General features: G+C 66.9%; 44 protein-coding genes, 1 pseudogene and 1 riboswitch (1 of these 46 running past the window's edge). Of the genes and pseudogenes, 19 read left to right on the forward strand and 26 right to left on the reverse strand.

What is annotated here, in order from left to right:
• Window positions 1-28: 28 nt before the first annotated feature.
• The 10 genes from KF907_RS03435 to KF907_RS03480 all read left to right on the forward strand — a co-directional run bounded on the left by KF907_RS03435 (window position 29) and on the right by KF907_RS03480 (window position 12,537).
• On the forward strand, window positions 29-3,538 hold the full coding sequence (locus KF907_RS03435) for a PAS domain-containing hybrid sensor histidine kinase/response regulator (RefSeq protein ID WP_291218214.1): 3,510 nt from the start codon (window positions 29-31) through the stop codon (window positions 3,536-3,538).
• Window positions 3,539-3,675: 137 nt separating this feature from the next.
• Window positions 3,676-4,308, forward strand: coding sequence for a ParA family protein (locus tag KF907_RS03440; protein ID WP_291218217.1), 633 nt, complete (start codon window positions 3,676-3,678; stop codon window positions 4,306-4,308).
• 57 nt (window positions 4,309-4,365) lie between these two features.
• Complete coding sequence (locus KF907_RS03445) at window positions 4,366-4,845, forward strand: SixA phosphatase family protein (RefSeq protein WP_291220230.1); 480 nt, start codon at window positions 4,366-4,368, stop codon at window positions 4,843-4,845.
• Window positions 4,836-5,432 carry a YceI family protein gene (locus tag KF907_RS03450; RefSeq protein WP_291218219.1) on the forward strand — a complete coding sequence of 199 codons (597 nt, stop codon included), beginning with the start codon at window positions 4,836-4,838 and terminating at the stop codon, window positions 5,430-5,432. The genes KF907_RS03445 and KF907_RS03450 overlap by 10 nt, the downstream gene beginning before the upstream one ends.
• The gene (locus KF907_RS03455; protein WP_291218221.1) at window positions 5,429-7,246 is read left to right on the forward strand and encodes a phospholipase D family protein; all 1,818 of its coding nucleotides are present in this window, start codon (window positions 5,429-5,431) and stop codon (window positions 7,244-7,246) included. Before KF907_RS03450 ends, KF907_RS03455 begins: the two co-directional genes overlap by 4 nt.
• Before the next feature lie 176 nt (window positions 7,247-7,422).
• Window positions 7,423-7,995 carry a YkvA family protein gene (locus KF907_RS03460; protein WP_291218223.1) on the forward strand — a complete coding sequence of 191 codons (573 nt, stop codon included), beginning with the start codon at window positions 7,423-7,425 and terminating at the stop codon, window positions 7,993-7,995.
• A 202-nt stretch (window positions 7,996-8,197) separates the two neighbouring features.
• The gene (gene hemP / locus KF907_RS03465) at window positions 8,198-8,401 is read left to right on the forward strand and encodes a hemin uptake protein HemP (RefSeq protein WP_291218225.1); all 204 of its coding nucleotides are present in this window, start codon (window positions 8,198-8,200) and stop codon (window positions 8,399-8,401) included.
• 124 nt (window positions 8,402-8,525) lie between these two features.
• Window positions 8,526-10,766 (forward strand): TonB-dependent hemoglobin/transferrin/lactoferrin family receptor, encoded by a 2,241-nt coding sequence (locus tag KF907_RS03470; RefSeq protein ID WP_291218227.1) that lies wholly within the window; start codon window positions 8,526-8,528, stop codon window positions 10,764-10,766.
• Window positions 10,767-10,799: 33 nt separating this feature from the next.
• Entirely contained in the window at window positions 10,800-11,471 is a 672-nt protein-coding gene (locus tag KF907_RS03475; protein WP_291218229.1) for a hypothetical protein, read from the forward strand.
• Window positions 11,472-11,475: 4 nt separating this feature from the next.
• On the forward strand, window positions 11,476-12,537 hold the full coding sequence (locus tag KF907_RS03480) for a DUF6607 family protein (RefSeq protein WP_291218232.1): 1,062 nt from the start codon (window positions 11,476-11,478) through the stop codon (window positions 12,535-12,537).
• 138 nt (window positions 12,538-12,675) lie between these two features.
• Here KF907_RS03480 and trpD read toward each other — a convergent pair whose 3' ends face one another.
• The 6 genes from trpD to KF907_RS03510 all read right to left on the reverse strand — a co-directional run bounded on the left by trpD (window position 12,676) and on the right by KF907_RS03510 (window position 20,777).
• Window positions 12,676-13,710 (reverse strand): anthranilate phosphoribosyltransferase, encoded by a 1,035-nt coding sequence (gene trpD, locus KF907_RS03485; RefSeq protein WP_291218234.1) that lies wholly within the window; start codon window positions 13,708-13,710, stop codon window positions 12,676-12,678.
• A 136-nt stretch (window positions 13,711-13,846) separates the two neighbouring features.
• Complete coding sequence (locus KF907_RS03490) at window positions 13,847-14,425, reverse strand: anthranilate synthase component II (RefSeq protein ID WP_291220232.1); 579 nt, start codon at window positions 14,423-14,425, stop codon at window positions 13,847-13,849.
• Window positions 14,426-14,783: 358 nt separating this feature from the next.
• The gene (locus KF907_RS03495) at window positions 14,784-15,869 is read right to left on the reverse strand and encodes a patatin-like phospholipase family protein (RefSeq protein WP_291218236.1); all 1,086 of its coding nucleotides are present in this window, start codon (window positions 15,867-15,869) and stop codon (window positions 14,784-14,786) included.
• 239 nt (window positions 15,870-16,108) lie between these two features.
• Complete coding sequence (locus tag KF907_RS03500) at window positions 16,109-17,482, reverse strand: efflux transporter outer membrane subunit (RefSeq protein WP_291218238.1); 1,374 nt, start codon at window positions 17,480-17,482, stop codon at window positions 16,109-16,111.
• Between the two features lie 5 nt (window positions 17,483-17,487).
• A complete protein-coding gene (locus KF907_RS03505) occupies window positions 17,488-19,440 on the reverse strand; it encodes a MacB family efflux pump subunit (RefSeq protein ID WP_291220234.1) in 1,953 nt (650 codons plus the stop codon).
• A complete protein-coding gene (locus KF907_RS03510; RefSeq protein WP_291218240.1) occupies window positions 19,437-20,777 on the reverse strand; it encodes an efflux RND transporter periplasmic adaptor subunit in 1,341 nt (446 codons plus the stop codon). Before KF907_RS03510 ends, KF907_RS03505 begins: the two co-directional genes overlap by 4 nt.
• A 456-nt stretch (window positions 20,778-21,233) precedes the next feature.
• Here KF907_RS03510 and msrA point away from each other — a divergent pair, with 456 nt between their 5' ends.
• Window positions 21,234-21,890: a peptide-methionine (S)-S-oxide reductase MsrA gene (msrA, locus tag KF907_RS03515; RefSeq protein ID WP_291218242.1), complete on the forward strand. Its 657-nt coding sequence runs from the start codon at window positions 21,234-21,236 to the stop codon at window positions 21,888-21,890.
• An 83-nt stretch (window positions 21,891-21,973) separates the two neighbouring features.
• A complete protein-coding gene (gene msrB / locus KF907_RS03520) occupies window positions 21,974-22,399 on the forward strand; it encodes a peptide-methionine (R)-S-oxide reductase MsrB (RefSeq protein WP_291218244.1) in 426 nt (141 codons plus the stop codon).
• Window positions 22,400-22,473: 74 nt separating this feature from the next.
• On the opposite strand, the gene KF907_RS03525 is transcribed toward msrB, so the two are convergent.
• Together KF907_RS03525 and KF907_RS03530 are read right to left on the reverse strand one after the other, a co-directional pair.
• A complete protein-coding gene (locus KF907_RS03525; RefSeq protein ID WP_291218246.1) occupies window positions 22,474-23,430 on the reverse strand; it encodes a serine/threonine protein kinase in 957 nt (318 codons plus the stop codon).
• 13 nt (window positions 23,431-23,443) lie between these two features.
• Window positions 23,444-23,872 carry a hotdog fold thioesterase gene (locus tag KF907_RS03530; RefSeq protein ID WP_291220236.1) on the reverse strand — a complete coding sequence of 143 codons (429 nt, stop codon included), beginning with the start codon at window positions 23,870-23,872 and terminating at the stop codon, window positions 23,444-23,446.
• A 94-nt stretch (window positions 23,873-23,966) separates the two neighbouring features.
• Between KF907_RS03530 and KF907_RS03535 the strand changes: the two genes are divergently transcribed.
• Window positions 23,967-25,019: a 2Fe-2S iron-sulfur cluster-binding protein gene (locus KF907_RS03535; RefSeq protein WP_343214750.1), complete on the forward strand. Its 1,053-nt coding sequence runs from the start codon at window positions 23,967-23,969 to the stop codon at window positions 25,017-25,019.
• 10 nt (window positions 25,020-25,029) lie between these two features.
• Here the strand turns inward: KF907_RS03535 and KF907_RS03540 are convergent, their stop codons facing one another.
• Window positions 25,030-25,818, reverse strand: coding sequence for an undecaprenyl-diphosphate phosphatase (locus tag KF907_RS03540; RefSeq protein ID WP_291218248.1), 789 nt, complete (start codon window positions 25,816-25,818; stop codon window positions 25,030-25,032).
• 149 nt (window positions 25,819-25,967) lie between these two features.
• On the opposite strand from KF907_RS03540, the gene glnA reads away from it, so the two are divergent.
• Window positions 25,968-27,377 (forward strand): type I glutamate--ammonia ligase, encoded by a 1,410-nt coding sequence (glnA, locus tag KF907_RS03545; RefSeq protein ID WP_291218250.1) that lies wholly within the window; start codon window positions 25,968-25,970, stop codon window positions 27,375-27,377.
• A 268-nt stretch (window positions 27,378-27,645) separates the two neighbouring features.
• Here the strand turns inward: glnA and KF907_RS03550 are convergent, their stop codons facing one another.
• From KF907_RS03550 to KF907_RS03565, 4 genes are all read right to left on the reverse strand, one after another.
• Window positions 27,646-30,753, reverse strand: a complete 3,108-nt coding sequence (locus tag KF907_RS03550; RefSeq protein WP_291218253.1) for an efflux RND transporter permease subunit — start codon at window positions 30,751-30,753, stop codon at window positions 27,646-27,648.
• Between the two features lie 91 nt (window positions 30,754-30,844).
• On the reverse strand, window positions 30,845-32,011 hold the full coding sequence (locus KF907_RS03555) for an efflux RND transporter periplasmic adaptor subunit (RefSeq protein WP_291218255.1): 1,167 nt from the start codon (window positions 32,009-32,011) through the stop codon (window positions 30,845-30,847).
• A gap of 13 nt (window positions 32,012-32,024) precedes the next feature.
• Window positions 32,025-33,566: an efflux transporter outer membrane subunit gene (locus KF907_RS03560; RefSeq protein ID WP_291218257.1), complete on the reverse strand. Its 1,542-nt coding sequence runs from the start codon at window positions 33,564-33,566 to the stop codon at window positions 32,025-32,027.
• 217 nt (window positions 33,567-33,783) lie between these two features.
• Window positions 33,784-34,485, reverse strand: coding sequence for a histidine phosphatase family protein (locus KF907_RS03565; RefSeq protein WP_291218260.1), 702 nt, complete (start codon window positions 34,483-34,485; stop codon window positions 33,784-33,786).
• Window positions 34,486-34,650: 165 nt separating this feature from the next.
• Here KF907_RS03565 and KF907_RS03570 point away from each other — a divergent pair, with 165 nt between their 5' ends.
• Window positions 34,651-35,064, forward strand: a complete 414-nt coding sequence (locus KF907_RS03570; protein WP_291218262.1) for a hypothetical protein — start codon at window positions 34,651-34,653, stop codon at window positions 35,062-35,064.
• 213 nt (window positions 35,065-35,277) lie between these two features.
• Here the strand turns inward: KF907_RS03570 and KF907_RS03575 are convergent, their stop codons facing one another.
• From KF907_RS03575 to KF907_RS03615, 9 genes are all read right to left on the reverse strand, one after another.
• Window positions 35,278-37,497, reverse strand: a complete 2,220-nt coding sequence (locus KF907_RS03575; protein ID WP_291218264.1) for a GGDEF domain-containing protein — start codon at window positions 37,495-37,497, stop codon at window positions 35,278-35,280.
• 224 nt (window positions 37,498-37,721) lie between these two features.
• Window positions 37,722-38,750, reverse strand: coding sequence for a ribonucleotide-diphosphate reductase subunit beta (locus KF907_RS03580; RefSeq protein ID WP_291218266.1), 1,029 nt, complete (start codon window positions 38,748-38,750; stop codon window positions 37,722-37,724).
• Window positions 38,751-39,028: 278 nt separating this feature from the next.
• Window positions 39,029-41,494, reverse strand: coding sequence for a ribonucleoside-diphosphate reductase subunit alpha (locus KF907_RS03585; RefSeq protein WP_472843851.1), 2,466 nt, complete (start codon window positions 41,492-41,494; stop codon window positions 39,029-39,031).
• Window positions 41,495-41,753: 259 nt separating this feature from the next.
• A riboswitch (cobalamin riboswitch) is annotated at window positions 41,754-41,965 on the reverse strand.
• Between the two features lie 136 nt (window positions 41,966-42,101).
• The gene (locus tag KF907_RS03590) at window positions 42,102-43,505 is read right to left on the reverse strand and encodes a choice-of-anchor Q domain-containing protein (RefSeq protein ID WP_291218270.1); all 1,404 of its coding nucleotides are present in this window, start codon (window positions 43,503-43,505) and stop codon (window positions 42,102-42,104) included.
• Between the two features lie 146 nt (window positions 43,506-43,651).
• Window positions 43,652-44,314, reverse strand: coding sequence for a hypothetical protein (locus tag KF907_RS03595; RefSeq protein WP_291218272.1), 663 nt, complete (start codon window positions 44,312-44,314; stop codon window positions 43,652-43,654).
• An 82-nt stretch (window positions 44,315-44,396) separates the two neighbouring features.
• Window positions 44,397-45,443, reverse strand: coding sequence for a saccharopine dehydrogenase family protein (locus KF907_RS03600; RefSeq protein WP_291218274.1), 1,047 nt, complete (start codon window positions 45,441-45,443; stop codon window positions 44,397-44,399).
• The gene (locus tag KF907_RS03605; RefSeq protein ID WP_291218276.1) at window positions 45,440-46,249 is read right to left on the reverse strand and encodes an SDR family oxidoreductase; all 810 of its coding nucleotides are present in this window, start codon (window positions 46,247-46,249) and stop codon (window positions 45,440-45,442) included. The genes KF907_RS03600 and KF907_RS03605 overlap by 4 nt, the downstream gene beginning before the upstream one ends.
• A gap of 118 nt (window positions 46,250-46,367) precedes the next feature.
• Window positions 46,368-47,093 carry a 2OG-Fe(II) oxygenase gene (locus KF907_RS03610; RefSeq protein ID WP_291218278.1) on the reverse strand — a complete coding sequence of 242 codons (726 nt, stop codon included), beginning with the start codon at window positions 47,091-47,093 and terminating at the stop codon, window positions 46,368-46,370.
• Window positions 47,090-48,109 (reverse strand): class 1 fructose-bisphosphatase, encoded by a 1,020-nt coding sequence (locus tag KF907_RS03615; RefSeq protein ID WP_291218280.1) that lies wholly within the window; start codon window positions 48,107-48,109, stop codon window positions 47,090-47,092. The genes KF907_RS03610 and KF907_RS03615 overlap by 4 nt, the downstream gene beginning before the upstream one ends.
• A 167-nt stretch (window positions 48,110-48,276) precedes the next feature.
• On the opposite strand from KF907_RS03615, the gene KF907_RS03620 reads away from it, so the two are divergent.
• Both KF907_RS03620 and KF907_RS03625 read left to right on the forward strand, forming a co-directional pair.
• Window positions 48,277-50,022, forward strand: coding sequence for a DUF885 domain-containing protein (locus KF907_RS03620; RefSeq protein ID WP_291218283.1), 1,746 nt, complete (start codon window positions 48,277-48,279; stop codon window positions 50,020-50,022).
• A gap of 136 nt (window positions 50,023-50,158) precedes the next feature.
• Window positions 50,159-50,290 carry a hypothetical protein gene (locus tag KF907_RS03625; RefSeq protein WP_291218285.1) on the forward strand — a complete coding sequence of 44 codons (132 nt, stop codon included), beginning with the start codon at window positions 50,159-50,161 and terminating at the stop codon, window positions 50,288-50,290.
• 116 nt (window positions 50,291-50,406) lie between these two features.
• Here the strand turns inward: KF907_RS03625 and KF907_RS03630 are convergent, their stop codons facing one another.
• The 4 genes from KF907_RS03630 to aceF all read right to left on the reverse strand — a co-directional run bounded on the left by KF907_RS03630 (window position 50,407) and on the right by aceF (window position 54,753).
• Entirely contained in the window at window positions 50,407-50,949 is a 543-nt protein-coding gene (locus KF907_RS03630) for a GNAT family N-acetyltransferase (RefSeq protein WP_291218287.1), read from the reverse strand.
• Between the two features lie 75 nt (window positions 50,950-51,024).
• The gene (locus KF907_RS03635) at window positions 51,025-51,576 is read right to left on the reverse strand and encodes a cold shock domain-containing protein (RefSeq protein ID WP_291218289.1); all 552 of its coding nucleotides are present in this window, start codon (window positions 51,574-51,576) and stop codon (window positions 51,025-51,027) included.
• Window positions 51,577-51,607: 31 nt separating this feature from the next.
• Window positions 51,608-53,374 (reverse strand): dihydrolipoyl dehydrogenase, encoded by a 1,767-nt coding sequence (gene lpdA, locus KF907_RS03640; protein WP_291218291.1) that lies wholly within the window; start codon window positions 53,372-53,374, stop codon window positions 51,608-51,610.
• A 44-nt stretch (window positions 53,375-53,418) separates the two neighbouring features.
• On the reverse strand, window positions 53,419-54,753 hold the full coding sequence (gene aceF, locus KF907_RS03645; protein WP_291218293.1) for a dihydrolipoyllysine-residue acetyltransferase: 1,335 nt from the start codon (window positions 54,751-54,753) through the stop codon (window positions 53,419-53,421).
• A 239-nt stretch (window positions 54,754-54,992) separates the two neighbouring features.
• On the opposite strand from aceF, the pseudogene KF907_RS03650 reads away from it, so the two are divergent.
• Both KF907_RS03650 and KF907_RS03655 read left to right on the forward strand, forming a co-directional pair.
• A pseudogene (locus KF907_RS03650) lies at window positions 54,993-56,558 on the forward strand (ABC-F family ATP-binding cassette domain-containing protein); the annotation flags it as partial.
• A gap of 234 nt (window positions 56,559-56,792) precedes the next feature.
• A protein-coding gene (locus KF907_RS03655) for a 3-oxoacid CoA-transferase (RefSeq protein ID WP_291218297.1) crosses the window boundary here: on the forward strand, window positions 56,793-57,671 show its 5' portion. It continues 480 nt past the right edge of the window; 879 of the gene's 1,359 nt are visible here — the first part of the coding sequence; the start codon lies at window positions 56,793-56,795; its stop codon lies off the right edge, out of view.

The following is a 57,671-nucleotide window of genomic DNA, read 5'->3' on the forward strand; positions in this document are numbered from 1 at the left end:
GGGCGGAGCCGTCCCGGAGCATCGCCGCTTGATTTCGCCGTGGGTCCTGCTGCTGGTCTCGGTCGTCTATGTCGGCGGACTGTTCGCGCTCGCCTACTACGGTGACCGCAAGCCGCTGTATCCGTCGCGCGAATGGCTGCGGCCGATCGTCTACAGCCTTGCCCTGGCCGTGTATTGTTCGTCGTGGACGTTCTACGGCGCGGTCGGTAGTGCGGCGCGTTCGAGTCTTTCGTACCTGCCGATCTACCTCGGCCCGATCCTGCTGTTCGTGCTCGGCTTCGGCCTGTTCCGCCGTCTCGTGCTGATCGCCAAGGAGCAGAAAGTCACCTCGATTGCCGACTTCGTCGGCTCGCGCTTCGGCAAGTCGCATGCGCTCGGCGCGCTGGTCACGATCATCGCGATCACCGCGATCATCCCGTACGTGGCGCTGCAGCTGAAGGCCGTCGCCATGGGCATCGACGTGCTGACCGCGGCCAGTCCGCTCGAGGATCCCCCGCCGCTGCTCGCCGACAGCGCGCTGTACGTGGCCATGCTGCTCGCCGTGTTCGCGATCCTGTTCGGCACGCGCGGCATCGATGCCACCGAGCACCACCACGGCATGATGCTCGCTGTCGCCGCCGAGTCGCTGGTCAAGCTGCTCGCCTTCATCGCTGTCGGCGCCTATGCACTGGTGCATGCCGACGGGTTCGAGGCGTTCGCCGAACCGTTCCGCGGGCAGACGCCGCTGGAACTTCCGACCGGCTTCGTCGCCCAGACCGTGCTCGCCTTCGCCGCGATCTTCTGTCTGCCGCGCCAGTTCCAGGTCGGCGTGGTCGAGTGCGAGAACCCGACCGATCTCGGTCGCGCGCGCTGGATGTTTCCGCTCTATCTGCTGATCATCTGCGCATTGGTGCTGCCGATCGTGCACGCCGGCGCGCAGGCCGCTGCTGGCACCAGCATCGCACCGGATGCCTACGTGTTGTGGTTGCCGATGGCCAATGGTGACCACCTGCTCGCCGTGTTTGCCTACATCGGCGGCTTCTCCGCAGCCACCGGCATGGTCATCGTCGCTTCGGTCGCGCTGGCGACGATGGTCAGCAACGACCTCGTCATGCCGACCCTGCTGCGCATCCGGGCCCTGCACCTGGAGAAGCGCGACGATCTCTCCGGCATCGTGCTCGCGGTGCGCCGCATCGCCATCGTCCTGCTCGCCCTGCTCGCCTTCGCCTACTACCGCTTCACCACGCAGAACCAGAACCTTGCCGCCATCGGCCTGCTCTCGTTCGCCGCGGTCGCGCAGTTCGCGCCGGCGATCATCGGCGGCCTGTACTGGCGCGGGGCGAGCCGGGTCGGCGTCTTCGCCGGTCTGATTGCCGGCTTCGCGGTCTGGGCATACACCTTGTTGTTGCCCTCGTTGGCCCAGGCCGGCTGGATGTCCGGGCAATGGCTCAGCCGCGGTCCTTTCGACATCGGCTGGCTGCAACCACAGGCGTTGTTCCACCTGCACGGCTGGGATGCACTGACGCATGGCACGTTCTGGTCGTTGCTGGCCAATGTCGGCGCTCTGGTGTTCGTGTCGCTGCGCTTCCGCCCGAGCGTCGAGGAACGCCTGCGCGCCGCTGCGTTCCTCAATCCGGGGGCGATGCGCCCGACCCAGGTCAGCGAATGGCGCGGCCGGGTGAGCGTGGGCGACCTGCGCGCGGTGGCGGACCGCATCGTCGGCGAGCGCAACGCCGCGCGCGCCTTCGAGGACTACGAGCAGTCCAGCGGCAAGAAACTGACCGCCGATGCCTCCGCCGACCGCTCCCTGTTGCAGCACACCGAGCGCCTGCTCGCCTCGGCGGTCGGTGCGGCCTCGGCGCGGCGCATGCTGACCACGGCGTTGCGCGGCACAGGCCTCGACCTCTCCGAGGCGGTCGCGTTGCTCGACGAGACCTCGCAGGAGCTGCGCTTCAACCGCGAGCTGCTCGCGGTCACGTTCGAGAACATGATGCAAGGCATCAGCGTGGTCGATGCCGACCTGTGCATCGTCGCTTGGAACCGTCGCTACCTCGACCTGTTCGACTACCCGGAAGGTTTCGTCTACGTCGGTCGTCCCGTCGCCGACCTGATCCTGCACAACGCCGCCAAGGGCCTGCTCGGCGACGAGGATCCGGATGTCTTGCTGCGCAAGCGCCTCGCCCACCTGCGCCTCGGCCGACCGCACGTGTTCGTGCGCTGGCGTCCGGACGGCCGCGTCATCGAGACGCGTGGCGATCCGCTGCCGGGCGGCGGCTATCTGACCACCTTCACCGACATCACCGCCTACAAGCGCGCCGAGCAGGCCCTGATCGAGGCCAACGAGACGCTCGAGCAGCGCGTCGAGCAGCGCACGCATGAACTGAGCGTGGCGCTCGCCGCGCAGGAACAGGCCAAGCGCCAGGCCGAAGCCGCGAACCTGTCGAAGACGCGCTTCCTCGCCGCGGCCAGCCACGACCTGCTGCAACCGCTCAACGCCGCACGCCTGTTCACTTCGGCCCTGCACCACCAGCCCGGGCTCGATGCCGAGGCGGAAACCCTGGTCGAGCGCATCGACACGTCGTTCAAGGCAGCCGAGGATCTGCTCGATGCCCTGCTCGATGCCTCGCGCCTGGATGCTGGCAAGTACCACGCCGAGGTGGCCGACGTGTCCCTGGCCGAGGTCATCGAGCCGTTGAAGAACGCTTTCGCCGTGCAGGCCGCTGCGCGCGGTCTGCGCCTGCGCTTCGTCGACAGCGACGCCTGGGTGCGCACCGATGCGCAGCTGTTGCGCCGCATCCTGCAGAACTTCCTGTCCAATGCGCTGCGCTACACGCGTCACGGCAGTGTCCTGCTCGGGATTCGCTGGCTGTCTCCCGAACGGCTGCGCATCGAGGTGCGCGATTCCGGCCCCGGCATCGCGCCGGACCAGCAGGCTTCGATCTTCGACGAGTTCCGCCGCGGCAGTCAGACATCACCGTGGGGCGAGAAGGGGTTGGGACTTGGCCTGGCGATCTGCGAACGCATGGCGCGGCTGCTCGGACATCGCCTGAGCCTGCGCTCGCAACTCGGTCGCGGCTGCGTGTTCGCCATCGACCTGCCGCGCGTCGCGCCACCGCGCCTGCCCGCACCCAGCCACAGCGAACGCAGCCGCACGGCAGGCATCACCGGTGGCCTGCACGCGCTCTGCCTCGACAACGAACCGGCGATCCTCGAAGGCATGGCCGCCCTGCTCAAGCGCTGGGGCGTCACCTGCGACCTTGCAGAGAACACCCAGGCCGCCCTGGAGGCCGTGCGTCGCCGTCGCCCCGACCTGATCCTTGCCGACTACCATCTCGACGGCAGCGAGGACGGCCTCTCCGCACTCGCCACGTTGCGGGCGGCCTGCCAACCGGCGCCGCCCGGCGCCCTCGTCACCGCCGACAACAGCCCCGAACTGACCACCCAGGTCCGCGAACTCGGCCACGTGCTGCTGCGCAAGCCCGTCAAGCCGGCGGCGCTGCGCGCGGTCATCGCGCAACTGGGCCGCAAAGGGCAGGGCGGGGAGCAAGGGATGCCCTGATCAATCCCGCAATGGCGTCATGACATCCCAAGGGATGCACGGCACGAGACGCGCATCCGGCCGGCGGCAGACCCCTGCCTATTCCCCATTCCCTGCTTCACCGGTACCCTCAGCCGCGCAAACCCGCGGAGGCCGACATGCTCAAGGTGCTGGTGGCGAGTTCCAAGGGAGGATGCGGCAAGAGCACCATCGCCACGCATCTGGCCGCCTACTACGCCCTGAAGGGCAAGGCGACCGTGCTCGCCGATGCCGACCGTCAGGGTTCGAGCAGCCGTTGGTGCGCGAAGCGCGCGCTGCTCGCCAGCGCCGTGCTGCCGGTCGACGCCACGCGCAGCGGCTGGCTGCAACGGATTCCAGCCGACGCCGAACACGTCATCATCGACACCGGTGCCGGCGTGCGTGCCAGCGAGATCTCCGAGTACATCGACGATGTCGATGCCATCGTCGTGCCGGTGCTGCCCTCGACGATCGATCTCGAAGCAACCGGCCCCTTCCTCGCCGACCTTGCCCGCGTGCCGCGGGTCAAGCGCGGCAAGGTGCCGGTCGGCCTCGTCGCCAACCGCACCAAGCCCTGGACCAACGCGACCCAGTCGGCGCTCGAAGCGATGCGCGACCTGCCCTTCCCGCTGGTTGCCACCCTGCGTGACTCGCAGGCCTACGTGCTCATGACCGGTCTCGGCAAGAGCCTGTTCGACTACCACTCCGAGAACGTGCGCGCGCACCAGGATGACTGGCAGAAGTTGTTGCGCTGGCTGAAGAAGGCTGGCTGACGCGTCGCCGCGGCTTGCGGCATGATGGTGGCCCCGCATGCCGGAGTTCCCATGTCGATCCGCCAGCTCATCCTCCTGCGGCATGCGCATGCCGAACCGCCGGCACCGGACCAGTCCGATGCCGAGCGTCCGCTCACCGAGGGTGGCCAGCGCGAGGCGACCGCCGCGGCCGCTTGGCTCGCCGCACATGACGTGCAGCCCGATGTCGTGCTGTGCTCGCCGGCCCGACGCACGCGCGAGACCGCCATTTCGATCGTCGACGTGCTCGGCGCCGCTGATGCCCTGCGCTTCGAGCCGCGCATCTACGAAGCCACGCCGGCGACCCTGATCGACCTGCTCGACGAACACGCGAACGCCGACTGCGTGCTGCTGGTCGGCCACAATCCCGGGCTGGAAACCCTGGTCGCCCTGCTCACCGACGGCACTTCCGACAGTGGCCGTGGCATGCCGCCCGGTTCGATCGCGTGGCTGCATGTGGATGCCGACAGCGCGCTCGAGCCTGGTGCGGCGAACCTGCGGCATTTCTGGTGGCCTTGAAGGCGTACGCGAGACTGGCTGTCGCCTGCCTGCTGGCGGCATCGCCGCTCGCGGCGATGGCGGGATCACTGGATGAGGTGATCCTGTTCGACAGCGCGCGCTCGCACGCCGAATTCAAGGTCAGGGTACTGTGGATGTTCGATGTCGAAGGCCGCTTCGGCCATGTGTACGGCCATGTGCGGCTCGACCGTGGCGCCGGCAGCGGCGTCGTCGATGCGCGCATCGATGCCAACGCGGTGAAGATGCGCCGCAGCGGCATGGAGGACTGGGTCAAGTCGGCGGAGTTCTTCGATGTCGCCCGCCATCCGGAGATCCGCTTCCTGTCCGATCCCTTCCCGCTGGAGCGCCTTACCGAAGGTGGCAGTCTGCCCGGTTCACTCGCCCTGCGCGGCATCCGTGGTCGGGTCGTGTTCGACGTGCGGCCCGCGACCTGCGCCCGGCCCGGCGTCGAATGCGCGGTCGAGGCAACCGGAATCCTGCGGCGCGGCGTGTTCGGCATGCGTTCGCGCAAGGGCACCCTGGCCGACAAGGTCGAATTGCAGCTGGCGGTGTGGACCGACCCGGCGACCCCAGGCATCGCACCGTGACCGGAAGCCTCGCACGACTCCTGGCCATCGCCTGCGTCGCCCTGGCCTTCACTGGTTGCTCGGTCAACCGCCAGCTTGCGCGCCAGGCCGACGCGATCGTCGCCAACTCGCGGCTGGCGAGCGTCGATTGCGACCGAGCCGACCGCTGCGCGATCGGAACCCCGCTGCGCGCACTGGCCGAGCAGGCGCGTATGGACAGCACGGCCGAGCGGCCAACTCATTACGTCAACCTGCTCGAGCTCGGCGAGGACGCCCTGCTGCTGCGCGTGCACCTGATCCGCGCCGCGCGGGAGAGCATCGACATCCAGACCTTCATCTGGGCCGACGACGATGCCGGTCGCCTGCTGCTCGACGAGCTGCTCGCCGCCGCGCGTCGCGGCGTGCGCGTGCGCATCATCGCCGACCAGCTGTTCTCGCTGGAGGATGCCGAGCTGCTGTCGCGGCTCGCGCGCATCCATGCGAACTTCGAGGTGCGCATCTACAACCCGACCTTCCACAAGGCGGTTACGCATCCGATCGAGTTCGCCGCAAGCATCCTGTGCTGCTTCCGTCGCTTCAACCAGCGCATGCACAACAAGCTGTTCCTGGTCGACGACATGTTCGGCATCGCCGGCGGGCGCAACCACCAGAACCGCTATTTCGACTGGGACCACGAGTTCGATTACCGCGATCGCGACGTGCTCGTCACCGGGCCGGTGGCCGGACGCGCGATGGCGCAATCGTTCGAGAAGTTCTGGGCGTACCGGCGCGCAGTGCCGCTGACCCGCCTCAACGATGTCAACAGCCGCATCGTCGCCGAGGCCGATGCCTCCCTCGATCTGCCAGCGCCCACGCGCTCGGCCGATCCGGAACGCGTACGCCAGCTCGAGGCGGATGCCGACGATGCCGATGTGATCACCCGACGCTTCGTTGACGAAGCACTGCGCGTCGGCCGAGCCGACTACTTCTCGGACGATCCCGAGAAACAGGACGACGCCGCCGATGCCAATCGCCAGCTCGGCGAGCAGATCTCCCGCCTGATCGTCGGCACGCGCGAACGCCTGGTCGTGCAGACCCCTTACCTCGTCATCAGCAAGCGTGCGCGCAAGGTGTTCCGCGAACTTCGCGAACGTACCGAGCCACCGCGCGTGATCGTCTCGACCAACTCGCTGGCGGCAACCGACGCGTTCTACGTCTACGCGCTGTCGCACAAGTACAAGAAGCGCTACCTCAAGCTCGGCTTCCGCATTCACGAGTTCAAGCCGTTTCCCGGAGACGCCGCCAAACTCGTCGCCGGTTACGACCAGCTCGTCGGCGGCCCTGGCAGCGATGGCTACCAGCGCTACGGGCGCGCGCCGGTCAGCGCTCATGGCGTGCGCCTCGGCATGCACGCAAAATCGATCGTCATCGATCGTCACATCACCCTGATCGGCTCGCACAACTTCGACCCACGCTCGGACGACTACAACACCGAGTCGGGCTTCATCTTTGACGACCGCGCGCTGGCCGCGCGCATCGAAGCTGCGATCCTGCGCGACACCGAACCGCAGAACGCCTGGACGATCGCCAAGCGTCCGCGCACGAATCTCATCCACCGCATCAACAACGCGATCGCCGACTTCTCGACCGCGTTGCCGCTGTTCGACTTCTGGCCGTTCCGCTATGCCACCAGCTACGAATTGAACGACGGCTGCCGTCCGCTGCCGCCCAACGATCCCGGCTTCTACGACTGCTACACGGCGGTCGGCGACTTTCCGCAGGTCGACCTGCCGATGAAGACGATCTACACGCGCATCGCCACCGCCTTCGGCGCTGCGGCGGTGGGGATTTTGTAGCCCTGAGGCCGGGAATGGGGGATGAGGAATGGGAGAGCTGGGCGCAAAGCGCGGCTGAGGCCTGTTTCAAACCATCCCCCATTCCCAGCTTCACCCAGCTTCTTCCAGATTGACGCGTCCCATGGCGGCGTCTAGTCTCGGCAGCCGGTTTTCCCCCATCTAGCGGAGCGGCACCCATGTCCCTGGACATCACGATCCAACTTGGCGACGAGGATCTCGAGCACTTCATCGAGGCGATGCGGAAAGCACAGGCCAAGGCCGCCGGCATGGCAGCCGATGCGATCACCTCCGCCGCTTCGCGCCTGCTCGTCGATGTGCCGAAGGTCAAGGTGCCAGCCTTCATCCGCGACCGGCTCGAGAAGCTCGACACCATGATCCAGCTGGTCAAGGACGAGGGCTATGGCCTGCCCGACGAAGACCGCCAGCGCGTCCTCTCGTGCCTGGCTTACTTCTCCGATCCGCACGACATCATCCCGGACAGCGTGCCCGTGATCGGCTTCCTCGACGACGCGATCATGATCGAACTCTGCGTGCGCGAACTGCGTCCGGAGATCGAGGCCTATTCCGACTTCGTCCTCTACCGCAACCAGGAAGCGACGCGTCGCGGTGTCGACCCGGCCAGCCTGCGCACCCAGCGCGTCGACTGGCTCGAAACGCGGCGCCAGGAAGCACACGAGAACATGCGCCGCCGCCGCCGTGACGGCTATGGCGGCGGCGGCTGGCAGCCGACTCTGTTCCGCATGCGCTGAGTATCGAGGACAAGGGATGGGGGCTCGTCCTCCGTCCCGACCGGCGTGAGGCGCCCTGGGCATCCCGTACGCGACGATCTGCTGGGTCGGTGATGGTTGCGCGGGATTCCGCCCGTCTCGCCTGGGCCAGATCATGGTCGCTTGACTCGCAAACGCGAATCATTATCATTTCCGACGGTTCGACCCCTTCGGAGCCACGACCATGCTGAACCCGTCTGCCAGTGCCGCGCCGGTTGGCCAGGATTCCCCCGCACCATTCACCGCCACGCCCGTGCGCACCAGCGCATCGAAACGCATCGACAGCCTGCGCCTGCTCGGCGGTGGGCGTGAGCTCGTCATCGAGCACGCCGGCCAGGAATACCGCCTGCGCCTGACGCGCAACGACAAGCTCATACTGACCAAGTGACATCCCGGCAGCGATGCTGCCGTAGCCCTCTCCAACGTCGCAGCCAGCCCCGGCTCCCGTCCCGCCATCCACGGGGGTCTTCTGCCAGCCAGCGTCGCGCCCCTCTCCTGCGCCCTGGACTGCCATGCCTCCTTGCCACCGATCCGCCCTTGCCTGCGCCATCGCGCTGGCCATTCCGCATGTTGCCCTTGCCGCCGACGACCGCGGCTACCCGCTCGACATCATCAACGAGCTCGACCGCATCGTCGTCAGCGCCACGCTCAACGAACGTGCGGTGCGTGACGTCGCCAGCGACGTCAGCGTGATCGACGCGGTGGAGATCGACCGCCGCCAGGTGCAGGACATCGCCGAACTCGTGCGCTACGAACCCGGCGTGTCGGTGACCGGCAGCGCGACGCGCTTCGGCCTCGGCGGTTTCCGCATCCGCGGTCTCGGCGGCGATCGCGTGCGCATCGAGGTTGACGGCATTCCGGTGTCCGAGGAGTTTTCCATCGGCAGCTTCGCCAACGCCGGCCGCGATTTCGTCGACGTCGATGCGCTCAAGCGTGTCGAGATCATCCGCGGCGCGGCCTCTTCGCTGTACGGCTCGGACGCGCTCGGCGGGGTGGTCAGTTTCGTCACCAAGGATCCTGCCGACTATCTTGCGCAAGGCGATTCCACCTACATCGCCGGCAAGGCGCAGTACGCGAGCGTCAATCGCCAGGCCAGCCTGACCGGCACCTTCGCCGGCGGCGACGCGGCGCATGGCGTGGTCGTCATCGCCACGCATCGCGACGGCCACGCCACGGCGAACAAGGGCACGGTCGACAGCGACAACAACACGCGCACGCGGCCGAACCCGCAGGAAACCGATGCCAATGCGTTGCTTGCCAAGTACGTGCACACGGCGTCGAGCGGTCGCATCGACCGCATCACGCTCGACGGCGAAAAGGCCTCGATCGACACCAATGCGCTCAGTTCGCGCACGCAGACCGCCAATGGCACACGCACCACGTCGCTGGTCGGCAGCGACGGGCGTGAGCGCCAGCGGCTTTCGTTCGGCCAGGAGATTCCGTTTGCCTCGGCTTGGCTCGACGCGCTCGAATGGAAGGCCTGGGTACAGCAGAGCGAAACCCGCCAGGACACCCTCGAGGACCGCGCGACCGCGACCGCCGGCGTGCTGTCCAATCCGGTGCAGCGCTTCCGTCGCTTCGACTACGAGCAGCGCGTGGTCGGCACCGAACTGACCGCACGCAAGGAATGGACGGGGTCATCGGCCAAGCACGCGCTGACCTGGGGCCTCGACCTTTCGCGCACGCGCACCGAGGAACAGCGTGACGGCTTCCAGCTCAACCTGACCACCGGCGCGAGCAGCCCGAACGTGCCGCCGGATGTGTTCCCGGTGCGCGATTTCCCGATCACCGAGACCACGAACGCCGCACTGTTCGTGCAGGACGAGATGACGCTTGCCGACGGCCGTCTGACCCTGATTCCCGCGGTGCGCGTCGATTCGTACCGGCTCAACCCGAAGAACGACGCGATTTTTGCCGGCGACAATCCGGGCATCGAGCCGGAGAGTCTGGATGACCTCGGCTGGTCGCCGAAACTCGGCGCGATCTGGCGCTTCAGCCCGCACCTCAGTGTCTTCGCGCAATATGCCCAGGGTTTCCGCGCACCGCCATTCGACGACGTCAACATCGGCTTCACCAACATCGCCTTCGGCTACACCGCGATCCCCAATCCCGACCTGAAGCCCGAGACCAGCCGCGGCCTCGAACTCGGCCTGCGCGGCAGCAGCGACATCGGCTGGTTCAGCGTGTCGGCCTATGCGAATCGTTACCGTGATTTCATCGAATCGCTGGTCTTCGTCGGCATGAACGACGATGGCCTGATGGTGTTCCAGTCGCGCAATCTGAGCCGGGTGAAGATCCGCGGTGCCGAGGCACGCTATGGCATCCATCTCGGCGCCCTCACCGAAGCCCTCGACGGCTTCACCCTCAAGGGCAGCTTCGCCAGCGCACGCGGCGACGACGAAACCGCCGACGAACCGCTGGCCAGCATCGACCCGAAGAAGGCCGTGCTCGGCATCGCCTACGACCACGAACGCTGGGGCGCCGAACTTGTCGGCAGCTTCGTCGCCGCGCAGGATCGCCTGCCGAGCGGCAGCAGCGCACCGTTCGAGCCGCACGGCTATTCGACCTTCGACCTCTACACCTGGTGGAAGCCGTTCGAGCGCCTCGAACTGTTCGCCGCTGCGACCAACCTCGGCGACCGCAAGTACTGGAACTGGAGCACGGCCACCGGCCTGAGCGCGACGTCGGCCGTCCTCGACCGCTACACCGCACCGGGTCGTGCCGGCAGCATCGGCCTGCGCGTGTCGTTCTGATTTCATGGCTGGTGCGAACCACGAGGCACGACGATGAGCGACGGATACTTCGACCCGACGCTACCTGGTGGCCACGAACCGTTCGACGGCGCGCTGCCACGCCTCGACAACGAGGCATTCGCGCAAGCCAGCGCGCGTGCGGAGCGGGTCGCGCTCGACCTCGCCAACCTCGCCGAATGGCTGCCACGGCTCGGCACCGTGCTCTGGCTCGAACGCCGCGACGGTGCGCCCGGCGCACCCCAGCGCATGAGCGCCGGACCGCGCCTGATGTTGCTCGAGCACGCCGCCGCCGGCCTGCTCGCGTGCTGCGCGAGCCTGAGCGCATGGAGCAGCGTCACGCCGCAAGGCCCTCGCGAGTGGCTGTGCTTCCACGCCGATTCCGGCGCGATCCAGGCGAAGCTGTTCCTCCTGCCCGACTCCGATGTGCTCGCCTGGGATCAGATGAACGCCGCGCAGGGTCTCATCGCCGCCGAATCGTCCATGCCGGAAGGCTCGGTGCATGCCTCATTCCTGCGCCGCGCGCTGGCACGCTTCGGCAACCGCTGGCAGGCCCGCCTGCTCGCCTTCGACTTGCGCCCGCTACCATGGCTGCACACACTCGGCGCCAAGGCGCCGCTGCGCATTTCCCTGCTCGGCCTGGACCTCGCCCGCACGATCGTCCGCGACGAGAACGCCGAATGGATCTCCCCCCTCCACATTGCCTGACACCATGACCTCACGTCCGCTGATCACGCCTTTCGTCCTCGTTTCGCTGTTCATGCTGGCCGGCTGTGCCAGCGCACCGCGCAGCAAGTCCACTGCCGCGGCGCCGAAACCGCTCGCCGAAGCAGCCCCCGCGCAGTACACCTCGCCCTGCCCGAAGCCGCCGACGAACGCCGAGGAACGCTTCGAGTGCGATCGCCGTAGCATCCTCGCCATGGCCGGCGAGTTCCGCGTGCGCTTCATCTTCGACGAAACCGCCGCGCTCGCACCAGGCTACACGCCGCATCCGGCACAGCGCAGCGGCGCCACCGAACTCGTCGAAGTCGTCGAGGACACGGGCCGCAAGATCGTCCTGCAGCACATCCTGGTCATGAAGATGGGCGAGGACGTGCACGTCATCAAGCACTGGCGCCAGGACTGGCACTACGAACCGGCCGATCTGCTGCGCTATCGTGGCCGCAGCCGCTTCGAACACGAAGCGGTCGACGCGAATGCAGCGCGCGGGGCGTGGGCGCAGGTCGTCTACGAAGTCGATGACGCGCCGCGCTACAGCGGCATCGGCCACTGGACGCACAGCGACGGCGTCGATGCCTGGATGTCCGACCTCAGCCTGCGTCCGCTGCCGCGCCGCGAACATTCCAAGCGCCGCGACTACCAGGCGATCGAGGCGTACAACCGCCACACGCTGACGCCGGGCGGCTGGGTGCATGAACAGGACAACACCAAGCTCGTCATCGACGTCGACGGCAAGCGCCACGCCATCGCCCGCGAACGCGGCATCAACAGCTACACGCGCATCACCGATTTCGATTTCAACCCGGGCCGCGAATACTGGGAAAAGACAAAGGCCTACTGGGCCAGCGTGCGCGACGCCTGGGCACGCGGCGCGGCGGCGAAGGCCTCGTTCGAGCTCGAACCCGACCCCGACGACGAGCCGCGCATCAATGAGCTGTTCGGCCAGGCCGAACGTGCGCGCAAGGGTGAAACCGTGCCTGTCGCCGAGATCGAGGACGTGCTGATCCACTACGGCCTGCCGCTGACGCCGCCGGAGGGTGGGTCGGTTTATTGAGCAGCGTCGTCGGGCCGCCCCTGAAGGGGCTCCTGCGAATCACATTCGTCACAGGAGCCCGTTCACCGGCGATGCTTTTCCCACCACCCCAACGGCATCGCCCGGGAACGGGCTCCTGCCGGGAAAGAAGGGAATGCATCACCCCTTCGACAACGCGCGCGTCTGCGCGACGTAGGCGTCGAGCTTTGCACGCGCAGCACCACTGGCGATCGTCGCGCGCGCCAGCGCGATGCCGTCGGCGATGGAGCTCGCCTTGCCGGCAACGTACAAGGCCGCGCCTGCATTCAACGTGACGATGTCGCGGGCGACGCCGGGACGATCGTCCAGCGCCTCGCGCACGCGCACGCATGATTCGGCCGGGTTCTCGACGCGCAACTGCCTGCCCGAGGCCATGGCGAAACCGAACTCCTCGGGATGGATCTCGTACTCGTGCACGACGCCGTCCCTCAGTTCGCCGATCATCGTCGCGCCGCCGAGCGAGATTTCGTCCATGCCGTCCTTGCCCCAGACCACCAGCGCGCGCTCGGCGCCGAGCTCGGCGAGCACGCGCACCTGGATACCGACCAGGTCGGGATGGAACACGCCCATCAGGATATTCGGCGCGCCCGCCGGATTGGTCAGCGGCCCGAGGATGTTGAAGATCGTGCGCACGCCCATCTCGCGGCGCACGGCAGCGACTGCTTTCATCGCCGGATGATGGATCGGCGCGTACATGAAGCCGACACCGACCGCCTCGATGCAGCGCGCGACGTCGGCCGGCTGCAGTTCGATCACCGCACCAAGCGCCTCCAGTACATCGGCACTGCCGGACTTGGACGACACGCTGCGATTGCCATGCTTGGCCACGCACGCGCCGGCCGCGGCGACCACGAACATCGCCGTCGTCGACACGTTGAAGCTGTGCCCACCATCGCCGCCAGTGCCGACGATGTCGACCAGATGCTCGCGCGCGGCCACCTCGACCGGTGCGGCCAGCTCGCGCATGACGCGCGCCGCCGCCGAGATTTCCCCCACCGTCTCCTTCTTCACGCGCAAACCGGTCAGGATCGCGGCGGTCATCACCGGCGACACCTCGCCACGCATGATCTGGCGCATCAGCCCGACCATCTCGTCGTGGAAGATTTCGCGATGCTCGATCGCGCGTTGCAGGGCTTGTTGGGGCGTCATGGACATGGGCGGTCATCGAAGGATGCGAAACAAGGTGCCCCGCATTTTCCCATCTTTCCCTGTAGGTGCCCCTTCAGGGGCGATTGGCGATCTGCACGAAAAGCATCGCCCCTGGAGGGGCTCCCACGGATCATTGCAAGCCTCACCGCGCCAGGAAATTGCGCAACAGGTCGTGCCCATGCTGGGTGAGGATCGACTCCGGATGGAACTGCACGCCCTCGACGTCGAGCTCGCGATGGCGCAGGCCCATGATCTCATCGACGCCGCCGTCCTCGTCCACGGTCCACGCGGTGACCTCGAGTTCATCCGGCAACGAATCCTTCTCGACCACCAGCGAGTGGTAGCGTGTCGCCTCGAACGGATCCGGCAGGCCGCGAAACACGCCGCGACCTGCGTGATGGATCATCGAGGTCTTGCCGTGCATGATCCTTTGCGCGCGCACGACCTGGCCACCGAAGGCCTGGCCGATCGACTGGTGGCCCAGGCAAACACCGAAGATGGGCACCGTTCCGGCCAGTTCGCGCAGCACCGCGAGCGACACGCCGGCCTCGTTCGGCGTGCAAGGCCCCGGCGAGATGACGATGCGCGCCGGCGCCAGCGCGCGGATCTCCGCCACGCCCAGCTCGTCGTTGCGCACGACCTTCACCTCCTCCCCCAACTCGCCGAAGTACTGCACGAGGTTGAAGGTGAAGCTGTCGTAGTTGTCGATCATCAGCAACATGCAAAATCTCACCGCTGCGGTCAGGGCCTGCCGCACAGGGCCGCGAATTGTGCCTGAACCCGTGACCCGGGCGTTAAGGATGCTCTGATCAATCCCGCAATGGGGATACCCCGGAAGCGATCCGATGTCGCGCGCCGAGGCGAAGACGATATCGGCCACATCGCACCCCCGCACCGAAGCTGTTCGCGCTCGCCGGCCCAGTCGAGCTTGCACCGTTCCGCGTACACGTTCGGCGTGCTCGCAATCGCCGCGTTCCGCTGCGCCCGACAGTGACTGCTTGCCGTGGGGGTATGGCCGGTCTTTCGTTGCCTGGTTGGACGCTCGCCTGCTGCAACCTTTCCGCGCAGGGCAGCGGTGCTCAGTCGAGGAACTCCCTGCGCAGGTCGATCGTGCTGCGCACGCCGAGGTCGGCGTGGTGATCGGCCAGCCATTGCGCGGCGCAGGCCCGGCCGCGATCACGCAAGCCGGTGAGGAAACGCAGGTCGGCGCGGATCTTGGTCGCCGCGGCGAGCGTGCCCATGAAGCCGTCGGCGCGGACCAGGTGCACCAGCACGTGGCGCATGCGCTGCGTGTACTCGGGCCTCAGCCAGCCTTCGCTCAGTTGCCGGGTGACGAACTCGACGGCGCGCATCTCGCGCATCAGCGAGGAATTGAAGCTGATCTCGCTGACCCGGTCGGCGATCGCGGCCGGCGTCGTCGGTACTTCGTCGCGCCGGATCGGGTTGACCATGACGATGACCACATCGCGCGTGGCGGTGGCGTAGAACAGCGGGAACAGCGCAGGATTGCCCATGTAGCCGCCATCCCAGTAGTGCTCGCCATCGATCTCGACCGCATGGAAGAGGTGCGGCAGGCAGGCCGAGGCCATCACCGCGTCGAGCGACATCGCCGCATTGTCGAAGATGCGCACCTTGCCGCTGCGCACGTTGGTCGCGCACAGGAACAGCTTGATCACCGAGTGCTTGCGCAGGCGTTCGAAATCCACGCAGTCGCCAAGCAGGTCGCGCAACGGATTGATCGCGAGCGGATTGAGCTGGTACGGCGACAGCGTGCGCGCCAGCGACTCCAGCATCCATTGCTGCACGGCGAGCAGTGCCTGCGCGGCAGCGCCGTCCGCATGTGCGCCGAGCAGGTCGACCACCGGATTGGCCGCCGCGCCGAGCGCCGCCACGCGCTGCCAGAACCCGGCCAGCGCGGCGCGCGCGCCATCACGTCCGTCGAGCGAGTACCCATGAGCCAATAGCACGGCGTTCATCGCACCGGCGCTGGTTCCACAGATGCCGTCGAAGTCGATGCGCCCGTCTTCCAGCAAGCGATCGAGCACGCCCCAGGTAAACGCCCCGTGCGAACCACCGCCCTGCAGGGCGAGATTGATCGTGCGAGGTGCGCCGGAAACCGGTGGTGCGGAACTGGAACGGGACGTCGGCGGACGTGGTTTCGGCATCGAGGTTCCCTGATTTGACGACGTGCGCCGGCGCGGGCCCGATCGCCGGAGCGCAACGATACGCCAAGGCGGGAGGACGAGGCGAACGCTCGCCGAAGCCACGGATACCGCACGGAACACCGACGTGCCGGGGTCGATGGCGCGGTTGCGCCCTTGTTCGAGTGCAGCGGCCACGCACGCGTCGATGCCCTCTTCGACCACGTGGCCAGCGGCACCAGGAACGGCGCCGCCGCCCGTGCTCACGGCACGGTCGCGTCGCCGCCGAGCGCCTGGTACAGCACGACCTGGGCATTGAGTCGGGCGAGCTGCACTTCGGCGAAGGCAATCTCGGCCGAACGACGGCGTTCCTGTGCGTCGAGCCAGCCACGCAGGGCCACCGCGCCAGCCTTGTAGCGCACCTCGTTGAGGCGCTCGGAAGTGCGCGCGGCGTCGAGGGATTCGGCCAGCAGGGCCGCGCGCGCACCCAGCGCCTCGCGCGCGGCAAGCGCATTGGCGGTGTCGGCGAGCGCTTGATACAAGGTCTGGCGGAAGCCAACCACCGCTTCCTCGTACTGCGCCTCTGCCACGGCGATGTCGAGGCGACGCTGCTTGATGTCGAGGAAAGGCAGCGAAAGGCCGGCGCCGAGCGTGCCGATCGGGTTCTTCAGCACGTCGGCGAGCGAGGTGCTCGACGAACCGACACCGGCAGTGAGGCTGAGCGACGGATACCAGCTCGCACGCGTGGCATCGACACCGGCCAGGGTCGCGCGCAGGCGCAGTTCGGCCGCGCGCAGGTCCGGACGACCGCCAAGCAGGTCGGCCGGCAAGCCGGCGGCGATCGCCGGTGGCTCGCGTGTATCAAGGCGCTGCGGATCGGCGATGGTCGTGCCAGGCGGTGCATCGAACAGGATCGCGAAGGCATTGCCTGTTTCGCTGCGCTGCTGCACGAGCTGCACATGGGCGGCACGCTGGCTGACCAGGCTCTGCTCGGCATCGCTGAGTTCGAGGCGCGAGACCGCGCCGGCGGCGAACTGCGTGCGCACCAGCGCGAGCGTGCGTTCTGCATAGGCGATGCTCGCTTCGCTGGCGGCGATGCGCTGGTTGAGATAGGCGAGCTGCCAGTACAGGCCGGTGCTGGTGCCGATCAAGGCAAGGCGTGCGCTGGCGAGATCCTGTTCGCTGGCGAGCGCTTCCCAGCGGGCAGCGTCGCGCTGGCTGCCGAGCCGGCCCCACAGGTCGACCACGTAGCTCGCGCCGATCGAAGCCGAGTTCGAGCGCGCTGTCGGGCCGCCATCGTCGAGATCGCGGCTGGCATTGGCGTTGAGTCCGGCATTAAACGACGGAATCAGTGCGGTCGCGGCGAGCCCGGCCTGCAACTGCGCGCGACGCGCACGGATCGCTGCCGCGGCGAGATTGTTGTTGGCGGCAAGCGCGGCCTCGACCACGCGGTCGAGTTCGGCGTCGTCGAAACGCGTCCACCAGCGGTCGCCGGCGCGCTCCTCGGCGACCGGCGCCACCACATCCCATTGCACCGGCATGACGATGGCGGGGCGCTCGTATGGTGTGCGCACGATCGCCGAACAACCGGCGAGACCGACGAGCACGGCAGTGGAAAGGACGGCCTTGATCTTCATCACATTCATTCGCGCGCCAGTGCCTCGACAGGATCGAGCCGGGCCGCACTGCGCGCCGGCAGGAAGCCGAACACCACGCCGATCAGCGTCGAACAGGCGAACGCAACGACCATCGAGGTGACGGAATAAACCATCTGGAAGTTGCCGCCGACGCGCGCGAACACGCTGCCGATGGCGACTGCGAGCAGCACGCCGAGCAGGCCGCCGAAGAGGCAGACCAGCACGGCTTCGATCAGGAACTGCTGCAGGATGTCGCTCTGGCGTGCGCCGACGGCCATGCGCACGCCAATCTCGCGCGTGCGCTCCGTGACCGAGACCAGCATGATGTTCATCACACCGATGCCGCCAACCACCAGCGAGATCAGCGCGATCGAAGACACCAGCAGGGTCATCGTCTGCGTGGTCTGCTCGACGGTCTGGCGCACGCTGTCGATGTTGGAGACGAAGAAGTCCTGGCGGCCGTGGCGCTGCGTCAGCAGTTGCGTGATCGCCTGCTCGGCCGCAGCCATCGACACCTCGTCGCTGACGCGCACGGTGATGTTGCGCAGGTACGACTGCCCGAGCAGGCGACTCATCGCCGTCGTGTACGGCACGAATACATTGAGGTTTTCGCTGCTGCCGAAGGCGGAGTCCTTCTTTCTGGTCACGCCGATGATGCGGCAGGGCACGTTGCCGAGCAGGATGACCTGGCCGATGGCCTCGGCGCCGTTCGGGAACAGCTTGGCGCGCGTGTTCGGATCGATCACGACATCCTGCGACTGGCGGCGCACGGCATCGGCATCGAAGGCCACGCCCTCGTCGATCTCGACACCGCGCACGCGGAAGTACTGCTCGCCGACACCGGCGACCTGCGCGTTGACCGAGACGTTGCCGTAGCGCAAGGCCACGCCCGAGGACACGCCGGGGGTGACGCTGTCGACATAGTCCTGCTGAGCCAGCACGTCGGCATCGGCCGGCACCAGTGTGCGCACGCGTGCCGAACGCATGTCGCCGAAGCCTGCACCCGGATAGATGTCGATGATGTTGGTGCCGATCGAACTGATGTCGGTGAGGATGCGCTGGCGTGAACCTTCGCCGAGGGCGACCACGGACACCACCGAGGCGATACCGATGATGATGCCGAGCATGGTCAGGAACGTGCGCAGACGGTGCGCGGCCATCGCCAGAACGGCCATGCGGAAGGCCTCGGCGAAGCGATCCCAGGCAGCGCGCCAGCCCTGCGCGCCGGCCTTCGCCGCTGCGCGTGGCACTGGCGCGGCCTCGCTCTCCGTGCGCCGGTCGGCGACGATCACGCCATCGCTGATCTCGATCACGCGCCGCGCATGTGCGGCGACGTTCGCATCGTGAGTGACCAGGATGATCGTGTGGCCCTCGCCGTGCAGTTCCTTCAGCAAGGCGAGCATCTCGGCACCGCTGGCGCTGTCGAGCGCGCCGGTCGGTTCGTCGGCGAGGATGACCTCGCCGCCGTTCATCAGCGCCCGCGCGATCGAGACGCGCTGCTGCTGACCGCCGGAGAGCTGACCCGGCTTGTGGCCGAGGCGCTCGGCGAGACCGAGGCGGGTGAGTAGGGAACGCGCGCGTTCACGTCGCGCGCCTGCATCCTTGCCGGCGTAGATCGCCGGTGTCTCGACGTTGCCGAGCGCGCTCAGGTCGGGGAGCAGATGGTAGCGCTGGAAGACGAAGCCGAAATGCTCGCGACGCAGCTCGGCGAGCTCGTCGGGATCGAGGCTGCCGGTCTCGCGGCCGGCCACGCGATAGCTGCCGGCGGTCGGACGATCGAGGCAGCCGAGGATGTTCATCAGGGTCGACTTGCCGGAACCGGAAGCGCCGACGATGGCGACGAACTCGCCGGCGGCGATGTCGAGGTCGACATCGCGCAGGACGACGAGAGTCTGGTCGCCGGCCGGGTACTCCCGGCGCAGGCCACGGACCTGGAGCAGCGGCGTGGTCACGTTCAGAAGCCCATCGGTGGACGCATGCGCACGCCCGGCTGACGCGCTGCCGCCGACGCCGCCGCGCTTGCCGTGCCGGTGACCACGCGCTCGCCTTCCTGGACGCCTTCGAGGATCTGTGCGTTGACGTTGTTGTTGATGCCGACGCGCACATTGCGCGTCTCGACACTGCCATCGGGTTTGAGCACGCGCACGCTGCGCAGGCCGCCGTTGGCGGCGTCGCCGCGCGGCCGTCGCGGCATCGCGTCACTGCCGCCACGTGCGCGTTGCGGGCCGCCGGCGGTTTGCGGAGCGACGCCTTCACCACCGGCACGCGGCGTGTGCTGCGCCTGGCTCTCATCTCGCTGCGGCGCGCCAAGCGCCGAGGACGGCACCACCAGTGCATCCTTCGCCTCGGCCAACACGATGTTGACCTGTGCGGTCATGGCGATGCGCAGGCGCCCTTCCGGGTTCGGCACATCGAACAGGCCGTTGTAGTAGATCGCCGTCGACGAACTGCTCGACGCGGACGAGGCGGACGATTCGCTGGCGATCGATTCCGGTGCCGGCTCGACCGCACGCAACTCGGCGTAGTAGCGCCGGTCCGGCTCGCCGAGGATGGTGAACCAGACCTTCTGTCCGGCCTTGACCTTGGGTACGTCGGCCTCGGAAATCTGTGCCTTCACGGTCAACGTGTCGAGCTGGGCAAGCTTGACGATGGTCGGTGCAGACTGGTTGGCATTGACCGTCTGCCCCTCCTTGGTGACGACGGCGACGATGGTGCCGTCGATCGGCGCGGTGATCTTGGTGTAGCCGAGGTTGAGGCGCGCGGTGTCGACCTGGATCCGCGCCTGCGCCAACTGGGCATCGAGTGCAGCGACGTCCGCGCGCGTGGTCGCCAGCGCGGCCTCGGCGGCCTCGTACTCGGCGCGCGAGGTGGCCTCCTCGACCATCATGTCCTGCTGGCGCTTGAAGGCCAGTTCGGCCTGACGCAACGCCGCAGCGCGCGCCACGCGCTGCGCCTGCGTGGTCTGCATCGCCGCCTCGGCGTTGCGCAGCGTGTTCTGCTGCGGCAGCGAATCGATCTCGGCGATGAGCTGGCCGGCGCTGACGACGTCGCCGACATCGACCTTGAGCGAGACCACGCGCCCGGACACCTGCGCGCCGACGCTGACGAGGTTGCGCGCCTCGAGCTCGCCGGTGGCGATCACGGTGTCCTCGATGTCGGCCAGCGTCACTGGCGCGCTGACATGGCTCGCCTCGGCCTTGGCCGGGAACAGCCATGCCTTGGCCAACAGGGCGAGGGCAATTGCGACGACGACGAGGATCGCGCTGCGGACGAGGCGTTGTGTACGTATGTGCATGGTCGATCCTGGCTGGCCATGGATGGAACACGGTGTGCACCCGGCGGATGCATTCACTCCGTTCGAACCCGATCGCGTCTGACCACGCTCCTGCGCAATCAATGCTCGTAGGGGCACCCTCAGGTGCGATCGGATGCGATCGGCGGTGGCCTAGTGTGCCGTCCTGGCGTATCAAGACGTTCCGTCAGGATGCAAGGAAAACGCAAAGGCGCCTGCACAATCGGCCGGGGATGTCCTGATCAATCCCACGACGGCGTCACCGTCCTGTGCGGGCGCAGATCAAGGCGCGACGGCGAAGGCAGGCTGGTCGTCCGTCGAGCCGGCGCAACGCCGAGCTGCGCCCGCACAGGACGGCCCCAACCTTTTGATTCCCTATGCCGGGGTTGATCAGGGCATCCCTTGAAATGCGCTGGCTACGGGTGCATCAATGCACCATCCTTCCGACCGGATCGGTGCATGAGCCTCGTCTGTGACCTTCCCGGCGCCAACCTCGCGATCGCGCGCGGCGCCTTTCCGAATCCCGAGCGCGACATCGATCCGGCCTCTGCCGGCGGTGCCCAACTCGCCGTGCTCGCCGGCGGCTGCTTCTGGTGCGTCGAGGCGGTATTCAGGGAACTCGACGGTGTCGTCGAGGTACTGCCGGGCTACAGCGGCGATGGCGCGCACAATGCCGACTACAAGACCGTGTGCAGCGGCACGACGAATCATGCCGAGGTGGTCTCGATCCGCTTCGACCCTCGGCGCATCAGTTATGGCCAGTTGCTCAAGGTGTTCTTCTCGGTGGCCCATGATCCGACCCAGAAGGACCGCCAGGGCGAGGACCGCGGTCGCCAGTACCGCTCGGCGATCTTCCACGTCGACGCCGCGCAGAAGGACGTCGCCGAAGCCTACATCCGCCAGCTCGACAGCGCCGGCGTGTTCCACGCACCGATCGTCACCGAGGTGGTGCCGCTGGACACCTTCCACGTCGCCGAGGCCTATCATCACAACTACGCCGAGCTGCACCCCGAACAGGGCTACATCGCAGCGGTCGCCCTGCCCAAGGTCGCCAAGCTGCGCGAGAAGTACGCCGACAAGCTCAAGGGCGCTTCAATCAAGGCCGATCGCGACTGAAGTCGCTCCCGCAGGGCTTTGATTTTGCGGGAGCGACTTCAGTCGCGATCCGACGAACCAGAGCACAGCCACGGAAACGCCAAGTGACCACATCCGCCAGCGGCCACGACATCACCCCACTCGATGCCGGCGAGGTCGAACGCCTTGCCGCCGCACTGAGCCCCGAGGAACGCCGCGTCATCCTCGACCACGGCACCGAGCGACCGTTCTGCGGCGGTCTCCTCGACAACCATCGCGACGGCACCTACACCTGCCGCCTGTGTGCACTGCCGTTGTTCCGCTCCGATGCCAAGTTCGACTCCGGCAGCGGCTGGCCGAGTTTCTTCCGACCGTTCGACCTGCAGCACATCCGCGAGATCCGCGACACCAGCCACGGCATGATCCGCACCGAGATCCGCTGTGCACGCTGCGACGGCCACCTCGGCCATGTTTTCCCGGACGGACCGTTGCCGACCGGGCTGCGCTATTGCTTGAATTCGCTGGCGATGCGGTTCGAGGAAGAACCGTAGTTCCGGCATTCGTGGCACATGCATGCGAGTCGCGCACCGGGTGCGCCTCTGTTCGCACGGGAATGGCGCCGATTTCAATCCAGCGCCAGCGCCTCGGCGAGGTCGTTGCAATGCTGCTCCCACCAGCGCGCCTCGCCGACCTGCGGGAAGGCCTGCGGGAACGCGGGATCGGGCCAGCGCGCGGCGACCCAGCCGGCCCAGTGCACCTGGCGCATCAGGCGCAGCGGTTCGATCAGAGCAAGTTCAGTCGCGTCGAAATCACGGAATTCGGCATAGCCCTCGAGCAGGGCGTCGAGTGCCTCGCGGGTCGGCGCGAGCATCCACAGGTCCTGCACGGCCGGGCCCATGCGTGCGTCGTCGAGATCGACGAAATGCGGCCCGGCATCGGTCCACAGCACGTTGCCGAGATGGCAGTCGCCGTGCAGGCGCAGGCGCGCGACCGGACCGACCGCAGCGAAGCGTGCATCGAGCATGTCGGCGAGATCGGCGACAAGACGCTGGTAGCGGCCTTCCAGCATCGGCGGCACGAGGTTGGAGGCGAACACCTTGCGTGCGGCATCCCGCACGAAGCCGTCGACGTCGATCGCCGGCCGTGCCGTGAACGCGCGGCGTGCGCCAACCGCGTGCAGGCGCGCGAGCAGTCGGCCCATCCAGGCCAAGTGATCAGCCGACTCCAGTTCGGGTGCACGACCGCCCTGGCGCGGATACAGCGCGTAGCGGAATCCCTCGTGCACGAACAGGCTGCAACCATCGACGAGCAGCGGTGCGACCATCGGCAGCTCCGCCTCGGCGAGTTCGTGAGCGAACCCATGCTCCTCGTCGATCGCCGCATCGCTCCAACGGCCGGGCCGGTAGAACTTGGCGACCAGCGGGCGCGCATCCTCGATGCCGACCTGGTAGACGCGGTTCTCGTAGCTGCCGAGTGCGAGCAGACGACCGTCCGGTTCGAAGCCGACCGCGGCGACCGCGTCGAGAACGGTGTCGGGATCGAGTCGCGCGTAGGGTGCGGCGCTGCAGGCCTGCTTCTTCATCGTCGCGCGGCGCTCAGGCCTTGCGCGGCACCACGGCCATGGTCAGGCGCGAGATGCAGACGAGCCGTTGCTGTTCGTCCTCGATGCGGATTTCCCAGACCTGGGTCGAGCGTCCGAGATGCAGCGCGCGGGCGGTGCCGGTGACGAGACCTTCGGTCACCGCGCGCACGTGGTTGGCGTTGATGTCGAGACCGACCGCCATCTCGCGCGAGATGTCAAGGGTAAGGTTGGCGGCCATGCTACCCAGTGTTTCGGCAAGCGCCACCGAGGCACCGCCATGCAGCAGGCCGAACGGCTGGTGCGTGCGCGCATCGACCGGCATGGTGCCGCGCAGCCAGTCGTCGCCGACTTCGGTGACGCGGATGTCGAGATGCTCGACCAGCGTGCCGCTACGGCTCGCATTGATGCGATCGAGATCGATCGCCTGGCTCCATAGGGACATCGTCACCTCGACTGCAGTGGGGCGCGCAATATAGCGCGGACTGCACGCGCCGCCGCGCTTTCGGCACAATCACCTCTTTCCCGCGGATGTGCCTGTGATCCATACCGTCACCCTTGCCGCGAGCGGCCGCAGCTTCACCGTGCGTGCCGACGAATCGATCCTCGCCGCCGCCCAACGCGCCGGGATCGCGCTGCCGTACTCGTGCCAGTCCGGCGTCTGTGGCAGTTGCAAGGCGACACTCGTCGAGGGCGAGTGCGCCTATCCGTTCAACCCGCCGGTCGCGCTCGACGCCAGTGAAAAGGCGAAGCACCAGATCCTGCTCTGCCAGGCCGTGCCCCGCGGCGACCTCGTCATCGCCGCGCGCGAAGTCGCCTCGGTCGCCGACATCCCGAAGCGCGTGATGACCCTGCGCCTCGTCGACAAGGTGCTGCTCGGCGCAGACGTTGCACGCCTGCGCCTGCTTGGCGTGCGCGGTGAACGCATGCGCCGCCTGCCCGGCCAGTACCTCGACGTGCTGCTCGACGACGGCCGGCGGCGTGCGTTCTCGATCGCCAATGCGCCGCATGACGACGATGCGATCGAGCTGCACGTGCGCCGCGTTGCCGGCGGTGGATTCACCAGCCACGTGTTCGGATCAATGGCGGTCGGCGACAGTCTGCGCGTCGAAGGTCCGCTGGGTACCTTCGTGCCGCGCGAGGACCGCGAACGGCCGATCCTGATGGTCGCTGGTGGTACCGGCTTCGCTCCGGTCAAGGCCTTGGTCGAACACTTCCTGCATCTCGGCTCACGCCGGCCGATCACGCTGTACTGGGGCGCGCGTGCGGCCGACGAGCTCTACCTGCGTGCCCTGCCCGAACGCTGGCAGCGGGAGACTGCCACGTTCCGTTTCGAACCAGTCATCAGCGACGCTGCTTGCGCCAACGGCCTGCGCAGCGGCTTCGTCCACGAGGCCGTGCTCGAGGATCATCCCGACCTGTCCGTCTTCGACGTCTACATGAGCGGTCCGCCCGCGCTGATCGACGCGGGACGCCGCCTGTTCGTGCAGGCGAACCTCCCCGACGACCGGCTCTACTACGATTCGTTCGACTACGCACCGGACGTGCTCGCCGAACTGCTGCGCAGCCGCGCCGGCATCCACGGCCTCTGAGGCCGCCGTTTCACCCGCCCGTCGGCACGATCAACAGCAACACCACCCCGAACACGATGCGATAGATCGCAAACGGCGTGTAGCTGTGGCGCTTGATGTAGCCGAGCAGCCAGCGCACGGCGACGAAGCCGGTCACGGTCGCGCTGGTGAAGCCGAGCACGAGTGCGCCCCAGTCCTCGTGTGCGCCGACGGACAACTGCTTGAGGATTTCGTAGCCGCTGGCGGCGAACATCGTCGGGATGCCGACGAGGAAGGCGAACTCGGTGGCGGCCGGACGGTCGTTGGCACCGGCGAGCAAGGCGGTGAAGATCGTTGCCGCCGAGCGCGAGGTGCCGGGGAAGATCGCCGCGACGATCTGGGCAAGGCCGACCAGGATCGCCACCTTCCAGGTGATCGCCGTGCCGGGCGGGCGCGACTTCGCGATGCGCTCGGCGGCCAGGATCCAGAAACCCCCGATGATCAGGGCCAGGGCAACCGGCGTGACCGCATCGGGCAGGGTGAAACCGAGTTTCTTGACCGTGTAGCCGAGCACGGCGGTGATGGCGAAGGCGAGTCCGATCTTGGCGAGATAATCGCGGTTGGCGGGCTCGCGCCAACGCGTGAGCAGTGCCCACAAGCGCTGCCGGTAGACCAGGGTGACGGCAAGAATTGCGCCGGCCTGGATGACGATGGTGAAGGTTTCCGAGCGCTGGCCGAGCCAGTGTTGGGCGACCAGCAGGTGGCCGGTGCTCGAGATCGGCAGGAACTCGGTCAGGCCTTCGACCAGGCCGAGCAGGATGACGACGAGGAAATCGGGCACGGGGTGCTTCCGCGAAAAGCCGGCGCGAAGCATAGGCGAGAACGCCTGCGCCTGCGCGGCGCGCATTGGAACGGTCATGCGTCGATGCCACAATCGCGCCCCCGTCGGGGCATCCGCGCCCCGTCCGTCCATTCCGCGAGGCTTCCCCCATGTCCGTTTCCGCTGTCCTCCAGTTGGTCAAGGACGAAAACGTCCGTTTCGTCGACTTGCGTTTCACCGACATGCTTGGCAAGCAGCACCACGTGACGTTCCCGGCGCACACCCTCGACGAGGCATTCTTCGAGGACGGCAAGATGTTCGATGGCTCGTCGATCGCCGGCTGGAAAGGCATCGCCGAGTCCGACATGGTGCTGATGCCGGATCCGTCGACCGCGCTGATCGACCCGTTCATGGCCGACCCCACCCTGGTGCTGTCCTGCGACGTACTCGAACCGCACACGATGCAGGCCTATTCGCGTGATCCGCGCTCGTTGGCCAAGCGCGCCGAGGCCTATCTCAAGTCCACCGGCATCGCCGACACGGCGTTCTTCGGCCCGGAGCCCGAGTTCTTCATCTTCGATTCGGTGCGCTGGCAGAACGACATGGGCCGCGTGTTCTTCGAGGTCGAGTCCGAGGAGGCCGCATGGTCCTCGCGCGACCGTGTCGAGGGCGGCAACAGCGGCCATCGCCCCGGCGTGAAGGGCGGCTATTTCCCGGTGCCGCCGGTGGATTCGTTCCAGGACCTGCGCGGCGAGATGTGCAAGGTGCTCGAACAGCTCGGCCAGGTCGTCGAAGTACATCATCACGAGGTCGCCACTGCCGGCCAGTGCGAGATCGGTACGCGCTTCAACACGCTGGTGAAGAAGGCCGACGAGCTGATCACGATGAAGTACGTGATCCGCAACGTCGCCCACCAGTACGGCAAGACCGTCAACTTCATGCCGAAGCCGCTGGTCGGCGACAACGGCTCTGGCATGCACGTGCACCAGTCGCTGGCCAAGGGCGGGGTCAACCTGTTCGCCGGCGATCTTTACGGCGGCCTCTCGCAGACCGCGCTCTGGTACATCGGCGGCATCTTCAAGCATGCCCGCGCGATCAACGCCTTCACCAACTCGACGACCAACAGCTACAAGCGCCTCGTGCCGGGCTTCGAGGCGCCGGTCATGCTGGCTTATTCGGCGCGCAACCGTTCGGCGAGCTGCCGCATTCCGTTCGTGCACAGTCCAAAGGCACGCCGCATCGAGATCCGCTTCCCTGATCCGGTCAACAGCGGCTATCTGACCTTTGCCGCACTGCTGATGGCCGGCCTCGATGGCATCCTCAACAAGATTGACCCGGGTGCGCCGTCGGACAAGGATCTCTACGACCTGCCGCCCGAGGAGGAGAAGCAGATCCCGACCGTCTGCCACTCACTCGACCAGGCTCTCGAGGCGCTCGACCGTGACCGTGACTTCCTCAAGGCCGGCGGCGTGTTTTCCGACGACTTCATCGACGGCTACATTGAACTGAAGATGCAGGAGGTCACTCGCTTCCGCGCCTCGACCCACCCGCTCGAATACCAGATGTACTACGCGATCTGACCACCGCGTGGTGTGCGCATGAGGGACGGAACGCGGCGATCCGGCAACGATGCGGCGCCCGTCCGGGCGCATGGCCGTCGCCGTGATGTGCTGCACCGCCACGCTCGACGCGGCAGACCGCGCGGCCCTGTCCGCCACCCGATCATCCACGTCGGAAGCGCCGTTACCGGCGCGCCGACCTGCCTGTGCAGCAGGACCACCCTCGCATCGCCAACGGCGGACGCCTCGCTCCTGACCATGCCCGGTCTCGCGCCGCCCACGCGCCGCCTCATGCCGGCACGGCGTCGCTGCCAGCGTCTTCGAGGCGCTTCTTCGCCTCGCCGTGATGATCCTCGGCAAGCAGCATGTAGAAGGCCGGCACGACGAACAGGGTGAACAACGTGCCGATGGTCAGACCGGTGGCGATGACGAGGCCCATGTTGAAGCGACCAGCCGCGCCGGCACCGCTGGCGATGACCAGCGGAACGACGCCGAGCACCATCGCCGCGGTGGTCATCAGGATCGGTCGCAGGCGCGTCGCGGCGGCCTGCACGATCGCTTCGAGCTTGGTCTTGCCGGCCCGCTGCAGCTCGTTGGCGAACTCGACGATCAGGATGCCGTGCTTGGAGATCAGGCCCATCAGGGTGACCAGGCCAACCTGGGTGTAGATGTTGATCGAGGTCGACCAGCGCGTGGAGATCCACTGGTTGCTGACGATCGTGGGCAACACGTTGATGAACACCAGCGCGCCGAACAACGCCATCGGCACCGAGACGAGGATCACGATCGGGTCACGCAGGCTGTTGAACTGCGCGGCCAGGGCGAGATAGACGATGATCACGGCGAACAGCAGGGTCAGGGCAAAGCCGCCGCTTTCGGTCATGAACTGGCGTGCCTGACCGGAATAGTCGACGTTGTACCCGGTCGGGGCGAGTTCCTGGATGGTGTCGCGCACGAAGCCGATCGCCTCGCCCTGCGAACTGGCCACACCACTGAAGGTGACCGAATTGAGCTGCTGGAATCGGGTCAGCGACTGCGGCACCACCTGGTTGCGGATCGTCGCCACGGTCGAGGCCGGGATCACCGCGCCGGACGGCGTGCGGATGTAGTTGTCGAGCACCTGATCCGGATTGAGGCGATCCTGCTGCAGCACCTGCGGGATCACCTTGTACGAACGCCCGGCGATGGAGAAATAGTTGACGTAGCCGCCACCGAGCGCCGAACCGAGCGCGGAGCCGACATCCTGCTGGGTCATGCCGAGTGCCGCGATCATGTCGCGATCGACCTCGACCGTGCTCTGCGGCTTGTCGAGCTTGAGGTTCATGTCGACGAACCAGAACTTGCCACTGGACTGCAGGCGCTCGAGTACGGCCTGGGCGACTTCGTAGAGGTTCTCGAACGGCTCGGTGGTCGACATGACGACCTCGACCGGCAGGCCGGACGCGCCGGGCAGCGGCGGGAACTGGAAGGCCGCCGTGTTGACGCCGGCGATGCCAGCCCACTTCTGCTGCAGTTCCTGTTGGATCGCGTTGGCGTTGCGCGAACGCTCCGACCACGGCTTGAGCTTGGCGCCGGTGAACACGGAGTTCGGTCCGGAGAAACCGGTGAACTGGAAGGTCTGCTGGACCTCGGGCACGGTCTTGGCGATGGTGTGCATGTCACCGAGGTACTCGTGCACCTGCGCCGGCGAGGCGTTCGGTGCGGCGGTGGCCATGCCCAGCACGATGCCCTGATCCTCCTCGGGTGCCAGCTCGGCCTTCGAAGTCATGAACAGCAGTGGCGTTACCGCAAGCAGGATCAGGCCCATGACCACCGGCACGACCCAGGTGCGCAACGAGTTCTTCAGGCGCCGCTCATAGCCCGCATGCAGGCGGTCGAAGCGGCGGTCGATGAAGTCGACGAAGCGGTTGCCGCCGTGTTCGCTCCTGAGGAAACGTGAGCCGAGCATCGGTGACAGCGCAAGTGCAATGATCGCCGACACGGTCACCGCACCGGCCAGGGTGAAGGCAAACTCGGTGAACAGCGCACCGGTCAGGCCGCCCTGGAAACCGATCGGCACGTACACGGCAACCAGCACGATGGTCATTGCGATGATCGGGCCGGTCAGTTCCCGCGCGGCGACGATCGCGGCCTGGAATGGCGTCTTGCCTTCTTCCTTGATGTGGCGATCGATGTTCTCGACCACGATGATCGCGTCGTCGACGACCAGGCCGATGGCGAGCACGAGGGCGAGCAGGGTGATCAGGTTGATCGTGTAGCCGAGCAGCAGCATCACGAAAAACGCGCCGATCAGCGACAGCGGCATCGCGATCACCGGAATGATGACCGCGCGGAAGCTGCCCATGAACAGGAAGATCACCAGGGTGACGATGACCAGCGCCTCGATCAGCGTCTTGACGACCTCCTCGATCGAAGTGTTGATGAAGTCGGTGGCATCGTAGGCGATCTGGCCGGTGATGCCGGCCGGCAGTTGCGCCCGGATCTCGGGGAAGGCGTTGCGCACGCGTTCGGCGACATCGAGGATGTTGGCATCCGGCGAGGTCTTGATGCCGAGGAATACCGACTGATTGCCGTCGAAGGCGACGGCCGAGTCGTAGTCCTCGGCGCCGAGCACGACGTTGGCGACGTCCTCGAGGCGTACCAGCGCGCCGTCCTTCTGCTTGACCACGAGCTTGCGGAACTCGCCGACCGAGTGGAGATCGGTTGCGGCGGTGAGCGCCACGGTGACGGTCTGGCCCTTGGTCGCGCCGACCGCAGTGAGGTAGTTGTTCGCCGACATCGCCGCGTACACATCGGCGGCGGTGACCCCGTGTGCTGCAAGGCGCACCGGATCGAGCCAGGCGCGCAGGGCGAACTGGCGGCCACCGAGCAGTTCGGCGGTCTGCACGCCATCGATCGCGTCGAGCCTGGGCTTGACCACGCGCACCACGTAGTCGGTGATGTTGTTCGATGGCAGCGTGTCGCTGTAGAAGCCGATGTACATCGACGCCGTGCTCTGACCGACCTGCACGGTGATGACCGGTTGCTGCGCCTGCGGCGGCAACTGGTTGCTGACCGAACTGATCTGGGTCTGGATTTCGGTCAGTGCGCGATTGGAGTCGTAGTTGAGCTGCAGGGTGGCGGTGATCACCGAGGCGCCGGTGGTGCTCGACGAGGACAGGTAGTCGATGCCCTGCGCCTGCGCGATCGCCGCTTCCAGTGGTTGGGTAATGAAGCCGGCGACGGTCTGCGCATCGGCGCCGTAGTAGGTCGTGGTCACAGTGACCACGGCGTTCTCGGTCTTCGGGTACTGGCGCACGGTGAGGTCGGTCACCGAGCGCAGGCCGAGCACGAGGATCAGCAGCGCGACGACGATCGCCAGCACGGGCTTCTTGATGAACAGGTCGGAGAATTTCATCGTGGATTCCTTGATTGCCCAGGCAGGCCGCGCACAGCGCGCGTGCTTGCCTTGCGGCGCGGCAGCCGCGACCTTCGTCGCGGCGCTGCCCTCATTGTTCCTGCACGTCCGGTGCCGCGTCGTTCTTCGGCGGCTTGCTGTTGTCGATCGTCAGCAAGGTGCCGTTCTTGAGCTTGAGCTGGCCGCTGGTCACGACCTCGGTGCCTTCGTCGAGGCCGCTCAGCACGGCGATCTGATCGCCGCGCGTGGCGCCGGTGGTGACGAACACCTGCTGGGCGACCGGTTTGGCCGGCTGCCCGTCCGCACCATTGGCTTGCGCCGGTGGCTTGACCACGAACACCGTCTCGCCATACGGATTGAAGGTGATCGCGCTCTGCGGCAGGGTGAGCTGGCGGTCCTGCTCGCCGACTTCGACGCTGACATTGGCGAACATGCCAGGCACCAGCGCGCCGTCGGCGTTGTCCACCGAAGCCTCGATGCGTGCATTGCGGGTGTCACCGTCCACCTTCGGATCGATCGCGCTGAGCACGCCTTCGAACACGCGGTCGCCGTAGGCATCCAGGCGCAGGGTGACACGCTGACCCTTGCGCAGCTTGCCAAGATCGCGTTGCGGTACCGCGAAATCGACGAAGACCGGATCGAGCTGCTGTACGGTGACGATGGACATGCCGGCATTGACGTAGGTGCCCGGACTCAGGGTGACGATGCCGGCCCGGCCGTCGAACGGCGCGCGCAGCTGCTTCTTGGCAACCAGGGCCAGATGCTGCTGCACGGTCGCCTGGCGTGCCTTGAGGTCGGCAGCGGCATTGTCGTGGTCAGCCTGGCTGATCGCCTTGACTTCGAGCTGGCGCTTGGCACGGTCGTAGGTGACCTTGGCCAGCGCCGCGGCGGCTTCCGCCTGACGCAGTGCGGCGACATCGTCGTCGTCGCGCAGTTGCACGAGCACCTGGCCTTGCTTCACCTCGTCTCCGGAGACGAGGTTGACCTTGCTGACCACGCCGGCGACATCGAAGGCGAGGTCGGCGCCGCGCACGGCTCGCAGCGTGCCGACGCTGGATTGCGCCGGCTGCCAGGCCTCGTAGACGACCTTGGTCGTGGTCACGGTCGGTGCCGGCGGCGGCGGCATGTTGGCCATCATCCGCGAGATGGAAAACCACTGGAATCCGGCGATTGCGCCGATCAGCAACAGGACCGCCAGGAGCATGATGATCATGCGTTTGGCCGTGCTCGGCTTGTTGTCGTAAGCGCGCGTTTGCATGCGCCGTTCTCCTTCAGTTCGATGCGGTATCGACGACCGTCGCCGTCGTGGAATTCGGGTCACCGCGCCAGCCGCCGCCGAGAGCGGCGTACAGCGCGGCGGTGTCGGTGAGGCGCGCCGCGCGCGCCTGGATCAGGGCGATGCGGGCCTGCTGGTACTGGCGGGTCGCGTCGAGCACCTGCAACTGGCTCGCCGCACCCTCACGGAACTGCACGTCGACCAGCGCCAGGCTGGCCGCGGTCGCCTCGACGGCTGCGGCCTGGGCGCGCAAACCTTCGGCATCGAGTTCGAGCGCGCGCAGGCTGTCGGCGACATTCTGGAATGCGGTCAACACGGTCGTGCGGTAGTCGGCCGCGGCGCGCTCGAGGCCTGCTTCGGCGGCACGTTTCTGTGCACGCAGCGACCCACCGCGGAAAACCGGCTGCAACAGATTGAGGCCGAGGCTCCAGGCTTCGCTGCCACTGCCGAACAGGTCGCCGCTGCGCGCCGCCTGTGAGCCGTAGCTCCCCGACAGCGTGATCGTCGGGAACAGGTTCGCCGTGGCGATGCCAACCTGGGCACTGGCCTGATGCAGCTGTGCCTCGGCGATGCGGATGTCCGGACGCTCGCGCACCAGGGTCGAAGGCAGGCTCAGCGGGATGTCCTGCGGCAGGCTGATCTCATCCAGATCGAGCGCGGCGAATTCGGCCTCGCTCGGCAATGCGCCGACGTAGACGGCGAGCTGGGTCTGCGTCTGCGCGAGCGCCTTGCGCAGCGCCGGCAGCTGTGCGCTGGCCGTGGCGACCTGGCTTTGCGCCAGCAGCACGTCGGCCTGCGACTTGGCGCCGATCTCGTTCTGTCTGGCGACGAGATCGTACTGGCGGCGGTAGACCTCCACGATCTCCGCGGTCGCGGCGATCTGCTCGCGCAGCGAGGCTTCGAGGAAACTCGTCGTCGCCACGTTGGCGGCAAGGCTGAGATACGTGCCTTCGAGCTGATACGCGGCGAGATCGGCCAGCGCCGACTGCGCTTCGATGCCACGACGCACGCCACCGAACAGGTCCAGGGTATAGCCGACACTGGCCGAGGCATGGTGGACGGTGAACGGGGAAGCCCCGGGCTGGCCGGCAGCGAGACCGTTCTGGCGCGTCGCGCCGATGCCGGCGTCGAGCGATGGCAACAGCGGACCGCGTGCGGCGTTGACGCCTTCCTGCGCCTGACGCAGCGCGGCCTGCGCCGAGGCGACCGTCGGGCTGTGTGCAAGCGCGCGCTCGACCCGACGGTCGAGTTCGGCATTGGCGAAGAACCGCCACCATTGCGCCGGAACCGGCCGGCCGGCGAGGAAGCGCTGTGCGTCGCCGGTCGGCACGTCGGCGGCGACGGTTTCTGCCGGCAGGGCAATGATCGTGTCGGTCGCCGGTGCGGCAGGCGCGCGGAAATCCGGGCCGACCGCGCAACCCGCCAGCAGCAAGGCAAGTGCCAGGGCCACGAAATGCGGATCAGGATGAAAGGACTTTCGGGTCGAGGTCGGACTTGCGCCGAGGTTGGGCTTGCGCGCGGGTTCCATGCGATTCATTCATCTATTTCAGTACCGAACAGTACAATAATAGCGGGCCCGGTTGCCCGCCGCAACCGACCAGCGCTGCATCGACGCACCGCATCATCCCAGTATGCCCATCGCCGAATCCTGCCGATATGGCCAGAGGTCATTGCCGCCGGATGCCGCTGACCGGGGTCTTCGCCACGACGTCGGTCATCATCGGAGCCCCCGGCAGGAGCCCCTTCAGGGGCTCCTACCGCAGCGGCAGCTCCGGCACGGCCAGACTGCGGTCGCCATCGCCGGTGGCGCCAGTGGCAAGGTTCGGCGGCAGATGGCCGACATCACCGATCGAGAGCACCTTGAAGCGACCGTCGGCCTCGACGCGGATACGCGTGATGCTGGCATGACCGACCGACATTTCCAGCCAGGCCTTGCTGTCGACACCGAGCGCGCGCGTGATGAGGTAACGGATCACGTTGCCGTGGCAGACGAAGAGGTCGCTGCGCGGGGCGCCGCGTGCCGGCACGAAATGCTTCGCGAACACACGCTCGAGCGCGGCCTCGCAGCTCGCGCGTTCCTCCGGCGTGGTCTTGTTCATGACCTCCTTGCGTCGCGTCGCCGGCGTGCATTCGGCGAGATCGTCGACGACTTCCCAGGCCGGCAGCGGTGCGGCGACGCCGATGCTCGCGGCGGTATCGCGGGCACGCTGCATCGGACTGACGTAGCGCGCATCGAACGGCGCAAGCCAGCCAGCCAGGCGACCGCCAGCGAGGCGCGCCTGGGCAACCCCGATCGGCGACAACCCCGGCCCGATCTTCTCATCGATCGACGGGTCGGCCGCGTAGTGGCCGTGGCGCACGAGCACGATCGTGCGCGCGGCGGCGGTTTCGGGTTCCGCGGCCTGCGCGGATGCGCTGCCGAGGGCGAGGAAGGCGAGGACGAGGAAGGTTTTCATCTGCACAGTATCCGCCTGCGCAACCGCGATCGCCATCGGTTCGGCAGCAGGGTGCCCGCCTCCTCGTCGATCGTCGACGGGTCGTCGAACCGGACATGCGACGACTTTCGTCGCCACGATTGCATGTCTCCAGGGGTCCGCAACCGCCCGTATCGAAGCCAAGGAGTGGGTCATGCCCATCCGTTGCGCATTGGCTGTTTCCGCGTTGCTTGCCGCGGCACCCCTGCATCGGTGATCGATTTCGGTACCCAGTGGCCGAGCACCGGCTTCTGGACTCTCCAGCCCTCCGGCACGCAGCAAGCCGATGGCGGCAATCCCGGGGGACAAATTCCGCACCATGCCTGGCGGAACGGAGAGCTTCGCTTCGTGGGGCAGGAGGACGAAGACTTTGTCCGAGACCTTACCGTGGACATGCGCGTCCGCACCGGCGTAGACGACGTTGCCCCGCTGCTCGGGGGCAACCCGAATTCGCAGGTCGGTCGCTTCGTCGTGTTCGTCAGTCGCGCACTGGCCCAGGGCGGGTATCCCCATACCGCGGTCCACTTCCCGATCGAACCCTTGCCCCGGGGTGACACCTGATGACCTTCGGGCCTGCCCGCATGCAGACACTCGCGGGCACGGCTGGACGTCGGGTCCCTGCGGCATGGCGTTTGATCGTTCCGGCCGTCGTTGCATCGAGGCCATCATGTCGCCGCGGGAGTGCACCGCGGGTGCAATCGCCGCTGCGCACGAGCGTCGTGCCCGGAATGCGCGCCCGCAGCGGCTTTCAGCAAATGCGCAACCCGACCCGCATCACCCGCCGACGGCGACCAGCGGGTCGCGCAACGGGCGCGAGGCCAACGGCGTGATCAGGCCGAGCGAGCGCGCCAGGGTGGGCTCGGCGGCGAGGCGTTCACCGGGCCATTCCGGGACCTCTTTGTCGATCCAGTAGCACACGCGTGCATCACGGCCCGAACGTTTGGCCAGGTAGAGCGCGTTGTCGGCGAGTTGCAGCGATGCATGCCAGGCATCCATGCCGTGCATGCCGGGCAACGGCAGGTTGGCGATGCCGATCGAGGCGCGTGCGACGATCGAGCCACGCTCGGTATCGACAGGGCGAGCCAATGCGTCGCGCAGGCGGTCGGCCACGGCGCAGGCCGTATCGACATCCGTGTCCGGCAGCACGACGAGGAACTCCTCGCCGCCCCAGCGCGCGACCAGCGAACCGGGCCCGGCACGTCCGCGCAGGCGTTCGCCGAAGATGACCAGTATCTCGTCGCCGATGTCGTGGCCATACTCGTCGTTGATGCGCTTGAAGTGGTCGATGTCGACCAGCAGCAGTGCCGTCGCGGTTGCTTCCTGGCTCAGCCTGCGCAGGTGCTCGGCCATCGCGCGGCGATTGGCCAAGCTGGTCAGTGGATCGGTGCGGCTGGCCTGGTACAGGCGGCGGTTCATGCGCCGCTGCCCGAGCAGCACGGCCAAGCCGGTGATGAACAGCATCACGGTCAAACCGGCCAACGCGATCGTCATGCGCTGGCTGGCATGCATATCGCGCTCGCGTTCACGTGTCTCCACCTGCAAACGCTGCAGCTCCATGCGCTGCTCGCGATCACGCAGATGCGATTCGAGTGCGGCCAGGCGCTCGTGATTCTGATTGCGCAGCTGTGCCTCCCGCATTGTCGCGGCCCGGCGCAACATGGCGATCGCCTCGGGATACCGGCCCAGCTGCTCCAGCAGGTTGGCCTTTTCGAGCATGACATTCCATTGGCTCAACTCGTTGAGCACTCCCGTGTCGATGCTCTCCCACAGGTCGAGTGCGCCCCGGATGTCACCGGCGAGTTCGCGGCGTTCGGCTTCGAGCATGCGGATCTGCTGACGCATCCCGGCATCGACCTCACCCGGATCGAGCGCCAGGATCTCGTCGGCCAGGCGCTGGGCACCTGCGACATCGCCGGTCATCTGCAAGGCACGGACCAACCCGATCTTGGCCTTGATGGCCTGACGCGCAGCACTGCTGCCGCTCGTTTCACTGGCCAGCTGAAGCGCGCGACGCAGGTGCGGAATGGCCTCGGCATGCTGGCGCTGCTCGTTGAGCATGAGACCGAGGTTGAAACGCGTGGCGGCCTCGTGCTGGTACTCGCCCAACCGCGCCATCAAGACCAACGCCTGCTGGTAGCTGGCGCGCGCACGCTCGCTCTCCTCGGCCTCGGAATACATCACGCCGAGGTTGACCAGGATCGGGATGCGTTCGGCTTCCAGCCCATGCGCCTCGGCGTCGCCGAGTGCACTGGCGTAGCAGTCGACCGCACCCAGGCGGTCGCCGCTGCGGTGCAGGACCACGCCGGCACGACGCAGCAGGCGCACGCGATCGGCGGCCACCTCCAGGGCCGGCACGAGCGCGCGCAGTTCATGCGCATCGCGTTGCGCATCATCGCGCTGGTTCAGGGCAGCGTGTGCCCAGCCACGACAGGACAGTGCCTCGGCACGGAGCGCACCCTCCGGTGCAGGCGTTTCGCCGAGTACGCGATCGGCCAGCGCGATCGCGCGCGACGGATCAGTCTCCTCGATTGCCGTGCAGGCAGCCACGCGCGCATCCACAGGCGTGCCCACGACGGCATCGATGGCGTCATCGGCTAGCGCACTCGAAAGCGCGAACAACAGGAAGAACACCATGCTTCGCATGTCGCCAGCCCCCAACCGGCCCCCGCGGCCGCGGCCGCGCCGGCCAATGTGCCAGAAGCCGCCAGCGGTGCCAACGGCGGCGCCGTCGTCGGCATGGTAGCCCTGCCGCAACGCCTGATGCTTCGTGCGATCGAGCGAGAGGACGATGCCCGTGGCTCCGGCAGGCAGGCCACCCGGCACTTCGAATCCACTGCGCGAGAAATACACGCCGTCGCGCGAACGTACCGTCAAGCACACCGACGAGTTCTCGCCGGGCACGACGAACCCGCGCATGAGCACCGCACCGGCCAGCACGCCGGTCGATGCAACACCGACGATGGCGGTACCGCTGACCTTGACTTCTTCCTGCACGCTTACCTGGAACGGGGCGACCAGGGTCGCATTGATTGGCTGCGCGTCGACGCATGTGACCGCGCCGATCAGTCACGTGCCGGCAAACACCAACCATCCCCGCATGAATGGACGTCGTCTGCCCATTGCGCTGCCCCGTTGCCCCTGGTGTCCGACATTCTGTCAGAACTGCGCGGGTGGCTGAACCGCGGCAAGGGATGGTCTGGGTCGGTCACGCCGGTGCTTCAGAAGCTTTCATCGAAGGCGACTTCACCTTGCACACCGACCTGGTAGGCCGAAACGCGACGCTCGAAGAAGTTGGTCACTTCCTGCACGTCCTGCAGGTCCATGAAGGCGAACGGGTTCTTCGCACCATAGTGTTTTGGCATGCCGAGCTGGCCGAAGCGCTGGTCGGCGCAGTATTCGAGGTACTGACGCATCTCGCGCGCGGAGATGCCCGCGACGCCACCGGACAGCACGTCCTCGGCAAACTGCATCTCGCATGCAATCGCCTCGTCGAGCATCTCGACCACCTCGCGCTGCATGGCCGCGTCGAACAGCTCGGGTTCCTCGGCGCGCACCGTGCGGATCACCTCGAAGGCGAAGGCCATGTGGCAGCTTTCGTCGCGGAACACCCAGTTCGTGCCCGAGGCCAGCCCGTGCAGCAGACCGCGCGAACGCAGGAAGTAGACGTAGGCGAACGCGGCGAAGAAGAACAGGCCCTCGATGCAGGCGGCGAAGCAGATCAGGTTCAACAGGAACTGGCGGCGCTGCTCGCGCGTCTCGATGCGATCGAGGCCCTGGATCGAATCGATCCACTTGAAGCAGAACGCGGCCTTGCGCTGGATCGACGGAATGTTCTCGACTGCGGCGAAGGCACGGTTGCGCTCTTCGGGATCGGGCAGGTAGGTATCGAGCAGGGTCAGATAGAACTGCACATGCAGCGCCTCTTCGTACAACTGGCGCGACAGGTACATGCGCGCTTCGGGCGCATTGATGTGCTTGTACAGGTTCAGCACGAGGTTGTTTGCCACGATCGAATCGCCGGTGGCGAAGAACGCAACCAGACGATGGATGAGATGGCGGTCGGCCGGCGACATCTTCGCCTTGAGATCGTTGATGTCCGGCGCGAAGTCGACTTCGTCGACCGTCCAGGTATTGCGGATCGCGCTGCGGTACATCTCGTAGAACGCCGGGTAGCGCATCGGCCGCAGGGTCAGCTCGAAACCGGGATCGAGCAGGTGGTGGCGGGTGGTCGGGGGCTGGGCTGACATGGATTGCTCGCTGGGGTTCGTGGCGGTCACGGCGCCGTGCGCCGTGTTGCGGAATCAGGGCGTATGCTGGAAGTCGCGATGGAACGTGATCGGGGAGCAGGCGCATGCGGGACCGGCAGCCTTGCGTGTACATCCTGGCGAGTCGGCGCCATGCAGCGTTGTATCTCGGTCAAGAACCTGCCCGCCCGTGTCCGGCAGCACCGCAACGATCAGGTTGAGGGCTTCACGCCGACGTGCGCAACATGGCATGGGCGAAGCGACATCGAAACGCACGCCGCCTACTGGCACGCCTCGCAGTACTCCGGGTTCTCGAGCGAGCAGAACACCGCCTTGGTCGCGTCCTCCGCGCTCGGGGCACCCGGCGCGGGCGGCAGCGTGGCGGTGGCGCCGGCGCCGACGGTAGCCTTGGCGATCTTCGTGGCCGGGCGCGAGCGCAGGTAGTAGGTCGTCTTCAGGCCGGCCTTCCAGGCATACATGTACATCGACGATAGCCGGCCGATCGCCGGGTTTTCCTGGAACAGGTTGAGCGACTGGCTCTGGTCGATCCAGGCACCGCGTGCGGCGGCGTGATCGATCAGCACCTTCTGCGGCAGTTCCCACACCGTGCGGTAGATCGCGCGCAGGCGTTCGGGGATCGCGGCGATGCCCTGGATCGAGCCTTCGGCGAGCTTGATCTGGTCGCGGACCGCCTCGGTCCACAGGCCGAGTGTCTTCAGTTCCTCGACGAGGTAGCGGTTGACGACGAGGAAGTCGCCCGACAGCGTCTCGCGCTTGAACAGGTTCGACACCTGCGGCTCGATGCATTCGTAGCAGCCGGCGATCGAGGCGATCGTCGCGGTCGGAGCGATCGCGATCAGCAGCGAATTGCGCAGGCCGCCGCTGCGGATGCGTTCGCGCAGCTGGTCCCAGCGTTCCTTGGCGATGGTTGGCCGCGCGTTCGGCCAGTAGTCGAACTGCAGTTCGCCGTTGGCCGCACGCGACTCGTGGAAACCCGGGTGCGCGCCGAACTGGTCGGCGAGGTCGCAGCTCTGGGTCAGCGCATGGAAGTAGATCTCCTCGGCGATGCGCGCGGACAGTGCCTGCGCCTCGGGAGCGTCGAACGGCAGGCGCAGCTGGAAGAACACGTCCTGCAGGCCCATCACGCCAAGACCGACCGGGCGCCACTTGCGGTTTGCCGTGGCGGCGGTGTCGATCGGGTAGAAGTTGAGGTCGATCACGCGGTCGAGCTGGCGCACCGCTGTGGCGACCGTGGCGGCGAGCTTGTCGAAGTCGAACGCGCCATCGACGACGTGGCGGGCGAGGTTGATCGAGCCGAGGTTGCACACCGCGGTCTCGCTGTCCGAGGTCACCTCGAGGATCTCGGTGCACAGGTTCGACAAGTGAATGACGTTGCCGGGGCGAGCGGTCTGGTTGGAGGTCGCGTTGCTGCGGTCCTTGAACGTCATCCAGCCGTTGCCGGTCTGGGCGAGCGTGCGCAGCATGCGCGAATAGAGTTCGCGCGCCTTGATCGTCTTCACCGCGAGGCCGTCGGCCTCGGCCTGCCGGTAGGCGGCGTCGAAGGCGGCGCCGAAGGTGTCGACGAAGTGCGGCACGGCCTTCGGGTCGAACAGCGACCAGTCGGCGTCGGCCTCGACGCGGCGCATGAACTCGTCGGGGATCCAGTTGGCGAGGTTGAGGTTGTGCGTGCGCCGCGCCTCGTCTCCGGTGTTGTCGCGCAGTTCGAGGAACTCCTCGATGTCGGCATGCCAGGTCTCGACGTAGACGCAGGCCGCGCCCTTGCGCTTGCCGCCCTGGTTGACCGCGGCGACCGAGGCGTCGAGCGTCTTCAGCCAAGGCACCAGGCCGTTGGAGTGGCCGTTGGTGCCACGGATCAGCGAGCCGCGCGAACGCACGCGCGAATAGGACAGGCCGATGCCGCCGGCGAACTTGCTCAGCTTGGCCACGTCGGCGTACTTGTCGTAGATGCTTTCCAGCGAATCCTGCGGCGAGTCGAGCAGGAAACAGGACGAAAGCTGCTCGTGCGCGGTGCCGGCGTTGAACAGGGTCGGCGAGCTGGCGATGTATTCGAGCGAGGACAACAGGCGATACAGTTCCAGCGTCTCGGCGAGCGAGCCGCCGCCGAGCGCACAGGCGATGCGCATGAAGAAATACTGTGGTGTCTCGACGACCTTGCGCAGTTCGGGGTGGCGCAGCAGGTAGCGGTCGTAGACCGTACGCAGGCCGAAGTACTCGAAACGGCGCGTGGCAAGCGGGTCGATCGCGTCGTTGAGCTTGCGTGCGTTGAGGGCGACGAAGTCGCGCAGGCGCGCGTTGACCAGGCCAACCTCGGCACCGCGCGCGATCGCCTGCGAGAACGACTGGATTTCCTGGCCCTGCACTTCCTTGTCGATGTACGAGGACAGCAGGCGGGCGGCGAGGAAACCGTATTCCGGCTCCTCGGCAGTCAGCGCGGCGGCGGTGCGGATCGACAGTTCATCCAGCTCGCGCGTGGTCGCGCCATCGTAGATGCCACCGATGGTTTTCAGGGCCACGCGCATGGGATCGACATCGTGCAGTCCTTCGGCACTGCGCGTGACGGCGCGCACGATCTTGTTGAGGTCGACCGCTTCGCTGGAACCGTTGCGTTTGGTCACGCGCATCTGTGCCGGGCTGTGCGGCGCGGTCAGGCTGAAATCAGCCGTACCGGGCGCGCAGACGACGGAGGGCGTGTCGGTGGCGGCACGCGCGGCTGGAGGTCTGTTCATCGATTCAGGAACGTTGCGCGGATCGAGGTCGGGCGCGCCAGCGGCGCGGGTGTCGAGTGGTTGCATGTGGCGGTTCTCCCATGACCGGACCGAAGACCTGCTCCCGCGCGCAGGGCTGTTCGGTACCGCTGTGCGAAAACGACGACGCCACGGGACGGGCGCCTGCGCTCCGTCCAGCGACGCGCCTCCCCGCGGAAGCGGCCACCTGCGCCCGGTTGCGACCGTCGATGGCAGGCGTCTCACGCGCTGCGAACGATGGCCGTGGCCGGGCGTGTCGGCAGGTCTTCGGGCTCGCGGATACGGGTCGTTCGACCCACCTCCCCCCGACGCTTCCCAAGGCTCGCGCCTCAGTGCCTGGAACGGGGTTCGTTTCCGCCTACCGCTGCGGGGCAGCTCCGGAATCACACCGGATTCCCTTTTCAACCAGCCGCGGAAGGAGTCCGGGCCGGTACCGACCACCACAACCTATTGTGTCGGCAGGCCGCAGTCAACCGAACATTTTGTGTCCGGGCACTTGCAATTCCCGATCGAGCGGGACGTCCAGGCAAAACCGGGCGATGGCCGGGACATCACACGCCGCACGCCGCGACGCGGATGCGGACCGCCACTATGGCGTCTCGAATCCGTGCATGAAGATGCGATCGGGACGGTATTCGTGGGCGCCGAGGTCGAAGCCGGCACCCTGCGGACGCGGCACGCCATCGACGTCGTATGGCGGGGCCAGGGTCGCGCTGCCGCTGTCGATCGCGCTCGAGCCGGCACGCAGGTGCAGGTCGAACGGCGGAGCGACGAAGTGGGCGGCGGCGTTGCTGAACTCGAGGTTGTGGTCGACCACGAGGTTGATGCCGGTGGTGTCGATGTCGGCGGCGAGATTGTTGCGCACGACCACGTTCTCGCTCGGCCGACCATCCTTGTGCGCGCGCACGAGGATCCACGGCGGCCCCGGCGTGCCGCCGGCGAGATCGATGACCGTGTTGTTGATGACGCGCGAGTTGCGCATGCCGTAGAAGCTGATGCCGTGCCAGTGGTCGGTGACGACGATGTTGTTCTCCACGATCCAGTCGGTGAAGAAGCCGTCGAAGCAGCCGATGCCCTGCATCGCGCTGCGCAGCGGGTTGGCCGGGTTGGTCGCGTTGATGAACACATTGCCGCGCAGGACCACGCCGACCACCTCGCCGTGCCCGGGGCCTCCCGGGCCGATCGACCAGCTCTGGAAGCCGTCGTCGTGGTTGTCGTCGAAGTCGTCGTCGATCAGGTTGTTCTGCACGCGGTTGTATTCATAGAGGCCATGGTCGCCGATGCCGCGGATGCCGTCGGCGGAGAAACCATCGATGAGGTTGCGCCGCACGACCGCATGCCGGCCGGTGACGGCGATGCCGAAGCGCACGTTGCGGATGCGGCTGTCCGTGAGGCTGACGCGATCACCGCCGATCTCGACACCGCTCGAGGCCAGGTCGACCCATTGCGCAGGGCCCCAGGCCGAGGCGTCGGCGATCGAATGGATGTCGAGATTGGCCAGCTCGACATCCCAGGTCGGGCCGAACCAATTGTGGTTGAGCGCCTCGACGATCGTCGTCTGTTCGTTGTTGCCGCCGAACGACGGGCTGATCGTGAGGTCGCGGATGATCCAGTGCTGCGCCGAGCGCACCAGCAGGGTGCGCACCTGCGGCGCATGGCCGGGCTGCGCGGCAATCGTGACCGGCGCCGTGTTGTAGGCGTGTTGGATGCTGAGATCGCCATGGAAGCCGTTGCGCAACCAGATCGTGTCGCCGGCTCGCACCGGCGCACCCGGATTGATCGTGACCGGGGTCATGCCGGGCGTGTATGGATAGCTCGGCCAGTTGCGTGTCTGGATCAGGCCGGCGTCGAAGACGTGGGCAAGCGAACGCCATGGATTCGCCGCGCTGCCGTCGCCGGTGACGTCGCTGCCGGCAATCGGGTCGATGTAGAACGAGGCCGCCTGTGCGCTGGCACCGGCGAACAACAGCAAACCCAGCATTGCGTGCCGCATGTCGCCCTCCGTGCTCCGGCAGGAACAGGGCCCATTCGATCACGCGCCACGCCCGGAAGACGTGACGGAAGGCTTGAAACGGCCGGAATTGGCGAATTGGAAATGGAGAATGGTCAGAAGCAGGGGGTTTCGAGCTTCGCCACTCCCTATTCCTGTCCCTCCGCCTCCATCGCCGCAAGCACCGCATCGACCGAGGTCGAGCGGCTGCCGGCGAACAGGCGGATCGCGGTACGCGCGACCTGGCGCGTGTCATACCAGGCATAGGCACCGACTCCGACCGCACCGACCACCGGCAGCCAGCGCGCCACGCCACCACCGATCAGGCGCCGGGTCACACGCAGGCCGACCGCATGCGCGATGCGCTCGAATGCGCGCAGCGGCACGTCCTGGGCGATCAGGCGACCGCCGACGCGCACGACCAGATCACGCACGGCCTGCGCGGCAGCGTGGCGGAACAGGCAATACATCATCTGTTCACGCGAAAGTTTCGCGTTGACTCCATACACGCCGGAAATGTCGGCGACCATTTGCGCCTGGATGCGCCAGATCGCCACCAGTTCCGGAACGATGGTCAGCCAGCCGAGCGGCCCCGGTGGCAAGGCGAGGGTACCGGCGGTCAGCGCAGCCTTGTTGCCGGCCGCCTTGGCGATCGCGCGCGCGCGCGCGCCAGCGTCGCCGGCCGGACCTTCGTCGGTGGTCGGCACGCGGCCGATCAGGTCGATGATGTTGCGCGCGATGCGCGCCGACAGTTCCTCGGTGCTGCTCGGTTCGCCGCGCCGTGCCGGGATGTATTCGGGTTTCTTCGACATCACTCGTTCCATCCTGTCGGGCGCGCGCGGAGTGGTGGCAACAGATGGGGACCGGCGCCCGGATGTGCAAGCCACGCCAACATCAGTTGATCCGGCGCACGCCGGGAAGACCGAGCACGTATTCGGCCCCCATGAACAGCGATGGCGTGGCGAAACCGCCGGCCGGCTTGGCCCTGAGCACGCGCTCGACGATGCCGAGGCTCGCGCTGACCGTGAGGTCGTAACCGTTCGGCGTGACGATGGCCAGTTTCTCCTCGGCGCCGCGCGCATTGCGCACCTCACCCCATACCGTGCAGCCGCTGCGCGCACGCCGCGCCGCATCCGGGCCCGGCGTTGCGCCAGCCCGTGCCTTCAGCCAGCGCTGCACGGGGCCGAGGCCGAACAGCGGCTTGAGGGGGCGCAACCAGCGCATGCGCGCGATCGTCTTTGCCGGCAAGGCCATGTAGGTTTCGATGTCGCCGATGCCGGTCGAGACATGCGCGGTGTAGACATCACCCCACGGTATCGTCATCGCCGTGCGCACGCTGCCGTCCTCGCGCGTGAAGGTGCGCGACTTCCACGCCAGCGGCACTTCGACCAGTTCGCCGCCGATGCGCGCGCGGCCACCACGAGCGAGACCTTCGACGCTGGTTCTGGCGGTACCGGGACTCGGACCACCGGCGGCCTCGAAGCCGAGCACGAGGTGGTCGGCATCGGGCAAGCGCTGCTTGAGCAGGGCCGCCACGCAATCGGTCGGCACGACGTCGAAGCCGGTGCCGGGGAATATCAGTACGCCTTCGTGCACGCCGCGGTTGTGCGCGCGATGACAGTGCGCGAATACGTCGATCTCGCCGGTGATGTCGAGGTAGTGCACCTTGTGTTCGAGACAGGCGTCGAGCAGTGGTGCGCAAGTGCGCGAGAACGGACCGGCGCAATTGAGCAATACCTCGACGCCATCGAACTGGCGCGCGATCGTCGCCGCGTCATCGAGCGCGAACACGCGCCGGGTCAGACCAAGCGGGCCGGCCAGCGCGTCGAGGGCATCGCGGTCGCGGCCGGCGAGAATCGGCCTGAGACCGCGCGCGGCCGCGGCCGCGGTGATCAGGCGCCCGGTATAGCCGTTGGCGCCGTAGATCATCAGGCGGCTCACGTCGATTTCCCGCGCGCGCGCACCTTGCGCATCAATTCACGGAAGTAGCGTTGCGGAAACCAGCGCTTGAGCCGCCAGGCGTTGCGCACGCTCGCAGTCGGCAGGATCAGGAACTCTCCGCGCTCGACACCGCGGTAGATCGCCTCGGCGATCATCGCCGCGCTTTCCTTTGCGTCGCGCATCAGCTGGGTGGCAGCTTTCAGCGAAGTCGGATCAGCCGAGCGGAAACTCTCCAGCAGGTTGGTCTGGAAGAACGAAGGGCAGGCCACCGACACGCCGACGCCGCTGCCGTCGAGGTCGGCACGCAGACCCTCGGACAAGGCGATCACCCCGGCCTTGGCGGTCGCGTAGGCGGCCATTCCCGGTGGCCCGGCAAGGCCGGCGAACGAGGCGATGTTGAGGATGTGGCCCTCGGCCTGTTCGGCGAGGATCGGCCCGAACAGGCGGCAGCCGCGCACCACGCCGAGCAGGTTGATGTTCAGCATCCAGCGCCATTCGTCCATCGACGCCGTGAGCAAGGGGCCGCCCGAGGCAACGCCGGCATTGTTGATGACGAGGTCGACACCGTCCCAGGCCGCGAGCACCTCATCGCGCAGTGCCTCGAACGAGGCATCGTCGCCGACATCGACCCGCATCGCCATCGCGCCGATGCCGAAGCCGGTGATGAGTTCCACCGTCTCGCGCGCGCGCTCCAGGCGGATGTCGGCACAGGCCACGCGCCAGCCTGCTTCGGCGTACCGGAAGGCCAGCGCGCGCCCGAGCCCGCTGCCGGCGCCGGTGACGAGGACACGTCGGGATCTGGCCATCGGGATACTCCCTGCGGGAGGGGAAACGAAAATGGTGGGAAGCATCGCGCCAGTTCGGGCGAATCTTCAATCCCGACTTTCGTGGGAGAACCCGCGCAGGCCCCGGGAGAAGCCCTGCTCAGCCCTGCGTCGGCTGGCCGAACAGCACTTCCGGACGCTGGAACAGCACCCACGAGGTGGCGATGTACTTGTCGCCGCCCTTCGGCATGTTGCCGCGATGCGTGTGCGTATAGCCGGCCGGGGCGATCAGCAGCGATCCGGTCCGCGGCACGATCTTGCGCTGCTGGTGGAAGAACTCGGTCTCGCCCTCGGCGAAGCCATCGTTGAGATAAAGCGACCACAGCACCACCCGGTGCAGGGTCTCGCCGTAGGTATCGCCGATCTTCGGATACAGCTCGCAATGCCAGTAGGGATAGCCACCCTGGTTGGCGATGTACTTCTGCAGGTTGATCGTGCCGGGACGGAACACCTTCACCATCAGCGCCTGCAACAGCGGGTCGGGCAGGGCGCGGATGCCGTCGTGGTCGAGCATGACCAGCTCGCCGGTCTGCGCATCCGGCATGCGCAGCGACAACGGCGCCAGTGCGGTGTACGGGTAGCGCCGCACGTAGCGCATGAGCGCAGCCATCATCACGGTGTTGAGGCGATTCACCGCATCGCGCCATTCCGGGTAATCATCGATGCAGATGTCCCAGCTGTCCTTGAGGCGCGTATCGACGCCTCCACCGGTGCGTCCGCGCACGGCCTTGCCGCTCCGCTCGAAACGCTCGATCAGGGCGCGGCAGGTGTGCGCGTCGAGAGCGCCCTCGCAGACCTCGATGAAGTCGTCGCTGGTCGTGCTCACTCGGCTGCCTCGCGGTGATAGCGGGTGGCGCGCTCGACCTCGTTGCGCGAGCCGAGGAACACGGCGACGCGCTCGTGCAGCTTCTCCGGCTGGATGTCGAGGATGCGCAGGCGCCCGTCGGTGGCCATGCCACCGGCCTGTTCGACGATCATCGCCATCGGATTGGCCTCGTAGAGCAGGCGCAGCTTGCCGGGCTTGGACGGATCCTTCCTGTCGCGCGGATAGATGAAGATGCCGCCGCGGGTGAGGATGCGGTGCACATCGGCGACCATCGAGGCGACCCAGCGCATGTTGAAGTCGCGACCGCGCGGACCGTCCTTGCCGGCCAGCAGCTCGTCGATGTAACGACGCATCGGCGCTTCCCAGTGGCGGTGGTTGGACATGTTGATGGCGAACTCGCCGGTGTCCTCGGGGATGCGCATGTCCGACCGGGTGAGCAGGAAGCTGCCCTGCTCGCGATCGAGCGTGAACGCATGCACGCCGTCACCTACCGTCAGCACGAACACCGTGCTCGATCCGTAAATCGCGTAGCCGGCGGCGACCTGGCGCGTGCCGGCCTGCAGGAATGCCTGCTCGTCTGGATCGACCGCATCGGTCGGGCAGCGCAGCACCGAGAAGATCGTGCCGACCGAGATGTTGACGTCGATGTTCGAGGAGCCGTCGAGCGGGTCGAACACGAGCAGGTATTCGCCCTTGGGATAACGGTGTGGAATCGGATGCGGATGATCCATCTCCTCGGAGGCGAGTGCGGCGAGATGACCACCCCATTCGTTCGCTTCCAACAGGATCTCGTTGGACAACACGTCGAGCTTCTTCTGTGCCTCGCCCTGCACGTTGCCGGTGCCGGCCTCGCCGAGCACTCCACCGAGCGCGCCCTTGGCGGTGGCGATCGAGATCTGCTTGCAGGCGCGTGCGACGACTTCGATGAGCAGACGCAGGTCGGCGTCGATGCGCCCCTTGTCGCGCTGCTGTTCGAGCAGGAAACGGGTCAGCGAAATCGGTCGGGTGCGCGGCATCGGCGGGACATCCGGGAGGAGGGTGGACACGCATTGTCCCGGGTTGTGCGAAGGGGCGCCAGTTGAGCAGCGGAAGCCGGGCAGCCGGGCGATGCGCCACTCCCGACACTGCGCGCAAGGCAGGGTCGGTGCGATGATGGGCGCCTGACCTGTCCCGGGGAAAGCCGATGAAAGCCTCTTTCGCCGTACTGCCTCTCGCCGTCGCCCTGCTCTCCGCCGCGCCGGTGCGTGCCGCAGACGCGCCGACCGCCGATGAACGATTCAGTGCGATCCATGAAAGCGAATGGGCTTGGCGGCGCACCCAGTTCCCTGGCCTGGACGACGAGGATGGCGTGGCCACGCGCGGCGACCGCTTGCCGAGCGTCGACGCGGCGACCCAGCGTGCGCGCCTGAAGAAATGGGATGAGGTGTTGCGCGAGCTCGATGCGCTGCCACGCGCCGAGCTGTCGGCGCCCGAACAGATCAATTTCGCGATCTACCGCGAGCAGATCCACAACCTTGCTGCCGACGTTCGCTTCGGCGGCTACGAGATGCCATTCAACGCGGACTCCTCATTCTGGTCGGGGCTCGGCTTCATGACGCGCCGACCGCTCAGGACGGTCGAGGATGCGGACGCCTACATCGCGCGCCTGAAGGACGTGCCGCGCTACTTCGACGAACAGATCGCCAACATGCGCGCCGGCCTCAAGCGTGGCTTCAGCGTGCCGCGCGCCGTGCTCGCGGGTCGTGACGTGTCGATCGCCATGGTGGCCGACCTTGAGGACCCGCGCGCGAGCGAGTTCTTCAAGCCACTGACGACCCTGCCGACAACCGTGGATGCCGAGGATCGTGAACGTTTGCAGGCCGACGCTGCTGCCGCGATCGGCGAGCAGGTGATTCCGGCCTATCGGACCCTGCTCACGTTCTTCCGCGACGAATACATGAAGAAGGCGCGCAAGACCCTCGCTGCCGAGGCGATGCCGAACGGCAAGGCCTACTATCGGCAGCAGATCCGCGAGTTCACCACGCTCGACCTGAGCGCCGAGCAGATCCACGCAATCGGTCTGGAGCAGGTCGCGCGCATCCGCGCGGAAATGCTCGAAACGATGAAGAAAGCCGGGTTCGAAGGCAGCTTCGCCGAGTTCCTCGCCTTCCTGCGCAGCGATCCGCAGTTCTACGCCAAGACCCCGGAGGAACTGTTGATGCGCGCGGCGTGGATCGCCAAGCGCGTCGACGGCAAGCTGGCGCGCTACTTCGGCCTGCTGCCGCGCGGACGCTTCTCGATCGAACCCGTACCCGCCGACATCGCGCCGTTCTGGACCGCCGGTCGCGGCGGCGCAAGCACATACTGGCTGAACACCTACGACCTGCCCTCGCGCCCGCTCTACAACCTGCCCGCGCTGACCTTGCACGAATCGGCGCCCGGGCATTCGTTCCAGCTCTCACTGGCCGAGGAGCAAAGTGCCCAGCCGGCGTTCCGTCGCCACGGCTACATCTCTGCCTACGGCGAGGGCTGGGGCCTCTATACCGAGAAGCTCGGCCTGGAAATGGGCATCTACCAGACGCCCTACGAGGAGTTCGGTCGTCTTACCTACGAGATGTGGCGAGCCTGTCGCCTCGTCATCGACACCGGCGTGCATCACAAGGGCTGGTCGCGCGAGATGGCGCTCGCCTACCTGCGTGAGCGCACCGCGCTCAGCGAACACGAGGTCACCACCGAAGTCGACCGTTACATCTCCTGGCCAGGCCAGGCGCTTTCGTACAAGCTCGGCGAAATCAAGATCGTCGAACTGCGTGCCGAGGCCGAACGCGAACTCGGCGCGAAGTTCGACATCCGCGCCTTCCACGACGCCGTGCTGGCCCAGGGTTCGGTGCCACTGCCGGTGCTCGAACAGCAGATCCGTGCGTTCATCGCAGAACGGAAACTGAACTAGGGATGTTCTGATCCATCCCACAACGGCGTCACCGTCCTGTGCGGGCGCAGATCAAGGCGCGACGACGAAGGCAGCCTGGCCGTCGCTCGAGCCGGCGCAACGCCGGGCTGCCCCCGCACGGGACGGCCCCAACCTTTTGAATCCCGATGACGGGCCGGTCGAGATCCGCGATTTCATCCGCGGCAACCGTGTTCTCGCGGTGACGCAAGCCGACCGCGTCGAAGACATCCACGTGCAGAACGAGATCGGTGCATCGATCGGGCGTTGAGCATCCTCGAACCTGTCAGGGCCGTAGCAATGCGGGACGTGGCCGACGGCGAACCCGAGTTCCGTCCCGCGATCCGCGTGAACAACAGCGCCAACCTGCCGGAGTGCACGCGCCCCTCAGCCGTCCGTCGGCACGGTCGGCGTGTCGAGCACGAGCTGCCAGAAACCGAGGTCGAGCCAGCGGCCGAACTTGAAGGCTGCTTCGCGAATCGTTCCGGCGTGGACGAAGCCGAAGCGCTCGTGCAGGGCGATGCTGGCGGCATTGGCGACATCGATGCCGCCGACCAGGACGTGCACGCCGCGCGCCCGAGCAGCCTCGATGAGCGCCTGCATCAACAGCGCGCCGACACCGCGCCCGCGGTGGTCGCGCTGCACGTACAGGGAATGCTCGACCGAGTACTTGTAGGCCTCGCGCTCGCGGAAGCGGCCGTAGCTGGCGAATCCGAGCAGGCTGCCGTCGTCGTCGACCACACCGATCACCGGATGCCCGGCCGTGCGTTTGGCCGCGAACCAGCCATCCATCGATTCCAGCTCGCGCGGCCGATAGTCGTACAGCGCGGTCGAATGGACGATCGCTTCGTTGAGGATGTCGAGGATCGCCGCGGCATGGTCGGCGTGGGTGCAATCGATGAGGTGAACCGGGGACATCGCGGCGCTCATGTGCACCTCCCGTAGCCATGATTGCGGCGTCGCGCCGATGCGCCGGCAACATCCACCGCCGAGTTGGTGCTCAGGTCACCAGCTGCAATGCTGCTGCTCGCAGGGCACGCCATCGTGGTCCCCGTCCATCTTCGTTCCCGGACAGTTGGCGAGAAAGAATTTCGCTTCGGCACAGGAATGCATTTGCGAGCAGTGGATACGACCGTCGCATTGGAATCGCGGCGAATGGGTCGGGTCGGGCTCGTTGGAGAAATATGCACGTCCTGAAGTCATTTCGCGGCCAGAAACGATGCCGTCGAACCAGGGGCGGACATGCGGGTAGGCCGCCACGCCAATGGCAACAAGCACGACGGCTGCGACCAGCGGGACCCATCCCCCTTCCTTCCGCGGCTTGCGCACATGGCGTCGCGTCGACCGACCACGTCGTGCATCGGGAACCTGGACGGCGGCGGCTCGCCGCCGTCCGTCAGCATCGACCACGAGGTCGAAGGAGACGGCGTCGCCAACCACGGGCCGGATGCCACGCGGAAACGCCGACACGTGCAGGAATACGTCATTGCCTCCGCCGGCCGGCTCGATGAAGCCGAATCCGCGCTCATCGTTCCACTTGCGGATCGTTCCGTGCATGCGCACCGCGCGGCCCCCAGCCTGCGAAGGCTCACTTCTTTTTCGGAATGTACAAATCCGTCGCCGTGCCTTCGTAGACTTCGGCGGCCATGCCGACCGATTCGCTCAAGGTCGGGTGCGGGTGGATGGTGAGGCCGATGTCGCCGGCTTCGGCACCCATCTCGATGGCCAGCGCGACCTCGGCGATCAAGTCGCCGGCATTGGGTGCGACGATGCCGGCACCGATGACACGGTGGGTGGCTTCATCGAACAGCAGCTTGGTGAAGCCTTCGGTGCGGCCGATGCCGACCGCGCGGCCGGAGGCGGCATGCGGGAACTTGCCGACGCCGTAGGCGATGCCGGCCTTCTTCGCTTCGGTTTCGGTGAGGCCGACCCAGGCGATCTCGGGATCGGTGTAGGCGACCGACGGAATCACGCGGGCGACGAACTCGCTCTTCTCACCGGCGGCGACTTCGGCGGCGACCTTGCCTTCGTGGGTGGCCTTGTGCGCGAGCATCGGCTGGCCGACGAGGTCGCCGATGGCAAAGATGTGCGGCACGTTGGTGCGCATCTGCCGGTCGACCGCGATGAAGCCGCGCTCGTTGACGCTGACACCGGCCTTGTCGGCACCGATCTTCGCGCCGTTCGGGGCGCGGCCGATGGCGACGAGCACGCGGTCGTAGAGTTGCGGTTCGGGCGCACCCTCGCCTTCGAACGTCGCCTTGAGGCCTTTCTTCTCGGCTTCGATCCTGGCCACCTTCACCTTGAGGTGGATGCCGGCGTAGCGCTTGGCCAGACGCTGCTGCAGCGGCCGCACGAGGTCCGGATCGGCGCCGGGCATGAGTTGGTCCATCAGTTCGACGACGGTGACTTCGCTGCCGAGCGCGGCGTACACCGAGGCCATCTCCAGGCCGATGATGCCGCCGCCGACCACGAGCAGTTTCCGCGGAATGTCGGTGAGCAGCAGCGCGTCGGTCGAGTCCATCATGCGCGGGTCGTCCCACGGGAAGCCCGGCAGCTTCACCGCCTGCGAGCCGGCGGCGATGATGGCCTTCTCGAAACGCACGAGCTTCGCGCCTTCGGCGGTGGCGACTTCGACTTCATGCGGCGAAACGAACGTGCCGATGCCTTCGACCACGCGCACCTTGCGCTGCTTGGCCATGCCGGCGAGGCCCTTGACCATGGTGCCGACGACCTTGTCCTTGTAGGCGCGCAGCGCGTCGACGTCGATCTTCGGCGCGCCGAACGTGATGCCGATGTCCTTCACATGCGCGGCTTCGTCGAGCACGCGGGCGGCGTGCAGCAGCGCCTTCGACGGGATGCAGCCGACATTGAGGCAGACGCCACCGAGCGAGGGATAGCGTTCGACCAGCACGGTGTCCTGGCCGAGGTCGGCGGCGCGGAACGCCGCGGTGTAACCCCCTGGTCCGGCACCGAGCACGAGCACCTGGCATTCGAGGTCCGGCGTGCGACCGCTCGTGGCGGCGGCTTTCGGTGCCGGCGTGGCCACGGGCGCAGGCGCGGGGGCTGCCTCGACTTTGCCCGGTACGGGAGCGGCTGCCACTGGCGCGGTACCCGCCGTCTCCGCCTCGACCACCGCGACAACGACGCCTTCGGACACCGTATCGCCGAGCTTGACCTTGAGCTCCTTGACCACGCCGGCCACGGTCGATGGCACTTCCATCGTCGCCTTGTCCGATTCGAGGGTGACCAGGCCCTGGTCCTTCTTCACCGTATCGCCTGGCTTCACCAGCAGTTCGATGACCGGGATGTCGTGGTAGTTGCCGATGTCGGGAACCTTGATGTCGATGGCGGCCACGGTGCATGTTCCTCTGGATGTTCTCTGGAAGTGCTGGCGCGCGGTCAGAGCAGCACGCGCCGCATGTCGGCCAGCACCTGGCCGAGGTAGGCGGTGAAGCGCGCGGCCGAGGCGCCGTCGATGACGCGGTGGTCGTAGGACAGCGACAACGGCAGGATCAGGCGTGGCTTGAACTTCTCGCCATTCCAGACGGGTTTGGTCGCCGACTTCGACACGCCGAGGATGGCGACTTCGGGCGCGTTGACGATCGGCGTGAATGCGGTGCCGCCGATGCCGCCGAGCGAGGAGATGGAGAAACAGCCGCCGGACATGTCGGCCGGGCCGAGCTTGCCGTCACGCGCCTTCTTCGCCAGCTCGCCGGTCTCGACGGCGATCTCGAGCACACCCTTGCGGTCGGCATCGCGCAGCACCGGCACGACGAGGCCGTTCGGCGTATCGGCGGCGAAACCGATGTGGAAATACTTCTTCAGCACGAGGTTCTCGCCCGAGGCATCGAGCGAGGCATTGAACTCCGGGTACTTCTTCAGCGCGGCGACCACCGCCTTGATGAGGAAGGCGAGCATGGTGACCTTGATGCCGGCCTTCTCGTTCTCCCGGTTGAGGGCGACGCGCAGCGCTTCGAGGTCGGTGATGTCGGCGTCATCATGCTGGGTGACATGCGGGATCATCACCCAGTTGCGCGCGAGGTTCGCGCCGGACATCTTCTTGATCTTCGACAGCGGCTTCGTTTCGACCTCGCCGAACTTGGCGAAATCGACCTGCGGCCACGGCAGCAGGTTGAGACCCGCGCCACCGCCACCGGCCACGCGCGGTGCGGCTGCGCCGGCGAGCGCGGCCTTGACATAGTTCTGCACGTCCGCCCGGGTGATGCGACCCTTGCGCTCGCTGCCGGTGACCTGGCTCAGGTCGACGCCGAGTTCGCGCGCGAACAGGCGCACGGCCGGACTCGCATGCGGCAGCTTGCCGGGCATGACCGTATCGGCACCGAAGGCGACCGGTGGGGTGCGTGGCGCGCCCGCATCGACAGGTGTCGTGGGTTTCTCGGTTTCGGCCTTGGCCGGCGCGGCTGGCGTGGCTGCCACTGCTGCAGGCGCTTTTTCCGGCGCCGGTGCGGGTGCCGGAGTTGGTGCAGCGGATGCGCCTTCCGCATCGACGATCGCGACGACCACGCCTTCCGATACCGTGTCACCGAGCTTGACCTTCAGTTCCTTGACCACACCGGCGACCGAGGATGGCACTTCCATGGTCGCCTTGTCCGACTCCAGGGTGACCAGACCCTGGTCCTTCTTCACCGTATCGCCCGGTTTCACCAGCAGTTCGATGACCGGAATGTCGCTGTAGTTGCCGATGTCGGGGACTTTGACTTCGTGGGTGGCCATCGAGCTGCTCCGGATGTGCCGTGTTGCGATTTCGGGGATGCCGAGTGTGTCACGCCGCAACGGCGGGGGCCAACCGCTCAGCGCCGCGTCGCCCCGATGATGCAGTGCATCGATTACACTGGGCGCCCTCGGCGTGACCGCGCCGCTGGCTCAATCAACCGGATACACATCGCTCACGGCAGCTTGCGCTGCAGGCCAAGGGCCGCGTCGCGACCGCCTGGAAGTGTCAACAGACCCCGATGATTTCGTTCCGCAACCTCGCCCTGCGGCGTGGCGAACGCCTGCTGCTGTCCGACGTCGACGTCGCCCTGCATGCGGGCTGGCGCGTCGGCGTGATCGGCCGCAACGGCTGCGGCAAGTCGAGCCTGTTCGCCGCGATCATGCACCAGCTCGAACCCGACCGCGGCGACATCGAGTATTCCGAGCGACTGCGCATTGCCAGCGTCGCCCAGGAAACACCGGCGCTGCCCGACCGCGCGATCGACTTCGTCGTCGCCGGCGATACCGAGGTGCATGCCGTGCTCGTCGCCGAGCAGAAAGCGATGGCCGAGGAAGACTGGGATGCGGTCGCAGTCGCCCACCAGAAACTCGCCGAACTGAACGGATATGACGCCACGGCTCGTGCCGGCAAGTTGCTGCACGGCCTCGGCTTTCCGTCGGACACGCATGAGCGCACCGTCGCCGAGTTCTCCGGCGGCTGGCGCGGCCGCCTCAATCTCGCCCGTGCGCTGATGATGCCGAGCGACCTGCTGTTGCTCGACGAGCCGACCAACCATCTCGACCTCGACGCCGTACTCTGGCTCGAACAGTGGTTGCTCAAGTATCCGGGCATGCTGATGATGATCTCGCACGACCGCGAGTTCCTCGACGGCGTCGGCACCCACATGCTGCACCTGCATGATGGCAAGGCGAAGCTCTACACCGGCGACTACACGAGCTTCGAGCGGCAGCGTTCCGAGCAGCTGCGCCAACAGCAGATCGCCTTCGAAAAGGAACAGGCCGAGCGCGCCCATCTGCAATCGTTCATCGACCGCTTCAAGGCCTCGGCGGCGAAGGCCAAGCAGGCACAGTCCCGGGTCAAGCGCCTGGCCAAGCTGGCCGGTACCGAGGCGGTGCGCGCCGAGCGCCAGATCCGCATCGACTTCGCCGAACCGCTCAAGCTGCCGACCTCGCTGATCCGCATCAACCACGGCCAAGCCGGCTATGGCGACAAGCTCGTCCTCGACAAGGTCGGCTTCGGCCTCGAAGCCGGCGACCGCATCGGCCTGCTCGGCCCGAATGGTGCCGGCAAGTCGACCCTGGTGCGCAGCCTGGTCGGCGAACTGCCGCTGATCGCCGGCACGCGCAGTGTGCATCCGGACATGGAGCTCGGTTACTTCGCCCAGCACACGGTGGAATCGCTGCACGCCGGGCAGTCGCCGATCGACCACCTGCGCGACATTGCACCGGGCGTGTCGACGCAGGATTTCCGCGACTTCCTCGGCCGCTGGAACTTTGCCGGCAACCGTGCCTTCGAGAGCGTGGACGGATTCTCCGGTGGCGAACGCGCACGCCTGGCACTGGCCCTGATCGCCTGGCGCAAGCCGAATGTGCTGCTGCTCGACGAGCCGACCAACCACCTCGACCTCGAGATGCGCGAGGCGCTGGCCGAAGCGCTCAGCGTGTTCCGTGGCGCGATCGTGCTGGTCTCGCATGACCGGCATCTGATCGGTTTGGTCTGCGAAACCTTCTGGCGCGTCGCCAACGGCCGCGTCGAACTGTTCAAGGGCGACCTCGACGAGTACGCAGCCTGGCTCAAATCCCGACGATAGCAACCTCTGTGTAATCGGAACCCGTTCACGGACGATTGACGCAGACGCCGCGTCCGTGGCGGCAAGCATCGCCCGTGAACGGGCTCCCACGGACAAGCAGGGTCCCTTTGACTCACCACGCCATTGGCCGAAAGGGCAGATTGAACCGCCCTTCGCGACCGTACTACCCTGCCCGGCCTCCACACCGTCCGCGCCCGCGCGCATCGACCCGAACGCAAGGAATCCGACGTGAAAAAAGTCTATGCCACCGCCGCCGAGGCGCTGTCCGGCCTGCTGCATGACGACATGACGATCGCAGCCGGTGGCTTCGGCCTGTGCGGCATCCCCGAAAACCTGATCCAGGCCCTGCTCGAATCGGGCGTGAAAGGCCTGACCATCGTCGGCAACAACGCCGGCGTCGACGACTTCGGCATGGGTCCGCTGCTGAAGACGCGCCAGGTCCGGAAGGTCATCGCCTCTTATGTCGGCGAGAACAAGGAGTTCGAGCGCCAGGTGCTGGCCGGCGAACTCGAACTGGAACTGGTACCGCAGGGCACGCTCGCCGAGCGCCTGCGCGCCGGTGGCGCCGGCATCCCCGGCTTCTACACCCGCACCGCGTTCGGCACCAAGCTCGCCGAGGGCAAGGAGACGAAGACCTTCGACGGAGTCGACTACGTGCTCGAACCGGCGATCAAGGCCGAGGTGTCGATCGTCAAGGCGTGGAAGGGGGACCGCTTCGGCAACCTCGTGTTCCGCAAGACCGCGCGCAACTTCAATCCGATGATCGCCACCTGCGGCAAGGTCTGCGTCGCCGAAGTCGAGGAACTGGTCGAAACCGGCTCGCTCGAACCCGACCAGATCCACACGCCGGGCATCTACGTCGACCGCATCATCCAAGGCCCGCGCTACGAGAAGCGCATCGAGTTCCGCACGCTCTCCGGTGGCACGCCTTCAGCGAAGGAAAACCCGGTACGCGAGGGCATGGCACGCCGCGCCGCGCAGGAACTGCGCGACGGCTACTGCGTGAACCTCGGCATCGGCATTCCCACCCTGGTCGCCAACTTCATCCCCGATGGCGTCAGCGTGACCCTGCAATCGGAGAACGGCCTGCTCGGCATCGGCCCCTTC

The organism is Dokdonella sp., assembly GCF_019634775.1.
Taxonomy (GTDB): Bacteria; Pseudomonadota; Gammaproteobacteria; order Xanthomonadales; family Rhodanobacteraceae; genus Dokdonella.

What these genes read in the sequence shown, in the direction of transcription:
- KF907_RS03440 (WP_291218217.1), top strand. Translation starts at nt 3,676, where the DNA reads ATGCTCAAGGTGCTGGTGGCGAGTTCCAAGGGAGGATGCGGCAAGAGC.
- KF907_RS03460 (WP_291218223.1), top strand. Translation starts at nt 7,423, where the DNA reads ATGTCCCTGGACATCACGATCCAACTTGGCGACGAGGATCTCGAGCAC.
- hemP (WP_291218225.1), top strand. Translation starts at nt 8,198, where the DNA reads ATGCTGAACCCGTCTGCCAGTGCCGCGCCGGTTGGCCAGGATTCCCCC.
- KF907_RS03470 (WP_291218227.1), top strand. Translation starts at nt 8,526, where the DNA reads ATGCCTCCTTGCCACCGATCCGCCCTTGCCTGCGCCATCGCGCTGGCC.
- KF907_RS03475 (WP_291218229.1), top strand. Translation starts at nt 10,800, where the DNA reads ATGAGCGACGGATACTTCGACCCGACGCTACCTGGTGGCCACGAACCG.
- KF907_RS03480 (WP_291218232.1), top strand. Translation starts at nt 11,476, where the DNA reads ATGACCTCACGTCCGCTGATCACGCCTTTCGTCCTCGTTTCGCTGTTC.
- trpD (WP_291218234.1), bottom strand. Translation starts at nt 13,710, where the DNA reads ATGTCCATGACGCCCCAACAAGCCCTGCAACGCGCGATCGAGCATCGC.
- KF907_RS03490 (WP_291220232.1), bottom strand. Translation starts at nt 14,425, where the DNA reads ATGTTGCTGATGATCGACAACTACGACAGCTTCACCTTCAACCTCGTG.
- KF907_RS03495 (WP_291218236.1), bottom strand. Translation starts at nt 15,869, where the DNA reads ATGCCGAAACCACGTCCGCCGACGTCCCGTTCCAGTTCCGCACCACCG.
- KF907_RS03500 (WP_291218238.1), bottom strand. Translation starts at nt 17,482, where the DNA reads ATGAAGATCAAGGCCGTCCTTTCCACTGCCGTGCTCGTCGGTCTCGCC.
- KF907_RS03510 (WP_291218240.1), bottom strand. Translation starts at nt 20,777, where the DNA reads ATGCACATACGTACACAACGCCTCGTCCGCAGCGCGATCCTCGTCGTC.
- msrA (WP_291218242.1), top strand. Translation starts at nt 21,234, where the DNA reads ATGAGCCTCGTCTGTGACCTTCCCGGCGCCAACCTCGCGATCGCGCGC.
- KF907_RS03525 (WP_291218246.1), bottom strand. Translation starts at nt 23,430, where the DNA reads ATGAAGAAGCAGGCCTGCAGCGCCGCACCCTACGCGCGACTCGATCCC.
- KF907_RS03530 (WP_291220236.1), bottom strand. Translation starts at nt 23,872, where the DNA reads ATGTCCCTATGGAGCCAGGCGATCGATCTCGATCGCATCAATGCGAGC.
- glnA (WP_291218250.1), top strand. Translation starts at nt 25,968, where the DNA reads ATGTCCGTTTCCGCTGTCCTCCAGTTGGTCAAGGACGAAAACGTCCGT.
- KF907_RS03550 (WP_291218253.1), bottom strand. Translation starts at nt 30,753, where the DNA reads ATGAAATTCTCCGACCTGTTCATCAAGAAGCCCGTGCTGGCGATCGTC.
- KF907_RS03555 (WP_291218255.1), bottom strand. Translation starts at nt 32,011, where the DNA reads ATGCAAACGCGCGCTTACGACAACAAGCCGAGCACGGCCAAACGCATG.
- KF907_RS03560 (WP_291218257.1), bottom strand. Translation starts at nt 33,566, where the DNA reads ATGAATCGCATGGAACCCGCGCGCAAGCCCAACCTCGGCGCAAGTCCG.
- KF907_RS03565 (WP_291218260.1), bottom strand. Translation starts at nt 34,485, where the DNA reads ATGAAAACCTTCCTCGTCCTCGCCTTCCTCGCCCTCGGCAGCGCATCC.
- KF907_RS03580 (WP_291218266.1), bottom strand. Translation starts at nt 38,750, where the DNA reads ATGTCAGCCCAGCCCCCGACCACCCGCCACCACCTGCTCGATCCCGGT.
- KF907_RS03585 (WP_472843851.1), bottom strand. Translation starts at nt 41,494, where the DNA reads ATGAACAGACCTCCAGCCGCGCGTGCCGCCACCGACACGCCCTCCGTC.
- KF907_RS03590 (WP_291218270.1), bottom strand. Translation starts at nt 43,505, where the DNA reads ATGCGGCACGCAATGCTGGGTTTGCTGTTGTTCGCCGGTGCCAGCGCA.
- KF907_RS03595 (WP_291218272.1), bottom strand. Translation starts at nt 44,314, where the DNA reads ATGTCGAAGAAACCCGAATACATCCCGGCACGGCGCGGCGAACCGAGC.
- KF907_RS03605 (WP_291218276.1), bottom strand. Translation starts at nt 46,249, where the DNA reads ATGGCCAGATCCCGACGTGTCCTCGTCACCGGCGCCGGCAGCGGGCTC.
- KF907_RS03615 (WP_291218280.1), bottom strand. Translation starts at nt 48,109, where the DNA reads ATGCCGCGCACCCGACCGATTTCGCTGACCCGTTTCCTGCTCGAACAG.
- KF907_RS03620 (WP_291218283.1), top strand. Translation starts at nt 48,277, where the DNA reads ATGAAAGCCTCTTTCGCCGTACTGCCTCTCGCCGTCGCCCTGCTCTCC.
- KF907_RS03630 (WP_291218287.1), bottom strand. Translation starts at nt 50,949, where the DNA reads ATGAGCGCCGCGATGTCCCCGGTTCACCTCATCGATTGCACCCACGCC.
- KF907_RS03635 (WP_291218289.1), bottom strand. Translation starts at nt 51,576, where the DNA reads ATGCACGGAACGATCCGCAAGTGGAACGATGAGCGCGGATTCGGCTTC.
- aceF (WP_291218293.1), bottom strand. Translation starts at nt 54,753, where the DNA reads ATGGCCACCCACGAAGTCAAAGTCCCCGACATCGGCAACTACAGCGAC.